This is a genomic window from Arthrobacter globiformis, from assembly GCF_003261175.1.
Lineage (GTDB): Bacteria > Actinomycetota > Actinomycetes > Actinomycetales > Micrococcaceae > Arthrobacter > Arthrobacter globiformis_A.
Genome location: NZ_QLNP01000066.1, coordinates 1 through 48,281 on the forward strand (window position 1 = coordinate 1; position 48,281 = coordinate 48,281).

The following is a 48,281-nucleotide window of genomic DNA, read 5'->3' on the forward strand; positions in this document are numbered from 1 at the left end:
CATCCTCGCCTGGGCCGACGGCGGCGGCACAGGCGTCGCCAACCTCGGCCAACCCTGCCCCAAACACCACCGGCTGAAACACGCCACGGCCTGGCAACCGGTCGGCGCTACCCGGGACGCCCCGCCCGGCTGGATCTCGCCGACGGGCCGGTCCTACCAGGCCGAGTACCAGGACTGGGAACCACCCACCTGGCCAGAACCACCACCCGCCCAGAACTGGCGAGACCCATCACCCGGTGAGGACTGGCCAGAGCCACCGGAGCGACCCGATCCACCGAACTGGCCCGAGGAACCCGATAGCTTTGAATGGTTCGACGACTTTTCAGGGCCCGGACCTTTGGATGCCCTCGAGGACCTCGACGGGGTCGGCTGCCCGATGTCTGTCGACGGCCCTGAACCACCACTGCCTCTGGATCCCTGGCCCCACTGGGCATCATCCACAGCAGCGTAGGAACACGCCTGGCTGCACCCCGCGGCCGTTGGGGCACCCACAGCTGCCCACTTGTCATGGCTAGCAGAGCCTGCCCGCCGGTAGTACAGTCTCCCCACCGAGCAAGGAGGCTCCCATGTCCATGCAAGTCCACCACGTCGCCCAGTTGGACCGGGATGTGGCCGAGGAAGTCACGAAATGGATGAAGTACCTGAAAGGGCAGGTGACCAGCGTCCAGTTCCTCACCACCACAGTCCCCGATCCCAAGGAGCCGGAGAAGTGGCGCGTGCAATACGAGGCCTACATCACCTACCAGCGGTAGTGGCGCTATCCGCATGGCGCAATCCACATAGGGCATGACGGGACTGTCGGGAAGGCTGGCCCTTTCCTACCGTGGTGGATATGTCACGCCGGACCGCTGGAGCCTCAGCCAGCGCTCAGGCGCGCCTTGGTGAGGGGCGCCCAGGCGCGGGGCGCTCCGCGCGACGTGGCTCCGTGGGGGAGAGGGCAACAGATGGGCGGGCGGCCAGACGGCTGGCAGCCACGCTCGGGCCGCCGGCCAAGCCCGGCCTTCCCTGCGATGAAGAGAAGGATCTGTTGCCGGGCGGTGACCGCGCGGGGCTACTGGAGACGGGAACGGGAGGCGGCTTCGCCTACGGCCGGCAGGCCGGTTCCACCGGGTCTGCGGTGTCCGGCGAAGTGGCCGAACCGAGGTTCCGCTGGCGCCTGGGCATCCGTGCCGCGGCATTGATGTGCGTGCTGTCGCTGATTACCGGAGCCTTCCTTTGGTGGCAGGTGGCCGCCAACGGTCCTGTTGTCCTTCCGCTCAGCTCAGTCACCCACGACTCTGCGGGAAAAACGGTTGCCAGCACACACGGTCCGGAGGGCAACGACCCGGAGAGCAGCAGCCCGGACCATGACGGCACCGTTAACAGTGGACCGGACAGTGACCGGAAGGCCGCTGACGGCAAAGACGGAAGCGGGTCGGCGGCCGGGATCGTCGTAGTGCACGTCGCCGGAGCGGTGAAGAAGGCCGGTGTGGTCCGGCTACCGCGGGGAAGCAGGCTACATGAGGCCGTCGCCGCCGCCGGGGGCGCCAGCCCCGAGGGCGATCTCGACCGACTCAACCTCGCCTCGCCACTGGAAGACGGCCAGAAAATCTATGTACCGGGCCGCGGCGAGCCAGCATCGGATGGCACGTCCGGTGCCGCGCAAGCGGACAAATCCGGAGCGTTAGGAGCGGGCGCTGCCGAAGCCGATGGAACCGGAGGGCCTGCGGGCGGCGGTGCCGGCGGCAAGATTAACCTCAACACCGCCACCGTGGAAGAACTCGGTGAGCTGCCGAGGGTCGGCCCGGTGCTGGCCCAGCGCATCGTCGACTGGCGCACGCAGCAGGGCCCCTTCAAGTCACCGGAGGAACTGGACGCCGTCGACGGAGTCGGCCCCAAAATGCTGGAAACGTTGCTTCCGCTGGTGACCGTCTGACATGGATAGCAGGAACGAACGCGTGCCCAGCCGGTGGCAGCGCTATGTCCAGGCGGCCGTGGATTTCCCAAGGCTCGACTCCACACAGGGTGGAAATCTCTCCGGCGATTCCCCCGCTGCTGATTCCCTGCCGTCACAGCCTCCGGACTGGCCCCGTCCCGCGAGTGCCCTCAGCCGGAAGGTGCGCGCTGACATCCGCCGTCGTCTGCTGCCGGACGGACAGGACGTGGCCGCAACCGAACCGAACCGGCGCCGGACCGACCTTCGCCTTGCCCCGGCCGCACTGCTGGTGTGGGCAGCCACCGTCGCCGGGCCGTGGCTGACGCCGGGCATCCTCCTGATTGTGTGGGGCAGCCTCGCCGCGTCCGCCGGAGTGCTGCTCGCCGCGCTTCTGCGGAGGAAGAAAACCGCAGGACGCTGGCGGCGCAGTTTCCTGACCACCCTGACGGCAGCACTCATGCTTGCCGCGGCATCGACTGCCCATTCGGCTGTGTCGTCGTCCCAGCGCCACGACGAGCAGGTGTCAGAACTCATCGCCGCGGGTGCATCAGCGGTGGCGGAAGCCGAAATCACCGGGGCGCCCCGTGCCCTCAAGACGCCCGGCCCCTCCGGGCGCGCCGAACGCTGGTCGGTGGCCGCGGCGGTCCGGACCCTGACGTCCGGCGGCCAGGTGATGCACGCGCATCTGCCGGTGGTCATCATCGGCGGCCAGGAGTGGCAGCACACCGGCACCGGCCAGTTGCTCCGGGTCAGCGGAAAGCTCCGGCCTCCGGACCCGGGCCGGGTGGAGGCGGCGATCCTGACGGCGTCATCACCGCCCGTCCAGCTCGCAGCATCAGAAAATTGGCAGCAGGCGCCTGCCGCCTTGGGCAAACGGTTCGCCTCAGCCGCTGCGTGGCTGGCCCCCGACGCGAGGGGCCTCCTCCCGGGCATGGTCACGGGCGACACCGGCGGCCTGAGCGAGGAGCTCGAGACGGCCATGAAAAGCGTGGGCCTGACTCACCTGACAGCCGTGTCCGGCGCCAACTGCAGCCTGATACTCGGCGCTCTGCTGTTGGCGGCACGCTCGTTGCGCCTGGCCAGACTTCCGGCCGCAGCCATCGCCCTCGCAGGCCTCGGCTTGTTCGTCCTCATGGTTGGTCCCGACGCGAGCGTGCTCAGGGCATCGCTGATGGGTGCGATTGCTTTGGCATCCCTGGCAGGCGGCCGGGCCGGCCGCGGATTGAGCTTCCTATGCCTGGCCGTGATTGCGTTGCTGCTTGTGGCGCCGGAACTGGGTGTCAGCTTTGGCTTCCTGCTCTCGGTCCTGGCCACCCTCGGGATCATTGTGCTGGGCCGCCGCATCATGGGCTGGTTCCCGCCGAGCGTACCGCGCTGGGCGGCGGCAGCTGTTGCTGTTCCCCTGTCGGCCCAAGTGCTGTGCGGCCCCGTCATTGTGGTGCTGCAGCCACAATTTGCCACCTACTCGCTGCTGGCCAACGTGCTTGTTGCCCCACTCGTGGCACCCGTCACCATCCTGGGCACCGCGGCCGTGGCGCTCCTGCCCCTCGTGCCATGGCTGGCGGCGGCACTGATCGGCGTGGCCGGGTTCTTTGCCGGTGGTGTGGCAGCCATCGCGCGGTTCATGGCTGGTCTTCCGGGTTCCGCGCCGCCCTGGCCGGAGGGCGTGTTCGGGTTGCTGACCATGCTGCTGTTCTCCGCTGTGACTTTGCTCGCCGTGTGGACGGCTGCTCATCCCGCCCGGACCGTCCAGATGGTCTTGACGGCGCACGCCGGCACCGTCCGCCTCCTTGACCTGCTGCCGGTAGCATCGTCTCGCCGCGGCGGCCCGCGCGACCATGGGAGACTTAGAGTCTGCAATCTGAACTCCGGGAGGAATCACCAGTGGCCGCTGCCCAGCAACGACCGAAGACGCCGGCAGCCAACTCGGCGACCTGGCGGGACGTAACCCCTGCGGCCGTCGTCCTGATCACGGGTCCCGAGGAGTACCTCGGCATCCGGGCGATGGACCGTGTCCGGACACAGGTACGGGCGGCCTCACCTGACGTGGAAGTCACCAGGCTCGGCGCCGGCGTGTACGAGGCCGGGGCACTGGCCATGAATGTCAGCCCGTCACTGTTCGGTGAGAACAAGCTGATCGAGGTGGACGGCCTCGAATCGATGAACGATGCCTTCCTGACGGATGCTTTGAGGTACCTCAAGCACGTGGAACAGGACGCTGTCCTCGTGCTCCGGCACGCAGGCGGAACCCGCGGGAAGAAGCTCCTCGATGCCGTGAAGGCCGGGGGTTGGCCGAGCGTCGACTGCCAGCCGATGAAGAAGGATGCGGAAAAGACCGCCTTTGTCACGGCGGAGTTCAAGGCTGGCGGCAGGCGGATCACCCCGGAGGCAGTCCAGTCGCTTGTCAATGCCGTCGGCGCCAACCTGTCTGAACTGGCCGCCGCGTGCAGCCAGCTCATTGCCGACGCCTCCACTGCCGTCGATGCTGACATGGTCGACCGCTACTACGGCGGAAGGGTGGAGGCCACGGCGTTCAAGGTGGCCGACGCCGCCATGGCAGGCAATGGTCCTGTTGCCCTGTCCACACTCCGGCACGCGCTGGCAACGGGCGCCGATCCGGTACCGCTGGTGGCGGCCCTGGCAGCCAAGCTGCGGACCGTCGCCAAGGTCGCCGGCGCCAAAGGATCATCGGCACAGATCGCCAAGCAGCTGGGCATGCAGCCGTGGCTGGTGGAGCAGGCGCAGCGCGACGTCCGGCGGTGGACGCCGGAGGGCCTGGCCCGGTCTATCCAGGTCACTGCCGAAGCCGATGCCCAGGTCAAAGGACTTTCCCGTGATCCGGTTTACGCGGTCGAACACGCAGTCACGGTCATTGCTTCCGCGGCCCGCGGCCGTTAGCGCTTCCGTGGCTTTGCAGGCCCGCACCAGCCTGTAGACCGGGCTGAGCTTGTAGGCTCGGGGTCAAGGGGGTGCGGTGTGACTGGTGATCTGTTGAGCGGTCCGCGAGGGCGCCAGTTCTGCCTGGGCGTTCTCACGGCAACACAACCGGAAATTGGGACCCTGGCTGCCAGAGCGGCGTCATCTCCCCAGGATCATGGGCTTGCCAGTGAACTGACCGAGGCGCTCCGCAGTCCGGCGACCGTATCGGCTGCTGAATCAGCTAGTGGCCAGGCGCTGCTGGCAGGCCTTACCGAGGCGGCCGACACCGCGCGGTACTGGCAGCCGCCTGATGAAACCGACGCCCTCCTCGCACAGCCCGCCATCCGGTTGGCTTTGGGCCCGGTCGCCCTTGCCCTGGCTGATGCCCTAGCCGTGTGGTGGGGCCCCGGGTTCCTGGACCGGGACCGCCAGTGCTTCGTGCAGTGGACTGACGAACGAAAAGGTCAGCCGCCGGTTCCAGACGGGGCAGCCAGCATGCTGGCCAATTGGAAGGTGGCCGCCCTCGCCGACGAACGCCAGGCTGCCAAACGGCCGGACAGCCCCGCCGCGAACTGGGGCGGCTGGTGGTGGTCCACGCCTAGACCATCCGAGCTGCTCAGCACCTCCAGAAGCCTGCCGGATCTCGGCGCCATTGGTCTCCTGTTGGTCGAGGACAGCCTCGGATGGAAGCAGGCAACCGTCTGGCCGCTCGTCCCGCGGCCGGACGCCCGCCTCTACGAAATCGATGGCCCGGCGGCGTGGGCCGCGCTGGCGGCTCGGTATCCACTGGACGTCAGCCTCTCCAAACGCCACGGCTGGTGGCGGACCACAGGGATCGCCGGTTCCTGGCTGGTTCCGGATTGGTCTGCTGTTGCTGCCGATTACGACGGCGTCCATCTCACCCTCTGGGGATACCTCACGACCGCCGGGCGCGGGGTGGCCGCGCGGCCGTCCGCCGGATCGTCAGTTGCAGTGCTTGAGCGGACGGTGCTGGCGGGCTGGAATCCCGACGAGACCTACTGGCTCAACGACGTCCTCACGCCGGGCGCCGCGCCCTCGGACTGGCGCACCGACGGGTCCGGTCGGTGGTCAAGACTGACTTGATCCAGACAGGAGTGGTCAGGAGAAGCGGTCAGCCTCAGCAGCCGGCCCCGGGGGCCGGAAGTCGAGTCGCGCCGTCGGAAGTCCCGGCGTCGGAAGTTAAAAGAGAAGTGGCCGGCACCAATGGTGCCGGCCACAAGCATCAGTTCAGTTGAACTGGAAAACCTTAGAGTGCGTTGACCTTCTTGGAGATCGCCGACTTGCGGTTTGCAGCGTTGTTCTTGTGCAGAACACCCTTGCTGACAGCCTTGTCCAGCTTACGGCTGGCAGAAACGAGCGCAGTAGTAGCAGCGTCCTTGTCGGAGGACTCAACAGCGGTGTTGACGGCGCGGATGGCCGTCTTCAGCTCGGACTTGACTGCGTTGTTGCGCAGGCGAGCCTTTTCGTTGGTCAGGATGCGCTTCTTCTGGGACTTGATATTTGCCACGTGTGAACTCTCTTTGTAATGCGGAAATGGTCTAGAGGGCTTTCAAGCTGGCCTTGACTGAGCGGCGTGGGGATACCTATGGCGGCCAGCCATCAGTGACCGTCGACCTGCACGGACACACAGCTATAAATATTAGCAGGCCGGGGCCACGTGTGGCCATTCCGGGTGCGGACGGCGCGCCGCAGTCATGTCCAGCCGTGCAGCCGACGCAACTCGTCGGCCACCAGCCTGAACTTCTTCCGGTCCAGCACCGACCCCTCGCGCCGGATGTCGGCCGGATGGATCTGCAGGACGCGGTCCAGCTTTGCCTCGCTGGGGCGGCCCTGCCTGTCCCACGTCCCTGTGCCGATATCCACGTAGTCACGGCGGCCGCGGGGGTGGCCGTCGTGTTCCTTGCTTGTCAGCATCAGACCCAGCAGGTACCTCCCGTGGCTGCCAACCAGGAGAACCGGCCGGTCCTTGCCCCGCGAATGGTCCTCTTCGAAGGGAACCCACGTCCACACGATCTCGCCGGGGTCCGGGCGCCCGTCCGGGGAGGGGGAGTACTGCAGCGTCGCCGTCCCGGTGAAGTCGCCCGGGTAAGTACCTGTGACGCCGGCCGCGAGCCGCGGCGCGTTTCCGGACCTGCCCCGCGCGGGCGCCGGCGTTCGGACCGCCGGTTGCCTCAGCACGCCGAGGAAACGGAGCGATGCGCGGACGGCGCCGCTGATGGAGGAGAAGTTCAAAGCCATGCCGCCACCCTACCCGCGCCTACCCGCGCCGCTTTCGGGGTTGCCGGACCTCAGGGTGCGAGGGCGGCGCAAAATGTACTGCCCACGCCCGGGACGTGGGAGACTAGAGGTTCAGATATGCGGCAGGCAGCAGGATGGCCAGAGTTCAGCCTGAGCAACGCCGCTGAAATGCCAACAGTAAGGACCCTGCGTGTCTCCCATGGCCCGCACCGCCCCGGTGCCCGCCGCGACAGATCCGGCCATTATTCGGAATTTCTGCATCATCGCGCACATTGACCACGGTAAGTCCACCCTGGCCGACCGCATGCTGCAGTCCACCGGAGTGGTGCAGGCACGCGACATGAAGGCCCAGTACCTGGACCGCATGGACATCGAACGCGAGCGCGGCATCACCATCAAGTCGCAGGCTGTCCGCATGCCCTGGGAATTCGACGGCGTGAGCTACGCCCTGAACATGATCGACACCCCGGGCCACGTGGACTTCACCTACGAGGTGTCGCGTTCCCTCGCAGCCTGCGAAGGTGCCGTTCTGCTGGTGGACGCCGCGCAGGGCATCGAGGCCCAGACGCTGGCGAACCTGTATCTGGCGATGGAAAACGACCTCACCATCATCCCTGTCCTGAACAAGATCGACCTGCCGGCCGCCCAGCCGGAGAAGTACGCGGCCGAGCTGGCCAGCCTGATCGGCGGCGATCCCGAAGACGTGCTGCTGGTCTCCGGCAAGACCGGCGTCGGCGTGGAAGCGCTGCTGGACAAGATCGTGCGCGACCTGCCCGCACCCGTCGGCAACCCCGACGCGCCTGCCCGGGCCATGATTTTCGACTCCGTCTACGACACCTACCGCGGCGTGGTCACCTACGTCCGTGTGGTGGACGGCATGCTGCACCCGCGTGAGCGCATCCAGATGATGTCCACCAAGGCCAGCCACGAGCTCCTGGAAATCGGCGTCAGCTCCCCGGAGCCGACACCCTCCAAGGGTCTCGGCGTCGGCGAGGTGGGCTACCTCATCACCGGCGTGAAGGACGTCCGCCAGTCGAAGGTGGGCGACACCGTCACCAACCTCGCCAAGCCTGCCGCGGAATCACTGAGCGGCTACGCGGATCCCAAGCCGATGGTCTTCTCAGGCCTCTACCCGCTGGACGGCACCGACTACCCGGTGCTGCGTGACGCCCTGGACAAGCTCAAGCTGAACGACGCGGCCCTGATCTATGAACCGGAAACCTCCGCGGCCCTCGGCTTCGGCTTCCGGGTGGGCTTCTTGGGCCTCCTGCACCTGGAGATCGTCCGGGAGCGGCTTGAACGCGAATTCAACCTGGACCTGATCTCCACCGCCCCCAACGTGGTCTACGAGGTCACGCTCGAGGACAAGAACGTGATCACTGTGACGAACCCGAGCGAGTTCCCCTCCGGGAAGATCAACGAGGTCCGCGAGCCCATGGTGGCCGCGACAATCCTCGCCCCCAACGAGTTCGTCGGCGCCATCATGGAGCTCTGCCAGGGCCGCCGCGGCGTCATGCGCGGTATGGACTACCTGTCCGAGGACCGGGTGGAGCTGCGGTACTGGATGCCGCTGGCCGAGATCGTCTTCGACTTCTTCGACCTGCTCAAGTCCAAGACGCGCGGCTACGCCTCACTGGACTGGAAGGCCGACGGCGAACAGGTCGCCGACCTGGTCAAGGTGGACATCCTGCTCCAGGGCGAGCAGGTGGACGCCTTCAGCGCCATCACCCACAAGGACAAGGCTTACGCCTACGGCGTGATGATGACCGGCAAGCTGCGCGAGCTTATTCCGCGCCAGCAGTTCGAAGTGCCGATCCAGGCGGCCATCGGGTCCCGGATCATCGCCCGTGAGTCCATCCGCGCCATCCGCAAGGACGTTCTCGCCAAGTGCTACGGCGGCGACATTTCCCGTAAGCGCAAACTGCTGGAAAAGCAGAAGGAAGGCAAGAAGCGCATGAAGATGGTGGGGCGCGTGGAAGTGCCGCAGGAAGCCTTCATCGCAGCCCTGACCACTGACGAATCCAAGGACAAGGCCAAGAAGTAGTGATGACCGTGGCCGGAACTTCCGGAGGCCGCACCCGTGCCTAGCGTTCTTCCCCTGGGCGACCCCGCGCCGTCGGACGGCCTGCTGCCGCCACAGGCGGCGGACGGTGCAGGCGCCCGGGCCTTCGGACTATACGTGCACATCCCGTTCTGCGCGGTCCGCTGCGGTTACTGCGACTTCAACACCTACACCGCAACCGAGCTCGGCGGCGGCGCGTCCCAGGACGCGTACGCCTCCACCGCCATCTCGGAAGTGGACTTGGCCGCGCGGGTCCTTGAGCAGTCGGGGGTGCCCGCCCGCAAGCTGAGCACCGTGTTTTTCGGCGGCGGCACGCCCACGCTCCTGCCCGCCGAGGACCTGGCCAGAATCCTCCGTGCCGCCATAGACACGTGGGGGATCGAACCCGGCGCCGAGGTGACCACTGAGGCCAACCCGGACTCCGTCACGCCGGAATCCCTGCAACTGCTTGCCGACGCGGGCTTCACCCGGGTCTCCTTCGGCATGCAGTCCGCCGTGCCCCATGTACTGAAGGTCCTCGACCGCACCCACACCCCGAGCCGTGTTCCGCTCGTGGTGCAGTGGGCGCGCGACGCCGGGCTGGCCGTCAGCCTGGACCTGATCTATGGAACACCGGGGGAGTCCCTCGAGGACTGGCGCTTTTCGCTCGAGACCGCCCTGTCGTACCAGCCGGACCACATCAGCGCCTACGCGCTGATCATTGAGGACGGCACCAAGCTCGCCGCCCAGATCCGCCGCGGTGAAGTTCCGGAAATCGACGACGACGACCATGCCGACAAGTACGAACTCGCCGACAAGATGATCTCCGATGCCGGCCTGCACTGGTACGAGGTCAGCAACTGGTCCGCGACGCCGGAGCAGGCGTGCCGCCACAACCTCGCTTACTGGCGCGGGGACGATTGGTGGGGCATCGGCCCTGGCGCGCACTCGCACGTGGGCGGGGTGCGCTGGTGGAACGTCAAGCATCCCACCGCCTATGCCGGACGGCTCGGCTCAGGCGTCTCGCCGGCGGCAGGACGCGAAACGCTCGACGCCGAAACCCGGGGCGTCGAAAAGGTCATGCTGGAAGCCCGGCTTTCCGCGGGGCTCGAAACCGCTGCCCTCTCGCCGGCCGGCAGGAACGCCGTGGCCGGGCTGATCGCCGACGGCCTCGTGATGCCGGAGGAGGCGTTCCGAGGCCGCCTGGTCCTTACTCTGAAGGGCCGGCTGCTGGCGGATGCCGTGGTCCGCAGGATCCTGCCGGACTAGCCGCGACAACAGATAAAGCAACGCGAGGTCACTTGCAGCCCAATCCGCCAAGGATATTGGGCTGTAAGTCCCCACCCGCACCCTAACCTCGCAAGCTCGGCCAGGGAACCCTGCGGGCGTGGGCCCAACGCACATTCGCTACTTGATCCAGCGGAGGTTGTACGGGTACCGGTGCGGCTGGCCCTTGTTGACGTGGACTCCGGCGGACACTGCGAAGCAGGTCAGCGCAATCCAGATGAGAGTGGCCAGGACGGCGAACAGGTTGCCGACGACCGGAAGCAGCACTAGGAGGTTGGCCACGAAGGCCGCAATCGTCGGCGGCAGCGTGAAGTTGAGGGCTTCCTTGGACTCCTGCGCCGTGAACGGGCCGCGGTCGCGGAAGATGAGGTAAATCAGCAGGGCCGGAACACAGCCGAGAATGCCGCCGAAGTGCGCCAGGGTGGCCCACTGCCGGTCCTCGCTGGCGGTCAGCGGAAGCGCATTGGCCGGAACGCCATGGTACTGGGGCAGGTCCTGGCCGGACTGTGTGTCCCTGCGGTCGCGAGCGTCTTGTGCCACGGTGTCTTCCTTAAGCTTGCGTTGGTGCGATAGTGCCTTGGCGCCGGGCCGCGGTGCGGTGCCGCCGTACCAAGGATACCGGCCCGTAGGGGCAATAGCGGGCGGAACGCCGAATCGCGGGGAGCGTAGCTATGGAAATTAGGGCACTGTTAGGAAATCGATGACCTCTTCCACCCGGCCCAGCAGGGCAGGCTCAAGGTCGGCGTAGGTGCGCACGGCGCCGAGGAGTTTCTGCCAGCCGAGGCCGATGTCCTCCTTGGTCTCGTGCGGCCAGCCGAAGGCGGTGAGGATGCCGGTCTTCCAGTCCGTGCCGCGCGGCACCACTGGCCACTGTGGAATGCCCAGCACTGACGGGCGGATCGCCTGCCACACGTCGACGTACGGGTGTCCCACGATCAGCACGTTCCCGGCCGCGCCGGGGGACGCCATCACGGCGTCGGCGATCCTGGATTCCTTGGAATTCGGGACCAGATGGTCCACCAGGACGCCCAGCCTGCGGCCGGGGCCGGGGCGGAAGGAGGCAACGGCCGCAGCCAGGTCATCGATGCCGTGCAGGGGCTCGACGACGATGCCCTCCACCCGGAGGTCGTCGCCCCAGACTTTTTCCACGAGTTCCGCATCGTGCTTGCCTTCGACCCAGATCCGGCTGGCCTTGGCCACCTGGGCGCGCTGCCCTTCCACCCGCACCGAACCCGACGCCGTCCGTCCGGCCGTGCCCGATCCTGCGGGCTTCGCCTTGGGCGCCGGAGGCATCAGGCGGATCGGCTGGCCGTCCAGGAGGAATCCGAAGCCCAGCTTGAAGGACCGGGACTTTCCGCGGCGGTCTTCGAGCGCCACGATGTGCATGCCGCCGGATTTCTCCACCCGGGTCACTGCGCCCACCCAGCCCGACTGGACGTCCTCGAGCACCATGCCGCGCTCCACGGGGACCTCGGGCAGGCTCTTTTTGGCGGGCGTTGTCATGTCCTGCGGGCCCCAGGTCTGGTACTGCATTTCGTTCACCGCTCTGCACTAGGAAGGAGCCGCTCCGGCCGCGGGCATGCCGCCGGGGGACAGGCGCCCGGAATTTCGCCCGGAGCGGTACCAATGCTAACAACGGGGCGACTCATATTAGACTTGTTAGCACTTAGGCATGTCGAGTGCTAACGACAGCGTTGACGGGCGGGAAAAACGCCCGGCGCGGTTACGGCCAAAAGGAGGTGGACTGTGAGCGAACCACGGAAGCTTGAGGTGCTGCGCGCCATCGTGGAGGACTATGTCCATTCCCGCGAGCCTGTCGGCTCCAAGGCCCTGGTGGAACGGCACCATCTGGGCGTTTCCAGCGCCACCATCCGCAACGACATGGCGGCTCTGGAGGACGAGGGCCTCATCACGGCCCCGCACACCAGTGCAGGGAGGATTCCCACGGACAAGGGTTACCGCCTGTTCGTCGACCAGATCTCGGCGGTCAAGCCGCTCTCGCCGGCGGAGAAGCGCGCCATCCAGACCCTGCTCGAGGGGTCCGAGGACCTCGACGACGTCCTGGACCGGACGGCGCGGCTCCTGTCCCAGCTGACCAACCAGGTCGCCGTCGTGCAGTACCCGCACCTGAGCCGGGCCGTGGTCCGGCACATTGAATTCGTGCTGCTGGCGCCGCGGAAGGTGCTGATCGTGCTGATCGCCGACTCCGGCAAAGTGGACCAGCGCGTCGTCGACGCCGGACAGGACCTGTCAGACGAGACGCTGGCCGCCCTGCGCACCCGGTTCCTGACCGGTGTGGCCGGAACGCCGGTGGCCATCCTTCCCCAGCACCTGGCCGCCGTCGTGGCCGGCTGCACGCCCGCCGAGCGCCCCGTAGCCACGGCCCTGGGCAAGGGACTGGAGGGCCTCGCCCACAACAGCCGGGAAGACCGCATGGTCCTGGCCGGAACGGCCAACCTGGCGCGGTCCAACGTGGACTTCCCGCTGAGCATCGGACCTGTCCTTGAGGCCCTTGAGGAGCAGGTGGTGATGCTGCGGCTCCTGAGCGACATGGCGCAGGACCCGCGCGGCGTGGCCGTCAGCATCGGCCGGGAAAACCCCTACGACGGGCTGGCCGAGGCGTCGGTCGTGGCCACGGGCTACGGCCCCGACGCCAGCGCCAAGGTGGGCATCCTGGGCCCTACCCGGATGGACTATCCCACCACCATGGCCGCCGTGCGCGCGGTGGCCCGCTATCTTTCGAGGATTCTGGGCCCGTGACCGCACGCCCCGGACATCCTTTGACCACAGACAGTACAACCAGGAAGAGATACGAACTTTGAGCAGCCACTACGACGTTCTTGGAGTCTCCGCGGAAGCCACCGGCGAGGAGATTAAAAAGGCCTACCGCAAGCTGGCCCGCTCGCTTCACCCGGACGTCAACCCCGGGGAAGACGCCGCCGAACGGTTCAAGGCCGTCACCCACGCCTATGAGGTGCTGTCCGATCCGCAGAAGCGCAGGGTCTACGACACCACCGGCAACGAGAACGGCACGGACAACGGCTTTGGCGGCGGCGGTTATGCCGGCCAGGGCTTCGCGTTCCAGGACATCTTCGACACCTTCTTCGGCGCCGGCGGCACCTCCGGGCCCGCGTCCCGCGTCCGCCGCGGCCAGGACGCGCTCATCAGCGTGCGGATCGACCTGCGCGATGCCGTGTTCGGTGTCAACAAGAAGCTGGAAGTGGACACGGCCGTCACCTGCCCCACCTGCGAAGGGTCCTGCTGCCGCGAGGGCAGCCACCCCGAACGCTGTGACATCTGCGGCGGCAGTGGCCAGGTGCAGCGGGCGGTCCGTTCCATCCTCGGCCAGGTCATGACCGCCGCCCCCTGCGGCTCGTGCGAGGGTTTCGGCACCGTCATCAAGGACCCCTGCAACGAGTGCAGCGGCCAGGGCCGCATCCGCAGCCGCCGCTCCCTGACCATCAAGGTCCCGGCCGGTGTGGCCACCGGCACGCGGATCCAGCTCTCCGGACAGGGCGAGGCCGGGCCCGCGGGCGGACCGTCCGGCGACCTCTATGTGGAAATCCGCGTCAACAACGACCCCACATATGTCCGCGAGGGCGACGATCTCCACGCGACCCTGAACATTCCCATGACCGCCGCTGCCCTCGGCACGGAAGTGAGCCTGGAAACCTTCGACGGCAAGCAGGAGATCGACGTCAAGGCGGGCACGCAGTCCGGCGAGATCATCACCCTCCGCGGCCTCGGCGTCACCCACCTGCGCGGCTACGGCCGCGGCGACCTCAAGGTTCACCTGCAGGTGGAGACACCGTCCAAGCTTGACCCCGCCCAGGAGGACCTGCTCCGGCAGCTGGCCAAGCTCCGCGGAGAGCAGTTCTCCGAGGGAAAGCTCGCAGCCGGCGGCGGCGTCTTCGCCAAGCTGCGGGACCGCCTCGGTAACCTGTAGCGGTGAGCAACCCCGTATTCTTTGCCCCGGCCGGCGCGCTGGACGGCACTGTTCCCGGTTCGCTGTTCGTCCTGGACGGTGCCGAGGCGCGGCACGCGGTCACGGTGAAGCGCCTGGCAGTGGGGGAGCTGGTTGACATAGCCGACGGCGCCGGCAAACGCATCACCGGAACGGTGACGGAAGCTGCCCCCGCCGAGCTGACGGTGGAATGCACTTCCGTCAGTGCGGAACCGCGGCCGGACATCCGCCTCGTTCTGGTGCAGGCCCTCGCCAAGGGTGACCGGGACGAGTTGGCGATCGAAACAGCCACTGAGCTGGGCATCGACGCGGTAATTCCGTGGCAGTCGGAACGCTCCATCGTCCGCTGGAAGGGTGACCGGGCAGCCAAGGCGCACGGCAAATGGCAGTCCGCCGTCACGGCCGCTGCCAAGCAGGCGCGCCGCGCCTGGATCCCCGAGGTGAGGCCCGCCGTCGACACCCAGGCGCTGGCCAGGGAAGTGGCGGAAGCCGGCCTTGCCGTGATTCTGCACGAAGACGCGGTGACGCCGCTGCGGCGGGTCCTTGGCAAGTGGTCGGAGGAGCGCCGGGAGGCGTCGGACCCCGGCGAGGTGCTCCTCATCGTTGGTCCCGAAGGGGGCATTAGCCCCCGTGAGGTCACCAGGCTGTGCAGCGCCGGGGCGGTCACGGCGCTGCTGGGACCGCACGTCCTGCGGTCATCGACGGCGGGACCGGCCGGCGTCGTGGTGGCCAGCGACGTCCTGGGCCGTTGGTAACGTTAGCGGACCGTGAAACCGCGTGAGTCCACGTTGAGTTCGTCCTCGGGCTTGCCCGGGCCGATCTGGGAGACGCGCACCTCATAGTTGCCGGGCGCAAGGTTGACGGTGATGCCGAAGACCCCGGACGCGGCGGGATCAGCTGCGGCAACGACTTCCCCGGTCAGGTAGCTTTCCTTGTCGCCGTTGTCCTGGACCTTGAGGATGCGCCAGTGGAGTTTGCCGTTGGGAACGGTGCTTCGTCCGGCGATCTTGACCCGTCCGTCACCGACTTCGGTGCCCTGTTGCGGATCGATGATCCACACCGGTGCCACCATTCCGGCGCTGCGGGACGTGGGCGCACCGAGCTTCACGTGCTTGAACGCCAGGTAATCGGTGTGCCCGTCCACCAGGATCACCACCTCGATCTGCTGGCCGGAGTCGATCAGGCCTGAGCTGGCCCCTGCGGCCGTTGCGGTGTACACCAGTTGCTGGATGGCCCGCTGGGCCATGTCGGCGTCGAGGTTGCTGTTGAAGGCATCCGCGGAAACGTCCACGGTAATGACATTGGTGCCCGAGATTGATGTCGCCAGGTTCTTGGGGTTCTGCCACGGCGTGAAGAAGTCCGGATCCAGCGGCGTCTCCGACATCATGGCCCGCAGGGCGCGCGTGATCGGGTTCTCATCGTCAGGAACGTCGCGGAACTCGCGGTACAAGAAGACGTTGCTGTTGCTTCGCCCGATCCAGTAAACGGGCGCCTTGTTCGAGGACTGCGTTGTTTCCAGCGGCGCGCTGGTGGTGGGAACGCCGTCGGTGCCGGCGGCCCGGCGGGAAGAGGAGGTCGGAGAGTTGGCGGACGTCACGGCGGGGTCGGGATCGGCAATGCATCCGGACAGCAGCAGGGCAGCCGGAAGTAGCCCGGACAGCAGCACGGAGCGAATCCGCGGTACTTTCCGGCCCGGAGTTCCTGGCTGACTGATGCTGGCGATCCCTTCGAATGAGCAGTGCTTGCGGGCACGCCGGACCGTTGCCGGCGGGCTCCTTTTCCAGCATTACACGAGACTTTGGGGCACGCCGTGCCTTTCGGGGCAGGCGGCCGAACTGCAACGGGAACGATATGAGGCCGATACAAAGTTGATATCTAATTGCGGGAACGCGTTACAAAATGGCGGTCGGCCGTGACCTTCCCGGACGGCAGGCCAAGGCGTGCGCTGGCGTAAGATGTAGAGACACAAATGAGTTATTTTTCCGAACCGGAGGGAACTTAAGGCCCCAGGCCGTCACCATGACTGAATCAGCAAACGGAAAGCGCCGCCTCAATACGGGGGACCGCACAACGGGCGAATTCCCCCATACTCTCCCCGGTGTCCGGACGGAGGTGGTCATCTTCGATAACTCTGATCAGATGGTTCAGTCGCTGGGCAGCCACGACGAGGCCCTCCGCTTCATCGAGGACCAGTTCCCGGCCGTCAGTTTCCACGTCCGCGGCAACGAACTCTCCATCAACGGACCCGCGGCCGATGTGCCGCGGATCATGCGCCTGCTCCACGAAGTCCGTGGGCTCGTGGCCCGCGGCACGGTGATCACCCCGGCCGTCCTCCAGCAACTGGTCGCGCTGCTCCGCAGCCAGTCCCTGCAGAATCCGGTCGAGGTGCTGACCCATGACATCCTGTCCAGCCGCGGCAAGACCATCCGGCCCAAGACACTGAACCAGAAGAACTATGTGGACGCTATCGACGCGAACACGGTGATCTTCGGGATCGGTCCCGCCGGCACCGGCAAGACCTACCTGGCGGTGGCCAAGGCGGTGCAGGCCCTGCAGCAGAAGGAAGTCAGCCGGATCATCCTCACCCGTCCCGCCGTCGAGGCGGGCGAACGGCTGGGGTTCCTCCCCGGCACGCTCAGCGACAAGATCGACCCGTACCTGCGGCCGCTCTATGACGCGCTGCACGACATGATGGACCCCGAGTCCATTCCCCGGCTCATGGCGGCCGGAACCATCGAAGTCGCTCCGCTGGCCTATATGAGGGGCCGGACGCTAAACGATGCCTTCATCATCCTTGACGAGGCACAGAACACCACGCCGGAACAGATGAAGATGTTCCTGACCCGCCTCGGCTTCGGCTCCAAGATGGTGGTCACCGGCGACGTCACGCAGGTGGACCTTCCGTTCGGAACCCGCTCCGGCCTGCGCATCGTCGAGGAGATCCTCAGCGGAATCGACGACGTCAGCTTCTCCGTACTGGACGCCGCCGACGTCGTCCGCCACCGCCTGGTGGGGGACATCGTCAACGCCTACGGCATCTGGGATGAAGCACAACGCAACCGGGTCAAGCATTCCGTTCCCCGGGAACGACGGGAGAGCACGCATGAGCATCGAAGTTAACAACGAATCCGGCATCCAGGTGGACGAGCCCCGGCTGGTGGCATTGGCGCGCTTCATCTTCGAGCAGCTGTACATCCATCCGCAGGCGGAACTGTCCATCCTGCTGGTGGACGAGCCGGCCATGGAGAAGCTGCACATCGAGCTCATGGATGAGCCGGGAGCCACCGACGTGCTCTCGGTCCCCATGGATGAGCTGACCCCGGGAACCCCGGACAAGCCCACCCCGCAGGGGATGCTTGGTGACATCGCAATTTGTCCCCAGGTGGCCGAAATCCAAGCGCGCAACGCCGGGCACTCCACGCAGGACGAGATGCTGCTGCTGGCCACGCACGGAATCCTCCACCTGCTCGGCTATGACCATGCCGAACCGGAGGAGAAGGCAGAAATGTTCGGCCTGCAGCGCGAACTGCTGACGGCATTCACCGGCAAAGAAGCACCGGCCGAGACCACCCAGTGACCTCCCTGCTCCTTGTCTGCATGGCGCTGGCGTTTCTCGGTGCAGCAGCGCTGCTGACTGCTGCCGAGGCGGCGTTCAGCTTTCTTCCGCGCCACGACGCCGAGCAGGCCGTGCAGGGGAGCCGCGGGCGGGCGTTGCGGAGGATCCTGGATCAGCCGATGACGCACATGCGTGCCCTGCGTTTCTGGCGGATCTGGTTCGAGACGGCCTCGGCGGTTGCCGTGGCTGTACTCCTCTACAGCCTGCTGGACAACGTCTGGCTGGCCGGCCTGGCCGCGACAGGCATCATGGCGGTCCTCGGCTTTGTGCTGGTGGGCGTCTCGCCGCGCCAGCTGGGCCGCTCCCATCCGGCCGCCGTGGCGCAGTATTCGGCGTCGCTGGTCCGGTTCCTGGCCTGGATACTCGGCCCGATCCCCGCCTGGCTTGTCCGGCTGGGCAGTGCCGTGGCCCCGGGTTCGCCCAACGGTGACGACTCCTACTTCAGCGAGGAGGAGTTCCGCGAACTGGTTGACCGCGCCACCGAGTCGGACATGATCGAGGACAACGAGGCAGAACTTATCCAGTCCGTCTTCGAGTTCGGCGACACCCTGGTCCGCGCCGTCATGGTGCCGCGGACTGACATCCTGACCATCGACGCCGGTTCAAGCCTGCACAGCGCGATGGCATTGTTCCTGCGGTCGGGGTATTCCAGGATTCCCGTCATCGGCGAAAACACAGACCAGATCCTGGGCATCATCTACCTCAAGGACGTGGCCGCCGCCATCCACGGCATGGATCCGGAGGCCGAACCGCCCGTGGTGGACGTGCTGGCCCGCGAGGTCCGCTACGTGCCGGATTCCAAGCCGGTGAGCGATCTCCTCCGGGAACTCCAGAAAGAATCCACGCACGTGGCCATCGTCATCGACGAGTACGGCGGGACGGCCGGGCTGGTGACGCTGGAGGACCTCATCGAAGAGCTCGTCGGCGAAATCGTGGATGAATACGATTCGGAGAGCGCCGCCGTCGTCGATCTCGGCGACGGCACGTACCGGGTGAGCGCCCGGATGGGCATCGACGACCTCGGTGAGCTGTTCGGCATCGAACTGGACGACGACGAGGTGGACACCGTGGGCGGCCTGCTGGCCAAGGCCCTCGGCCGGGTCCCGATCGTGGGCAGTGCCGTGGACATCGACGGCGTCTCGCTGCGTGCCGAGCGGCTTGAGGGCCGCCGGAACCGCGTCAGCCACATCATTGCGGGCGCCGCGCCGAAAGGGCCCGTTCCAAACAATACTGACCTTGAAGAACTTCTCGACGAGGCCGAATCAATGCAACAGGGAGTTCCACGTGAGCAAGCAGAATAAGGCCGACGCCGGCGAACCGTTCGGCGGGTACCATGCCGGATTCTCGGTGCTGGTGGGCCGGCCCAACGCCGGCAAGTCCACCCTCACCAACGCGCTGGTGGGCAAAAAGGTGGCCATCACGTCCGCCAAGCCGCAGACTACGCGGCACACCATCCGCGGAATCGTCCACCGCGAGAACGCTCAGCTGATCCTCGTGGACACCCCCGGCCTGCACCGGCCCCGCACCCTGCTGGGCAAGCGTCTTAACGACCTCGTTGCCGACACGCTCTCAGAGGTGGACGCGATCGGGTTCTGCATCCCGGCGAACGAGAAGATCGGCCCCGGTGACAAGTTCATCGCCGCGCAGCTCGCCGCCGTGGGGCGCAAGCCGGTGATTGCCCTCGTCACCAAGGCTGACCTGGTGGACCGGCAGGCCCTGACGGAGCAGCTGCTGGCCGTCGCCGAGCTCGGCAGGGAAGTGCTGGGCGAGGAAGGCTGGAAGGACATCGTTCCGGTCTCGGCCGCCGACGGGTTCCAGGTGGGCACGGTGGCGGACGTCCTGATCAGCCACATGCCGCCGTCGCCGCCGCTCTATCCGGACGGCGAGCTGACCGATGAGCCGGAGGCCGTCATGGTGGCCGAACTTATCCGCGAGGCTGCGCTGGAGGGCGTGCGCGACGAGCTGCCGCACTCACTGGCCGTGGTGGTGGAGGAGATCGTTCCCCGCGAGGGCCGGACCGAGGACAACCCGCTCCTCGACGTCCGGGTCAACCTCTACGTGGAGCGCCCATCCCAGAAGGCCATCATTATCGGCAAGGGCGGAAGCCGTCTGCGGGAGGTCGGCACCAACGCACGGAAGGGCATCGAGGCGCTCCTGGGCACCCGCATCTACCTCGACCTCCATGTCAAGGTGGCCAAGGACTGGCAGCGCGACCCCAAGCAGCTGGTGAAGCTCGGGTTCTGACCCGCCGACGCCGGCGCGCCAACGTTAACGCCTGCGCGCCGGGCCGCGAACGCCGGATGTCCGGCGTTTTCCCAGAAACGGCTACTAAAATAGGCCGGATCCCATTTTTTCGAGGAAGGTACACCCTGTGGTGCGACGCCGCGACAACCGCGCCCAAGGACCGGGCACACCCGCCCGGTCCGAGCCAGCTGCCCGGCATGCCGAGGACGCCCGGCTGGGCGCTGCCCGGCACCTGAACGTCCGCCACATGCCCACGTGGCTCAAGGTGACCACCGCCGTGGTCGCCGTGGTCCTGGCTGGCGGCCTCGCCTTTGCCGGCTACTGGTACTTCAGGCTGCAGTCCAACATCTCCACCGCCGCGCTCGGCGCCGGAAGTAGCCGGACCGACGCCACGGACGATGCCACCGGCAGGCTGCAGATCCTGATCCTGGGGTCCGACACCCGCGACGGCAAGAACTCGAATTACGGCAGTACCGAGGATTCCACCGGCTACGGCAATTCCGACGTCATGATGCTCATGGACATCTCGGAGGACAACAAGCGGGTCAACGTGATCAGCTTCCCGCGCGACCTGCTGGTGGACATCCCCAAGTGCACGGACCAGAAGACCGGCAAGCAGTACCCGGCCCGCAGCGGCATCATGATCAACGAAGCCATGAAAGAGGCCGGCATCGGCTGCGCCGTGGACACGGTCAACAAGCTGACGGGCATGGAGATTGACCACTTCATGATGGCTGACTTCAACGCCGTCAAAGAACTGTCGAATGCCGTGGGCGGCGTCGAGGTGTGCATCAGCGACGCCGTCTACGACCCCGACTCCCGGCTGAAGCTGCCCAAGGGCACCTCCCAGGTGCAGGGCGAACAGGCCCTCGCCTTCCTCCGCACCCGCCATGCGTTCGCCGACGGCGGCGACCTCGGCCGCATCAGAGCCCAGCAGGGCTTCCTGTCCTCCCTGACCCGCAAGATCAAGGATGACGGCACCCTCTCCAACCCGGCGAAGCTCCTGAACATCGCCGACGTCATCACCAAGAACCTCACCGTCGACGACGGCCTCGCCTCGGTACCGGCGATGGTCACCATCGGCAACCGGCTGAAGACGATCGACGTCGGCAAGGTTGCCTTTGTGGCGACACCGACCGTCCCTGCGGCCAGCGATCCCAACCGGCTCGAAGCGGCGCAGCCGGCCGCCTCGCAGCTGTTCGCCGCTCTGAGGAAGGACGTCGACCTGACCGACCCGGACGGGAAGGAAACCCCGTCGCCGTCGGCCACGCCCAAGCCTTCGGCGAGCTCCACGCCGTCGGCCGCGCCCAAGCCTACAGCGGCGGCGCCGTATGACAAGACGCTGCAGCCCATCACCGTGGCAAACGGAACCGGTTCGCCCACCCGGACCCAGGAAATCGTTGACGTCGTGGTGGCCGGCGGCTTCACCCAGGTAGGGCAGCTGGAGGCCGACACGACGGCAAAGACAATGGTGTACTACGGACCTGAGTTCGCGGACGTCGCCGCCGACGTGGCGGCCCTGTTCGGTATTCCGGCCGCCCAGGTGGCGCCCTCGTCCGGCGTCGCGGGCGTGCAGCTGTACCTCGGTTCCGACTTCCCGTCCGGAACGAAGTTCGGCAAGACCACCGTTCCCAAGGACATCGTCAACCAGACAGCCAGCGACACCGTCTGCCAGCAGGCAAACCCCGAGCTGATCGTGCGCTAGCTGACCGCGCGCTAGCTGACCGCGCGGGGTAGCTGAACGCCGTAGCTGCCTGCGGTTTTGTCGTAAAGAAAAAGCCGGGCCGCCCCGAACGGGGGCGGCCCGGCATTTCTGCACTCACCAGATGCTGACGCGCTCCGCCGGGGGCATCCACATCCCGTCCTCCTCCGTGACGCCGAACGCGGCGTGGAAGGAGTCCAGGTTCTTGGCAATGGCATTGGTGCGGAACTCGTTGGGGGAGTGCGGGTCAGTGGCCAGCCGCCGGACGGCCTCTTCCGTGCGGATCACCTGGCGCCAGCCGGCCGCCCAGGAAGCGAAGAAGCGCTGTTCACCCGTCAGCCCGTCGAGCACCTCTGGTTCCTGGCCGTCAAGGCTGAGGCGGTAGGCCTTGTGCGCAATGGTTAGCCCGCCCAGGTCGCCGATGTTTTCGCCCAATGTGAGCTTGCCGTTGACGTTGTGTCCGGGTGCGGCGTACGGGGATAGCGCATCGAACTGGTCCACGAGGCGGCCGGTCAGGGCTTCGAAGGCCTTGCGGTCGTCCTCGGTCCACCAGTTGCGCAGCTCGCCCTTGCCGTCGAACTGCGAGCCCTGGTCGTCGAAGCCGTGGCCGATCTCGTGCCCGATCACGGCCCCGATGCCGCCATAGTTCACCGCGTCGTCGGCGTCGGCGGTGAAGAACGGCGGCTGGAGGATGGCGGCCGGGAAGACGACCTCATTCAGCATGGGGTGGTAGTAGGCATTGACGGTCTGCGGCGTCATGAGCCACTTGTTGAGGTCCACCGGCTTGCCCACCTCGTCAAGGTGCCGGTCGACGTCGGCGTTGTGGGCCCGTTCGACGTTCCCCAGCAGGTCGGCGGGGTCCACCACCACTGCCGAATAGTCGATCCATTCGTCGGGGAACCCGATCTTCGCGCGGAACGCCCCCAGTTTCCGGAGCGCCTCGGCCTTGGTGTCCTCGCCCATCCATTCCAGCCCGCTGATGCTCTGCCGGTAGGCCTCGATCAGGTTCGCCACGAGGGTCTGCATGCGGGCCTTGTGGCCCTCCGGGAAGTGCCGGGCCACATAGATCTGGCCAACGGCCTCGCCCAGCGCCGCCTCGACGACGGCGACGCCCCGTTTCCAGCGGTCCTTGTTTCGGGGGGTGCCGCTGATGGTGGTGCCGTAGAAGGCGAAGTTTGTGTCCACGAAGGCGGACGACAGGTAGGGGGCCGCCGAGTTGATGACGCGCAGGGCAAGCCATTCCTGCCACACCGGCAGTGACTCCGAGGCCAGCAGCGCGGCGGCGCCGGCAAAGAAGTCAGGGGTGCTGACGACGATCTCCTGCCGCTTCTCCGGGGCGATGTCCGCGGCCTCAAACCACGTGTCCAGCAGGGGGAACAGCTTGCGCGCCTCGTCCGCCGATTTCAGGTTGTAGGTCTTCTGCGGGTCACGGAGCGTGACGTTGTCCCAGTGGTGCGAGGCGAGGGCGGTCTCCAGGGCCACCACCCGTGCCGCGGCACCTTCGGGATCGGCCACGCCGGCCAGGCCGAACATGGTGCCCACGTACTCCCGGTAGGACTGCATCACGGGGGCGAATTTCTCCTCGCGGTAATAGGACTCGTCGGGCAGCCCGAGGCCGCCCTGCCCCGTGTACAGCAGAACGCGGTCGGGGTTGCCGGCGTCGGGTGCCGGGTAGATGTAGAAGAGTCCGGACACATCGGCACGGAAGAGCCGGCCGGCCAGCGCCAGCAGTTCGTCAATGCTGGCGGTGGCGAAGACCTCGGCCAGGCGTCCGCGGATGGGGTCCATGCCCTTGGCCTCGACGGCTGCCTCATCCATGAAGCTGCTGTAGAGGTCGCCGATTTTCCGCTCGATCCCGCTGGCCTCGGCCCCCTTGGCCGCGGCTTCCTCGATGATTTCCCGGACAGCCAGTTCGGAGCCGTCGCGCAGGGCTGTGAATGTGCCTTCCAGCGCACGGTCGTCAGGGATGGTGGTGTCCTTCAGCCAGGCGCCGTTCACATGCTGGTAGAGGTCGTCCTGTGGCCTCACGCTGCGGTCGATGTTTGACAGGGCGATCCCCGAAATTGGCACAGGAGCTCCTTCGATGACGGGCTGCGGCCGGCACTTTCACCGGTGCAGCGTCTGCATTGTGGACGTTGCTGAGGTGTTGCTCCTTCATCTTACGCACCCGTGTTACTGTGAAATGGTGCGTGCAGAACTCCTTCTTCTTAGCTGCCGCGGCGAGGCCTCAGACGCGATCTAGCGCAAGGCCCACCCTCGTCGCGGAGTCTGTGTTGCCCGGCCACCCTTTCACTCAGGAACCACAGAAAAGGCCAGATTAATGCGAAACGCACAGAAGCCCTCGGGAATGCCGGTCCACCGCTACATCCCCTTCCAGGACCAGATCAAGGTCGATCTGCCGGACCGGACCTGGCCGGACAAGATCATCACCACGGCCCCGCGCTGGTGCGCAGTTGATCTGCGGGACGGTAACCAGGCACTCATCGATCCCATGAGCCCGGCCCGCAAAATGAAGATGTTCGACCTGCTGGTCCGGATGGGCTACAAGGAGATCGAGGTCGGCTTCCCCTCCGCGTCCCAGACCGACTTCGACTTCGTCCGCCAGCTGATCGAGGGCAACCACATCCCGGATGACGTCACCATCCAGGTGCTGACCCAGGCCCGCGAACACCTCATCGAGCGGACCTACGAGTCGCTGGTGGGCGCCAAGCAGGCCATCGTGCACCTGTACAACTCCACGTCCGTCCTGCAGCGCCGCGTGGTGTTCAACCAGGACGAGGACGGCATCCTGGACATCGCCCTGCAGGGCGCACGCCTCTGCAAGAAGTACGAAGAAACGCTGGGCGACACCCACATCACCTACGAGTACTCACCGGAGTCCTTTACGGGCACCGAGCTGGAGTACGCGGTCCGCGTCTGCAACGCCGTCGCCGACGTCTTTGAGGCCTCCGCCGACCGACAGGTGATCATCAACCTGCCCGCCACGGTGGAGATGGCCACTCCGAACGTCTACGCGGACTCCATCGAGTGGATGAGCCGCAACCTGCACCCGCGCGAGGGCATCATTCTCTCCCTGCACCCGCACAACGACCGCGGCACCGGTGTGGCCGCCGCCGAGCTGGGCTACCAGGCCGGCGCCGACCGCATCGAGGGCTGCCTGTTTGGCAACGGCGAGCGGACCGGCAACGTGGACCTGGTGACCCTCGGCCTGAACATGTTCGTCCAGGGCGTTGACCCGATGATCGACTTTTCCGACATCGACGACGTCCGGCGCACCGTGGAATACTGCAACCAGCTGCCCGTGGCGGAGCGTGCACCCTACGGCGGCGACCTCGTCTTCACCGCGTTCTCCGGATCCCACCAGGACGCCATCAAGAAGGGCCTCGAAGCCCTGGAGAAGGATGCGGCAGCCGCAGGCAAGGACGTCAGCGACGTCACCTGGCAGGTGCCCTACCTGCCGGTGGACCCGAAGGACCTCGGCCGCAGCTACGAGGCCGTGATCCGCGTCAACTCCCAGTCCGGCAAGGGCGGCGTGGCCTACCTGCTGAAGAGCGAGCACAGCCTGGACCTGCCGCGGCGGGCGCAGATCGAATTCTCCGGCGTCATCCAGAAGCGCACGGACACCGTGGGCGGCGAGGTCAGCGGTGCCCAGCTGTGGCAGCTGTTCCAGGACGAGTACCTGCCCTCGGCCAAGGCGGAAAGCCAGTGGGGCCGGTACTCCCTCGGCTCGGTGAAAACTGAAACCGATGAGGACGGCTCCATGACCCTGCACGCCTCGCTGGGTGTGGACGGCACCCACGTCAACCGCACAGGAACCGGCAACGGCCCCATCGCCGCACTGCTGGACATCCTCGGCCAGGACGGCGTGGACGTGCGGGTGCTGGACTACAGCGAGCACGCCCTGTCTGAAGGCGGCAGCGCCCTCGCCGCGGCCTACGTCGAATGCGCCGTGGGAGAGCGCGTCCTGTGGGGCGTCGGCATCGATGCCAACACCAGCACATCCGCCCTCAAGGCAGTTATCTCTGCGGTGAACCGGGCCATTCGGGACGCCCAGGCCTAAGCTTCCTGACAGCTGCGCCGCCGGTCCACACCGGCGGCGCAGCTGTTTTCGGCGGCTCAACTGTTTTCATGGAGTCAATGGGAAGATTAAGCGTGGTCCAATCATTTGCAGCGCGCAGCTACCGCGACGACGCCGTGGTGTTGCGCACCCACAAACTGGGCGAGGCGGACCGCATCATCACCCTGCTGACCAAGCACCACGGCCAGGTCAGGGCGGTGGCCAGGGGGATCCGGCGGACCACCAGCCGCTTCGGCGCCCGCCTGGAGCCCTTCATGGTGGCAGACCTGCAGCTCGTGTCCGGCAAGAGCCTCGACATCGTGACGCAGGCCGTCGCGAAAGGGGCGTACGGGGGCAACATCGCTGCCGACTACGGCCGTTATACGGTGGCCGCGGCCATGACCGAAACCGCAGAAAAGCTGACCGACGTCGACGGTGAAGCCGGGACGGCCCAGTACAACCTGCTGGTCGGTGCCCTGGCCTCGCTGAGCCGCGGGGACCACGCGCCTGAGCTGATCCTGGATTCCTACCTGCTGCGGGCCCTGTCAACCGGAGGCTGGGCGCCCAGCTTCACGGACTGCGCGCGCTGCGGCGCGCCCGGACCGCACACCGCGTTCTCCGCTCCGCTGGGCGGCATGGTCTGCGGCGACTGCCGCCCGCCTGGGTCACCGGCGCCGGCACCGGAAACGGTGTCCCTGCTGGGTGCGCTGCTCACCGGGAACTGGCCGACGGCGGACGCTTCACTTCCGGTCCACCGCCGGGAATCCGCGGGCCTGGTGGCAAGCTATTTGCAGTGGCACCTCGAGCGTGTCCTGAAATCCCTCAAACATGTGGAGCGTACCTAACAGTGTCCTTGGGAAAGAAGACCAGTCCTGCCCGGCGCCGCACCGCTCCGGTGGTGGCCCCGTACCCGCACTCCTCGGGGGCGGTTCCGCCGTCGATTCCGGCCGAGTTCGTGCCCCGGCACGTGGCCATCGTGATGGACGGCAACGGCAGGTGGGCCAACCAGCGCGGACTGCCGCGCATCGAGGGCCACAAGGCGGGGGAGCCCGCACTGCTGGACGTCGTGGCAGGTGCCATTGAACTCGGCATCGAATACGTCAGCGTGTACGCCTTCTCCACCGAGAACTGGCGGCGGTCTCCCGAGGAAGTCCGCTTCCTGATGGGATTCAACAAGGAGGTGCTGCGCCGGCAGCGCAACCAACTGGACGACTGGGGCGTGCGGATCCGCTGGTCCGGCCGGCGTCCCCGCCTCTGGGGTTCGGTGATCCGCGAACTGGAGGAGGCAGAGGCGTACACCGCCGGAAACAGCACCTGCACGCTGACCATGTGCGTGAACTACGGCGGCCGGGCCGAAATCGCGGACGCGGTGTCCGCCATTGCCCGCGACGTGGCCGACGGCAGGCTCAAGCCCGGGGCCATCACCGAGAAGACGATCCAAAAGTACCTTGACGAGCCGGACCTTCCCGACGTCGACCTATTCCTCCGCAGTTCCGGTGAACAGCGGCTGTCCAACTTCATGCTGTGGCAGTCGGCGTACGCGGAGTTCGTCTTCCTCGACACCCTGTGGCCCGACGTCGACCGCCGGACCCTCTGGGACGCAGTGGAGATCTATGCCCAGCGGGACCGCCGGTACGGCGGCGCAGTGGACGCCGCCCGGGCCCTCTAGATTCCGCGGCGCTGGGGTCACGGTACCGGACACCCTGCACCCGAATCAGGCGGCGTAACCCCTGATCCATTGGGCCAGGCGCCGGTAGGCGTCGGACCGCACGTCGGCGCGGGACAGGAACACGTCGTGGAGGGCGCCGTCGATGCGCTCCACGGTGACGCTCCTGCCCAGCGACATGGCACGGGCGGCAATTGTGTTGACGTCCAGTACCGCGTCCGTGCGGCGCATTGCCTCGTTCCACACCATGCCGTTCTCGCTTGCCGCCGAGAGCAGGACCAGAACGGGAACCCCGATGCCCAGGCCGCGTGCCACCTTGGCCTGCCCGGCCAGGATGGCACTGAGCCAGGCCGCACGCACCGGAAAGGCCAGCGGCGGCCGGTAGGCAGCGTCCAGGGTCCACTCGCCTTCGGCGGAACTGCTGATGCTCCGCCAGTAGAAGCCGCGCTCCGGCAGCCTGAGCACCGCCTCCGGCCGCAGGCGGGCGATCGGCTCCACCATGGTCCAGGCCGCCCGCCGAACCAGGGCGCTGCCGTGCATTTCGAGCCAGGGACTGTTCAGGACGAGTTGGGAAACGGCGCCGGGGTTGCGGCTGGCCCACAGGGCCGCCACGAGGCCGCCCGTGGAATGCCCCATGAGCGCGAGCTGCACGGGTCCTGCACCGCCGGACTCGGCGACCATGCCGGCCGCGGTGCCGATCTCGGCGTCGTAGTTTTCCAGATCTGCGACGTAGCCGCCGTGGGTGCCCGGCTGAAGGCTGCGGCCGTGGTTGTGCATGTCCAGCGCAAAGAATTCGAAGCCCTGCGCGTCCCAGAACCGCGCAAGCTCAATATTGAAGAAGTAGTCGCTCCAGCCGTGCAGGAAGAGCACTGCCCGGCGGGGCCCGGCAGAACGGAGATCCGGAGTGTCCGGACCGGCCGGTCGAGTGAAGCGGACCAGCGTGGCCCGGCGGCGGACGCCGTCCGGGCCCGCGGCTTCGAAGGCGCAGGACTCGAAGCCCGGTCCCAGGATGTCGCTCTGCCACTCCATGGCACCAGCCTAGGCTCTGCGATACCGCCCCGGGTGCCGTTGTGTCAGCCCGCTTTGGTCTGCACACTGGGAATTTGGTCTGCACTCTGGAATTTGGTCTGCACGGGCCAAGACGGAAAACTAGAGGCATGCGCGTATACCCCACTTTTTTCAGGCTGGCCTTTTCATGGATGGACGCCGAACGCGCCCATAAGATCGGTTTCAAGGGAATCCGGCTGGTCCATTCGGTGGGAGCAGGACGGCTGCTGGAAAGGTTCACGGCTCCGCCGGCGTCCTTGCAGACGAATGCGCTCGGACTGACCTTCCCATCCCCGTTCGGTCTTGCCGCCGGATTTGACAAGGAGGGCCACGGGATCGAGGCCCTGATGGAGCTCGGATTCGGCCACGTTGAGGTGGGAACCATCACCGGCCAGGCCCAGCCCGGCAACGAAAAGCCCCGGCTGTTCCGGCTGATCGAGGACAGGGCCGTCATCAACCGGATGGGATTCAACAACGACGGCGCCTCAGCCGTGGCTCCGCGGCTGAAGTCCGCCCGTGCTGCGCTGCAGCGGCGCCATGCCAAGGTGCGGCCCGTGATCGGCGTCAACATCGGCAAGACCAAGGTGGTGGAGCTGGAGGACGCCGTGGAGGACTACCTCATCAGCGCCCGCGGCCTCGCCCCGGCGGCGGACTATCTCGTGGTGAACGTCAGCTCGCCGAACACGCCGGGGCTCCGGCTCCTGCAAAATGTGGAGACGCTCCGTCCGCTGCTGAAGGCAGTGGGGGAGGCTGCGGACAAGTCCGCAGGCCGGCATGTCCCGCTGCTGGTCAAGATCGCCCCTGACCTCACCGATGAGGACATCGACGACGTCGCCCGCCTGGCGATGGACCTGGGCCTGGACGGCATCATTGCCACCAACACCACCATTGGCCGCGATGGGCTCGATTCTGCAGCGGACAAGGTGGAGGCCTGCGGTGCCGGCGGCCTGTCGGGGGCTCCACTGAAAAGCCGTTCGCTGGAAGTACTGCGGCGTCTGAAGTCGGTCACCCAAGACCGGCTGACACTGATTTCCGTGGGCGGCGTGGAGACCGCCACGGACGTCCAGGACCGTTTGGACGCCGGCGCCACCCTGGTCCAGGGCTACACCGCCTTCCTCTATGCGGGGCCGTTCTGGGCAGCCCGGATCAATAAGGAACTGGCCAGGAACCGCTAGTTCGCACGTTAAACACAACAGCCCGGCGGTATCACCGCCGGGCTGTTGTGTTTTAGGTCCGGGACCGCCCTCTGGCGGCCTGTGCCGCTGGAGGAAAGCGAGGAATCAGGACGGGTACTGCCCGCGGCGGACCAAGGGCTTGGGCAGGCGAAGCTTCCGGAACTGCAGCGAACGCATGGTGCCATACCAGACGGTGCCGCGCTCAACTTCGCCGAACTTTTCGGCGAGGCGCTTGCGGAGTTTGCGGGACAGGATGAAGGCGTCCACGAATACAGCCAGGAACATCACCCAGAAGCCCCCCAGCACGTAAATCATCATGTCGCTGTTGGACGGAACGACGAGGGAAACCACCACGAACACCAGGGCGCCAAACATCAGGTACTCGCCGAGATTGAAGCGCGCGTCCACGTAATCCCGGGCGAACCGCTTCTGCGGGCCCTTGTCGCGGATGGGCAGGAACCTTTCGTCGCCGGTGTCCATTGCCTGGCGCATCTTCAGGCGCTGCTCTTGGGCAGCGGCACGCTCCGCTTCCTTGGAGGCCTTCCGGTCCTCCGGCACGAGGGGGCGCTTGCGGGCCGCTTCCTGTGCTTTGCGCTTGGGCGTGGGCGCACCTTTGCCCGCAATCGCGGCTGCCTCGGCAGCCTGCTGGTCAACTACATCCTGCGCCGCTGGCGCTTCCTTTTTACGTCCGAACACCACAACAGAATACCTTGGCGGGCTGTGCCCCCGGTCATGCCCGGTTGCCCGCGGAACGCCATGGCGTGGAGTCTGGCGCCCGCCGGCGGCGATGTATGTTGTGGCGTGTGACACAGGTAGTGTTTGGCCATGACTACATTCTCCGCGGCGACCCCGCGACAGCATGGCGCCCAGCATTTTGGAGGGACGGTGGCCGGCATCGACACCGATGCCCTGCGGGCCGCCGTTGGGGCGGACTTCGACGCTACAGTTGCACAGCTGAAGGACCTGGTGGCCATACCCGGCATTGCCTGGCCCAGCTTTGACCCCGCACCTCTGGACGCCAGTGCCGAGGCCGTCGCCAGCCTGGTGCGCGCGGCGGGCATCGGGGATGTCCGGATCCTGCGGTGCGACAAGGAAGACGGCACCCCCGGCGGGCCGGCCGTGGTGGCACGCCGTGAGGCCGCGCCCGGCAAGCCGACCATTCTTCTCTACGCCCACCACGACGTGCAGCCGCCGGGTGATCCGGCACTGTGGGAGTCCGAGCCGTTTGCCGCCGTCGAACGCAACGGGCGCCTCTACGGGCGCGGCGCGGCCGACGACAAGGCCGGGATCATGGCCCACGTCGCCGCCTACGGCGCCGTCACCAAGGTGCTCGGCGATGAATTCGGGCTTGGTGTGACATTGTTTTTCGAAGGGGAGGAAGAGGCAGGTTCGCCGACCTTCAGGACGTTCCTGGAAGCCCACCGCGAGATGCTCCGCGCTGATGTCATTGTGGTGGCCGACTCCAGTAACTGGAAGGTGGGCATGCCGGCGCTCACCACGAGCCTGCGCGGGCTGGTCGACGGAACCATCGAGGTGCAGGTCCTTGACCATGCCGTGCATTCGGGAATGTTCGGCGGTGCCGTGCTGGATGCCCCTACGCTGCTCTCGCGGCTCATCGCGACGCTGCACGATGACCAGGGCAGCGTGGCCATTGAGGGCCTGGTGAGCCGGGATGAAACGGGCGTGGACCTGACCGAAGAGGAGTACCGGGCGGACGCTTCAGTGCTCGAAGACGTCCGGCTGGCCGGCACGGGAACCATCGCGTCACGGCTGTGGACCAAGCCGGCCCTGTCGATCATCGGCTTCGACGCGCCGGCCGTCAACGTTGCCTCCAACACCCTGCTGCCGCGTGCCCGGGCCAAGTTCAGCCTGCGGCTGGCCCCCGGCCAGGACCCGGCGGAAGCCATGGAAGCCGTGCGGCGGCACGTTGAATCGCACGCACCGTTCGGCGCCAGGGTGATCTTCACGCCGGGGGAGAGCGGCAACGCCTTCCAGACGGACACAGGTTCCTCAGCTGCCGGCCTCGCTATGTGGGCGCTCGGCGAAGCCTGGGGCGTTCCGGCGGTGGAAATGGGCATCGGCGGCTCCATCCCGTTCATCAGTGACCTGACCGAGCTGTACCCCGAGGTCCAGATTCTGGTGACGGGCGTGGAGGACCCTGATTCGCGTGCCCACTCAGCCAACGAGTCGCTGCACCTGGGGGACTTCCGCAACGCGGTGGTCGCCGAGGCCCTGCTGCTGGCACGGCTGAACGCGGAAGGCCTCCAGTAAGCGGCTGGCAGGGAACAATGCAGCGCCTGTGAGGGTTACGCCTGAAGTTAGAGCTCCGCGCCGGATCGACGTAGCATGTAGCTATAGCCCGTACTGTTTCCGTAGGGGCAGGCACCGTGCAAGCGGGGCAGCCACAACCGTCGTTAGTAAGGTAGGCCAATGAGCACTACGACCAATGAAAACAGCACCGAACCCACCGGCACTGCCAGTGACGAACTGGCGAGCCACGAGGTTCAGCTGACGGACGTTGCAGCAGGCAAGGTCCGCAGCCTCCTGGAGCAGGAAGGCCGCACCGATCTTCGCCTCCGCGTAGCCGTGCAGCCGGGTGGCTGCTCCGGCCTCATTTACCAGCTGTACTTTGACGAGCGCCTCCTTGAAGGCGACGCGGTACGCGACTACGACGGTGTCGAGGTCGTCGTCGACAAGATGAGCGTCCCGTACCTCAGCGGTGCCAGCATCGACTTTGAAGACACCATCTCCAAGCAGGGCTTCACCATCGACAACCCGAATGCGGGCGGCTCATGCGCCTGCGGTGATTCGTTCCACTAAAGGGTCAGTGGCCCTTCCTGAACCTCTTGGCGGCGCCGGTGAAAACCGGCGCCGCCACACGGTGGGGACATGTGGGCGAAAACCCGCGGGGAGCGGTAAGCTCTACACCGAGTAGTAAAACTTTTAGTGTGCCCGGGAAGCTTTTCGCCGCCCTGGCAACAGCAACAAGTAGGAAGGGCCGTCTGTGAGTTCGCAGAACCGAACCGGCAGCCGACGCAAAACGATCACTACGATCACTGGCTTGGCAACTGCCGGCGCGTTGGTTTTGACTGGATGTTCGCCAGAGGTAGAGAAGGGGTGGCTGCCCACCGAGCGTGGCACCACCAATCACACTGACCGCATCATGGACCTCTGGGTCAACTCATGGATTGCCGCCCTCGTGGTGGGCATCATCACGTGGGGTCTGATCGTCTGGTGCCTCGTGGCCTACCGCCGCCGCAAGGGCACCGTGGGTTTCCCGCGGCAGACCAGCTTCAACCTGCCCCTTGAGGTCTTCTACCTGACGATCCCGCTCTTCATGGTCCTGGTGTTCTTCTACTTCACCGACCGTGACCAGCAGGCGATCGATGACCGCTCGCAGCCCGCCGACGTCGTAGTGGACGTCCGCGGCAAGCAGTGGGCTTGGGACTTCAACTACAAAAAGGGCGACGTCGTCACCGAGGACCTCCACGAGGCCGGCGTCCAGGCGCACCTGACGGGTGAAGCGATCGACAAGGAGAAGCTCCCGACGCTGTACCTGCCCGTCAACAAGTCCGTTGACCTGGAACTGAACTCGCGCGACGTGATCCACTCCTTCTGGGTTCCTGCGTTCCTGCAGAAGAGGGACATGATCCCGGGTAAGACCAACTACATCCGGTTCACCCCCACCAAAGAGGGCACCTACGACGGCAAGTGCGCCGAGCTCTGCGGTGAGTACCACTCCGAAATGCTGTTCCGCGTCAAGGTTGTTTCCGAGTCCGAATTCCAGGCTCACATGAACCAGCTGCGCCAGGACGGCAACACGGGCCTGCTCGGCCAAGAGTATGACCGCAACCCGAACCTGAACGTTACGAAGTAAGGGAAGCGAAGTGGCTACTTACACCCAGACCCCCGGGATCCTTGAGGCTCCCGTAGTTCCCAAATCCAAGGGGCGCATCGTCGTCAACTGGATCACCTCCACGGACCACAAGACCATCGGGTACATGTACCTGATCGCGTCCTTCGTGTTCTTCTGCTTCGGCGGCGTGATGGCCCTGCTCATCCGTGCCGAACTCTTCGAACCCGGCATGCAGATCCTGCAGACCAAGGAACAGTACAACCAGCTGTTCACCATGCACGGCACGGTCATGCTGCTCATGTTCGCCACCCCGCTCTTTGCCGGCTTCGCGAACGTGATCATGCCCCTGCAGATCGGTGCACCGGACGTCGCGTTCCCGCGACTGAACGCGCTGGCCTTCTGGTTCTTCCTGTTCGGCTCCACCATTGCCGTTTCCGGTTTCATCACCCCGCAGGGTGCTGCATCCTTCGGCTGGTTCGCCTATGCACCGCTCTCCAACACCACCTTCAGCCCCGGCGTTGGCGGTGACCTCTGGGTCTTCGGCCTGGCACTGTCCGGTTTCGGCACCATCCTGGGCGCGGTCAACTTCATCACCACCATCATCTGCATGCGCGCCCCCGGCATGACCATGTGGCGGATGCCGATCTTCACCTGGAACACCCTCGTGACGGCCATCCTGGTCCTGATGGCGTTCCCGCCGCTGGCCGCAGCACTCTTCGCCCTCGGCGCGGACCGCCGCTTCGGCGCCCACATCTTCGACCCGGAGAACGGCGGCGCCGTCCTCTGGCAGCACCTGTTCTGGTTCTTCGGCCACCCCGAGGTGTACATCATCGCCCTGCCGTTCTTCGGCATCGTGTCCGAGATCTTCCCGGTCTTCAGCCGCAAGCCGATCTTCGGCTACAAGGGCCTGGTCTACGCGACCATCGCGATCGCGGCCCTGTCCGTGACCGTCTGGGCGCACCACATGTACGTCACCGGCTCCGTGCTCCTGCCGTTCTTCTCCTTCATGACCATGCTCATCGCAGTCCCCACCGGCGTGAAGTTCTTCAACTGGATCGGCACCATGTGGCGCGGTTCCATCACCTTTGAGACCCCCATGCTGTGGAGCATCGGCTTCCTCATCACGTTCCTCTTCGGTGGCCTGACGGGCATCATCCTGGCCTCCCCGCCGCTGGACTTCCACGTCTCCGACTCCTACTTCGTGGTGGCGCACTTCCACTACGTGGTCTTCGGCACCGTGGTGTTCGCGATGTTCGCCGGCTTCTACTTCTGGTGGCCGAAGTGGACGGGCAAGATGCTCAACGAACGCCTCGGCAAGATCCATTTCTGGCTCCTGTTCCTGGGCTTCCACGGCACCTTCCTCATCCAGCACTGGCTCGGCGTCGAGGGCATGCCCCGCCGCTACGCCGACTACCTGGTGGAGGACAACTTCACCTGGATGAACCAGTTCTCCACCATTGCCTCGTTCGTCCTGGGCGCGTCCCTGATCCCGTTCTTCTGGAACGTGTACATCACCGCACGCAGCGCCGAGAAGGTTCAGGTTGACGACCCCTGGGGCTTCGGTGCCTCGCTGGAGTGGGCCACGTCCTGCCCGCCGCCGCGGCACAACTTCACGTCCCTGCCCCGCATCCGCTCGGAGCGTCCGGCGCTGGACCTGCACCACCCTGAGCTCTCCCAGTCACACACCATTGAGTCGCCGGCACCTGCAGCAAGCGTGCTCGGTAACGCCGATCAGAAGGACACCGCGCAATGAGAATCGAGTCATGGATTTTTGGAGCAGGAGTTTTCTTCTTCGTTCCGATTTCCATCATCTACGGCTTCCTCACCAACTGGTCTGAGTGGGTCGGCATCCTGGGCATCCTCCTGGTGGGCGGCCTGGCGGGCATGATCGGTGCCTACCTGGGCTTCACCGGCAAACGGGTGGGCATGCGGCCCGAGGACCGTGCCGACGCGGAAATCCACGAGGGTGCCGGCGAGCAGGGGCACTTCAGCCCCTGGAGCTGGTGGCCGCTGGTCCTGGGCCTGTCCTGCGCAGCAGGATTCCTCGGTCTGGCCATAGGCTTCTGGATCGTCTTCATCGCCGGTGGTATGGCGCTGATAGCACTCGTGGGCTGGGTCTACGAGTACAGCCGCGGAGACCACGCACACTAAGCGTTTCAGTACCAAGAACGACGGCGGGCCCCACCTTTTCGGTGGGGCCCGCCGTCGTTCTTCTTGTCTCTAAGTAGGCTTCAGCTGGCCCTCTGTGACGACAGCAGCTCGACCAGACCGGACAGCGCCGCCTCTGCTTCACCCAGGCTCTTGCCCGCCGGCAGGGCTGATTCCTTGACTGCAAGTTCGACTTCGCAGCCATAGTTGAAGTCTGCAGTCATGACCTCGAGCAGGGAACGGGCGTCGACGGCGTCAATGCCGTCCTTGCGGATGGTCACCGGTAAACCTGTCTCCGTGACCGCGCGGACGAATACCGCTGCCGGCCTGGCGTGCAGGCCGATGGCCGCAGAAACTATTGCCTTACGAACGGGCAACTGGACTCCTTCGTCTTGGACGGGATGGCACATTCGGGGGAAGCCGCCGTCGTCTTTCGTATTAGTTCGCCTCTAAGAATATCGGCCCCTGCGCCGGCAAAAGGCCGGGGCGGCCCTGGTCTAGACCTGTGGCCGGGTTGGCTTACCCTTGAACTGTGAGTATGCAATACAGGAGCGTCCGACGTGGCGGCTAACGTGGCCGGCATCGCCGGCGAAATTAACAGGACCAGCGGGACGCCGATTTACGTCCAGCTCCGTGAGATCCTCAGGACCTACATCGCGACGTCCTGCCCGCCGGGCTCGGCGCTGCCCTCCGAGCGTGACCTGGCCGAACGTTTCAGCCTGGCCAGGATGACCGTCCGCCAGGCCATCGATGCCCTGGTGGGGGAGGAGGTCATCGAGCGGGTGGTCGGCCTGGGCACCTTCGTGCGGAAGCCGAAGCTGGACCTCCAGGTCAAGCTGACCTCCTACAGCGAGGAGATGCAGCGCCGCGGCATGGTGCCGGCCGCCAAGGTGCTGAGCTTTGAGCAGATCGCCGCCAGCGCCTTCCTGGCCCGCGAACTCCAGCTGGAGGAGGGAACACCCCTGGTGCGCTTCCGCCGTCTCCTGCTGGCCGATAACGAGCCAATGAGCGTGGATGAGAACTTCATCCCGGCCCACCGGGTTCCGGGGCTTCTGGACGGCGAGCCGCCGACATCGCTGTACAACGTCCTCAGCGAACAGTTCGGCCTGGTCATGGAATGGGGCGAGGACATGATCGAGGCCACGGCCGCGTCGCCCTCCACCGCTCGGCTGCTCAACGTTGAGATCGGCGCGCCGCTGCTGAAAATCCAGCGGCATGCCTTCGTCGCCAGGTCCATGGTGGACTACTCGGTGTCCTACTACCGCGCCGACCGGTACAAGCTTTGGGTGCCGCTGCAGCGGCCCGGCGTACGGCCCACCCGGAACTACGCGTCGGGTTACAGGCAGCAGTAGCCCGGCAGGTTGCCTGGGTTCGACACACGCAGCCCGTTTGGCAGTCAGAATGTGCAAACAGAAAGGGCCCGGTCCTGATGGACCGGGCCCTTTCTGTTTACTGCTTGGTGAAGCGCTGCTGCCTAATGGCCTGGCTTTCAGTGGCCTGGCTCTTAGTGGCTGAGGGTCTTCTGTCCCTCGCCGGCTTCAACGGCTTCGTGGTGGCCGTGGCCTGCTTCCAGCTCCGCGGGGGTTGCCGGGGCAACCCTGTCCTCGAAGAACCAGCGGGACAGCTTGGCGCGGCGGTTTTCCTTGCGGGTCACCACACCGTGCTCGTTCGGCTGGGCCGGAAGCGGTGCAAGCGACTCGAAGCCGACAAGCTTGTAGCGCTTGTACTCGTCGAGCGGAGCGTGCACCTCGATGAACTCACCGTGCGGGAGGCGGACGATACGTCCGGTCTCGCGGCCGTGGAGGGCGATTTCGCGGTCCTTCCGCTGCAGGGCCAGGGCTACACGCTTGGTGACGACGAATGCGATGACCGGCCCGATGAAGAACAGTGCACGCAGCCAGTACGTAACGTCGTTCAGCGCCACGTGGAAGTGCGTTGCAATGAGGTCGGAGCTGGCCGCGGCCCACATGACGCAGTAGAACGTGAAGCCGGCCATGCCGATCGCGGTACGCGTGGGAGCGTTGCGCGGGCGGTCCAGGACGTGGTGCTCACGGTTGTCCTTAGTGATCCAGCGCTCGATCCACGGGTAGGTGAACAGCACGGTGAACACCAGGCCAGCCGGAACGAGTGCCGGGAGCAGGACGTTCAGCGTCAGGACGTGGCCGAAGATGATGTATTCGAAGTGGAAGCCGCTGATCACACCCGGCATCAGGCGCAGAGCGCCGTCAACCCAACCGATGTACCAGTCAGGCTGGGTGCCTGCGGACACGGGGGAGGGGTCGTACGGGCCGTAGTTCCAGATCGGGTTGATGGTGAAGAACCCGGCCATCAGCGCGATGACACCGAACACGATGAAGAAGAAGCCACCGGCCTTCGCAGCGTAGACCGGGCCCAGCGGGTAGCCAACGACGTTGCGGTCGTTGCGGCCCGGGCCGGGGTACTGCGTGTGCTTGTGGACAACCACCATGAACAGGTGAACGACGATCATCAGCAGGATCAGTGCCGGCACGAGCAGGATGTGCAGCGTGTAGAGGCGGCTGATGATGACCGTGCCGGGGAACTCTCCACCGAACAGGAAGAAGGAGATGTAGGTGCCGATCACGGGGATCGACTTGATGACGCCGTCGATGATGCGCAGGCCGTTGCCGGACAGCAGGTCATCGGGGAGGGAGTAACCGGTAAAGCCGGCAGCCATGGCCAGGATCAGCAGGACACCGCCCACCACCCAGTTCATTTCACGGGGCTTGCGGAACGCGCCGGTGAAGAACACGCGCAGCATGTGCACGGCCACGGAGGCCACGAACAGCAGCGCTGCCCAGTGGTGGACCTGGCGCATGAACAGGCCACCGCGGACGTCAAAGGAGATGTCCAGCGAGGAGCTGTAGGCGACAGACATTTCGACGTTCTTCAGCGGCGTGTAGGAGCCGGCGTAGTGCGTCTCAGCCATGGACGGATCGAAGAAGAACGTCAGGAACGTTCCCGACATGAGCAGGATGACGAAGGAATACAGCGCCACCTCGCCAAACATGAAGGACCAGTGGTCCGGGAATACCTTGCGGCCGAATTCGCGGAGGATTCCGGATCCGCCGACACGCTCGTCGACGAAGTCAGTAAAGCGTCCGACTTTGGTATTGGCTACGTAGGCGGGGGCTTCAGCTGTTGATGCTGCGCTCATGCTCATCACGCTCCCAGTAACTTGGTCCTACAGGTTCTTTGAAGTCGCTGGTAGCGACCAGGTAGCCCTCATCGTCAACTGCGATGGGCAGCTGGGGGAGCGGGCGGCTGGCCGGGCCGAAGATAACCTTGCATTCCTGGGTCAGGTCGAAGGTTGACTGGTGGCACGGGCACAGCAGGTGGTGCGTCTGCTGCTCGTAAAGGGCAACAGGGCAACCAACGTGGGTGCAGATCTTGGAGTAGGCAACGATGCCGTTGTAGCCCCAGGTTTCGCGTCCCGCGGACGGGTTAAGCGAAGCCGGGTCCAGACGCATCAGCAGAACGACGGCCTTGGCCTTCTCGTTGAGCTTGCCTTCGTGCAGTTCGTTGAGGCCTTCCGGGATCACGTGGAAGGCGGAACCGATGGTGACGTCCGAGGCCTTGATGGGGGTTCCATCAGGGTCGCGGGTGAGGCGCTTGAGCTTGCCGTCAGTCGGGGCCCACATGGTGTGCGCCAGCTTGTCGTCCGGGCGCGGTCCCAGGTCGCCGAAGACGGCGAGGGCCGGCAGGGGTGCGAGTGCCACGGCGCCCAGCAGGGTGTTCCGGATGAGGGGACGGCGCTTGATGCCCGTTTCCTCCACGATGTCGTCAACGATGCGGACGGCAGCCTGGCGGTCGTCCTCGGTACGGATCGCGTGGCGTTCCTCGGAGACTTCGTGGTCCGGCATCAGGGCCTTGGCCCAGTGCACGATACCGGTGCCGATGCCGAGCATGGCGAACGCCGTGCCAATGCCGAGCAGCGCATTCTGCAGCCGGATGGTGGCAATGCTTGAGTCGTCTCCCAGGTCGATGGCGAAGTACGCCACCAGGAAGATCACGGTGCCAACAACTGAGGTTGCGAACAGTGCAGCAACCTGCCGTTCTGCCCGCTTGGCGGCCTTCGGGTCCGTGTCAGCCAGGCGCAAGCGGTGCGGGGGAAGTCCAGGATCCTGGAATTTCTCCACCTCATGCTGACCAGCCGTAGCTACGGTGCCCGAGTGGTTCGGACTGCCGTCACTATGGTTGCCCATGATTCGCCTCATCCTTCTCTCGTCTCGGCCTTTGCCGAGTTATGTTCAGTTCCAAACCTGCTGTGCAATCAGCAGGACGTTCTTGTTGTGCCTGCTTTGGCTAGGACGTGCGGGACGTCAGCCAGATGGTGAAGGCGATGATGACGCCCAGGCCAGCGATCCACACGAACAGGCCCTCAGAAACAGGACCAAGTGCGCCCAGGTCTGCGCCGCCCGGGGAGCCGTTGGCTTCAATCTGCTTCAGGAAGGTGATGATGTCGCGCTTGCCTTCGGGGGAGATGTTCGAGTCGTTGAACACCGGCATGTTCTGCGGTCCGGTCACCATGGCTTCATAGATGTGCTTGCCCGAGACGTCGGCCAGGGCCGGCGCGAACTTACCGCGGGTGAGTGCACCGCCAGCGGCTGCAGCGTTGTGGCACATGGCGCAGTTCACGCGGAACAGCTCGCCACCTTCGGCGGCGTTGCCCTTCTCATCCAGCAGTTCCTCGGCCGGGATGGCCGGGCCCGGTCCCAGCGACGCGACGTACGCGGCCAGCTGGTGGGTCTGGGTGTCGTTGAACTGGGCAGGCTTCTTGTAGGCCTGGGGGCCGTTCATCTGCATGGGCATGCGGCCGGTGCCGACCTGGAAGTCAACAGCGGCGGCGCCGACGCCAACCAGTGAGGGACCGTCCTGCGTTCCGCTGGCACCCATGCCGTGGCAGGTGGCGCAGTTCGCTTCGAAGAGCTTCTCGCCTTCCTGTGTATCGGTGGCGGTGAACTCTGCAGTGCTGGCTTTGGCCTCGTTGACGGTGGTGGCAACGGCGTACAGCCCACCAGTGAGGAGGAGGCCCATCAACAGCAGGGCTATTGCTGCCAGTGGGTGACGTCGCTTCTGCGAGAGTGCCTTCACGTGGTGGTTCCTTTATTCGATCGTGCGTCGGCTCCGTGAGCCGCTTCTTAGAATTCGTTCTCTTGGGAAAGAGGGAGAAAAGTCTGGGCTACTGGAGGACGTAGATGACCAGGAAGAGGCCAATCCACACGACGTCCACGAAGTGCCAGTAGTAGGAGGTGACAATCGCCGAGGTCGCCTCGAAGTGACCGAACTTCTTCGCGGCGAAGGAGCGGCCCATGATGAGCAGGAAGGCGACCAGACCGCCGATGACGTGCAGGCCGTGGAAGCCGGTGGTCATGTAGAAGGCGGATCCGTAAGCGTTGGAGGACAGCGACACGTGCTCCGAGACCAGCATGGCGTATTCCGTGGTCTGGCCGGCAACGAAGAAGGCGCCCATGAGGAAGGTCAGGGTGAACCATTCGTTCATGCCCCAGCGGGTGAACTGGAGCGGCCCGCCGCTGCGTCGCGGCTGGAGCCTTTCGGCGGCGAATACGCCCATCTGGCAAGTGAAGGAACTTGCCACGAGGACGATGGTGTTAACAAGCGCAAAGGGGAAGTTGAGCTTAGCCGTCTCTTCCGCCCACATCTGGCCGGAGGTGGACCGGAGTGTGAAGTACATGGCGAAGAGACCGGCGAAGAACATCAACTCACTGGAGAGCCAGACAACGGTCCCGACGGAGACCATATTCGGGCGGTTCAGCGTGGGGTGCGCAGGGGTACTGGGGGCATGGGTCGCAGATGTCACATAGACATTATGTCTGTAAAACTCCGGCTTGCCCAACGCAAACCGCCTTTTGCGGAGACTTTTTCTACAAAGACGCGAAATCGCGCGGAAAAGTTCCCGGACCCGTTCATATTGGTCTTTGCGACTGGCACCTCGATAGCATCAGGAGGTGACTTCACAGGTATCGGCACCGGCGGCAGGCAACACCTGGCCGCGCCTCATCTCGGCACTGTTGAACGGCGAACACCTGAGCGCGGACAGTACGGCATGGGCCATGGACACCATCATGTCGGGGGCCGCCACACCCGTCCAGATTGCCGGTTTCCTGGTGGCGCTGCGCGCGAAGGGGGAGACGGTGGAGGAGATTGCCGGCCTCGTTGACGCCATGGTGTCCCACGCTAATCCGATCTCCATCAGCGGCGAAAAGCTGGACATCGTGGGCACCGGTGGTGACCAACTCAACACTGTCAACATCTCCACCATGGCCGCCCTGGTCTGCGCCGGAGCGGGCGCAAAGGTGGTTAAGCACGGCAACCGCGCGGCGTCGTCGTCGTCGGGATCAGCGGACGTCCTGGAAGCGCTGGGGGTGCGGCTCGACCTGCCCATAGCCGACGTTGCCCGGAACGCAGAGGAAGCGGGCATCACCTTCTGCTTCGCCCAGGTCTTCCACCCGTCCTTCCGCCACACCGCGGTGCCCAGGCGCGAACTTGCGATCCCCACAGCCTTCAACTTCCTGGGCCCCCTCACCAACCCCGCGCGGGTGCAGGCGTCCGCAGTGGGCGTGGCGAACGCCCGCATGGCGCCGCTCGTGGCCGGCGTCCTGGCGCGGCGCGGCAGCCGGGGCCTGGTGTTCCGTGGCAGCGACGGCCTGGACGAACTGACCACCACCGGGCCGTCCACCGTGTGGGAGATCCGCGGCGGGGAAGTGACAGAGCAGACTTTCTCGCCCGGGGACCTGGGGATCCGTCAGGCGACTGTCGATCAGCTGCGCGGCGGTGACGCGCACGCGAATGCCGCCGTCGTCCGCAATGTCCTGGCCGGGGAAACCGGGCCGGTTCGGGACGCGGTCCTGTTGAACGCGGCGGCGGGCCTGGTGGCGTACGATCTTCAGGCCGACGGTCCGCTCACTGACCGCATGAAGCTTGCCCTCGACCGCGCCGCGGAATCCATCGGCTCCGGCGCAGCCGCTGCGGTGCTCGAGAAGTGGGTCAGCCTCTCGCGGGCCTAGGGCTCCGAACAGTTCCAACGCACCAACAGCAAAGGGCCAGGCACCTGCAGGTGCCTGGCCCTTTGCTGTTGTTGCAGCGAGCCGCTATTCCTCGAACCCCAGCGCGAAGGCGGCATCGAGGTCGTGCTGTGAGTAGGCCCGGAAGGCGATATGGGTGGTGGTGTGCACGACCGCGGGCACCTTGGACAGCTTGTCGGCGATGACGTCCGCCAGATCTTCGTGCTGGGACACGCGCGCGACGGCGATCAGATCCCATTCCCCGGTCACGGAGTAGACCTCGCTGATGCCGTCAATGGAGGATATCTCCTCGGCCGTTTCGGGGATACGCGAGGCGTCTGTCTTGATCAGGACGAATGCGGTGATCACTGTGAACCCTTCCGGATCTGTTGAGCTGTGCTGCCAGCCTATTACATGGGCGGTCCAGTACATGGGCGGCGCCGGTCGGTTGCTCCCGTGGCGGCGCCGCCCGCAGGAGTCAGGCGCGGCGGCGTGCGCGCAGGCGGAGAACTGTGGCGACGATGAGGCGGTAGCCGAGGAGGAACACCGCCAGGCTCAGCAGCGCGACGATCACAAATGGGAGCACCACCGTCTGTCCCGTGAGCGCGCGTAGAGCCATTCCGATGGCAACGGTGCCCAGCCACACAGCCACCCCGGCCGGCCACAGCGCGAGCGGCCGCCGCCAGAGCCTCAGCAGCAGCCAGGTCACGGCTGCGCCGGCCAGGAACGGCCAGGCGGTGGAGAGGACTCCAATGACTGTTTCACCCCGTGCATGTGCGTCGCGGCCGATGGCAGCGAACGTCAGGATGAGGATGAAATCTGCCGCAGCTGCGGCGGCCGTCAGGGCCGGAACCGCCCGCGTTCCGGGACGGTCTGTTGTGGAAGGCATGCTTCCGAGCCTATCCGTTTTTGGCAGGTCTTGCCCCCGCCGGAATATCCCGTGACGATGTGAGGCAGGAAGCATGCACTCCCTGAAGGAGGCCCAGTGAAGCTCATCCAGATCGCGCAGCACGCCGAGGATCTTGACCGGGCGGCGGAGTTCTACTCGAGGCTGCTGGGCACCGCGCCGGCAGCTGTCTTCGACCCGCCGGGACTGCTGTTCTTCGATCTCGACGGCGTCCGGCTGCTGCTGGAACGGGGAGCGCCTTCGGCAGTGATTTACCTTGGCGTCCCGGACGTGAGGCTGCGCGTGGCCGAGCTCGAGGCCGGGGGAGTGGAGGTGGTTGGCACCCCACACGTGATCTTCCATCACGATGATGCACGTCTCGGCCCTGCGGGTGCGGACGAATGGATGGCTTTCATCAGGGACAGTGAGGGGAACACGGTGGGACTGGTGAGCCACGCGTTCGACGGCGGGGCGCCCGCCGGATAGGGCGTCAGGCTTTGCTGGTGGCGATCTTTGCCGCAAAACCCAGGAGGACGACGCCGGCGATCCGGTCCGTGGTTGTGGCCACGGCAGGCGACTGGAGCCAGCGGCGCGCATGGTGGGTTGCCAAAATGATGACCGCAAACCACGCCATGCCCTCGACATTGTGCACCAGCGGCAACAGCACGCCCATCAGCAGCGGCGGCGCCTCCGGCGGAAGGAACTGCGGGATCATGGCCATGTAGAAAACCCCGACCTTGGGATTCAGCAGGCTGGTGGTGGTGCCCGACAGCCATGCAGCGCGGGAGCTGGCCGGGCCCGCGGGCCCGGCCTCCGCCGTCGTCCCCGGGCGGAAGCTTCGGATAATCATGCTCGCAGCCAGCCACGCCATGTAGCAGGCGCCCGCAACCTTTAGGACGGTAAAGGCTGTTTCCGAGGCGGCCAGCAAGGCCGATGCACCGACGGCGGCGGCCACACCCCAGAGGACGGTACCTGTGCAGATGCCCGCCGCGGTGGCGAAGGCAGACCCGCGGCCGCCGCTGATCGCGGTACGCAGCACGAGCACTGTGTCCATTCCCGGGATCACCGTGAGTAGGGCGGCCACGAGGGCGAACTGCAGGAGGGAGTCGGAGATGCTCATAGTCGATGGTAGGCGAATCCGGGGGTGCACAGGTGACCGTCGACTGCGGCGCGTTTACCCCTGGCACCGGATCAAAAAGGTCTCCGGGGACGACGGCGGGAGGTCCCGCCGTCGTCCTTTTCTGTCAGGCGGGGGAGCGGTAAGCCTTGACGCCCTGTTCCACCACCAGGTGGATGAGGGCGAAGACGCGCGCATCATCGATGGCTGCCAGGGCCGCGTCCAAGGCGGCTGGAACATCCTTGTCCTCGGTAACAGTAATGCCGAAACCGCCAAAGGCCGTGGCCATCATGCCGAAGTCCGGATTCTTCAGCTGGGTGCCGGACACGCGTTCGGGATAGTGCCGCTCCTGGTGGGTGCGGATGGTGCCGTACTCCTGGTTGTCCATGACAATAACCAGCGGCGTGGCACCGTACTGGGCGGCGGTGGCCAGTTCCTGGCCGTTCATGAGGAACTCCCCGTCACCGGCGATGGTGACCACTCGCCGGCGTGGTTCCGCCAGCGACGCCGCGACGGCCGAGGGGATGGAGTAACCCATGGAGCCGTTCCTGGCGCTGACCATAGAAGCGTAGCGGCGGGTGGGGAAGTACCGGTGGGCCCAGTTAGTGTGCTCGCCCGCCCCGAACGTCACCAGCGCGTCCTCTGGCAATCTGGGGACCAGGTTCGCCATCAAGGTGTCCATCCTTGCCGGTCCGGCAGCGGGAGCGGAAGCGGGGAGCGCGGCAAATGACTCCTGTTCGGCCCTCATCCGCCCTGTCCACGCCTTCCACTGCTCCTTGACTTCCAGGTCGATGCCGGCCAGATCACGGACAAAGGCCTCCGGTTTCGCCAGGATCTGCCGCGAGACAGGACCCGATCGGCCCCGCAGCGAGGGGTCGATGGTGACCAGAAAGTTCGTCTTGCTCCAGTCCTGCCGGCAGACGAATCCGTCTGTAATCACGTCTCCAGGGACAGTACCCACAAACACCAGAAGGTCAGTCTCCTCGAGCAGGTCGAAGGTGGGGCGCGGGCGACCGTACCCGATGGGGCCCACGTAGGACGGAGAGTCAAAGGAAACGGTTCCCTGGGTGCGCCATTCTGCTGCTGCTGGAATCTGGTGTCGCTCCAGCCACGCTGTCAGTTGGTCAGCTGCCGCCTGGGTCCAGTCGTTGCCGCCCGTTACGAAAAGCGGTTTGTTGGACGAGGCCAGCGCGGCCTTCAGGGCCGCGGCGTCGCTGCTGCTCATGCCGCCGGCCGCCACCGGGATCGCCGGGTGCAGCGCCGGGTCGACCAACTGCCTGATGATGTCCTCCGGCAGGCCCACCACCACGGGCCCCGGGCGGCCACTCATCGCGGCGAACATCGCCTCGGCCACAATCTCGGATGCCCGCTCCGGGTGGTCAAGGACCATGACGCGCTTGGCGCCGGTATCGAACCAGGCTTTGATGTCGAACTCCTGGAACGCCTCGCGGTCCCGGTGCGCGAACGGAATCAGGCCCACGAACAGGAGCATCGGCGTCGAGTCCTGCCACGCAGTATGCAGTCCCACGTGCGCGTTGGCTGCGCCGGGTCCCCGCGTAACCATCGCCACACCAGGCACCTGGTTCATTTTTCCGTCGGCCTCGGCCATGTACGCTGCCCCGCCCTCGTGCCGGCACACGACGGTTTCGATCTCCGAGCTGTGCAGGCCGTCCAATACGTCAAGGAAACTTTCGCCGGGAACCACGTAGGTGCGTTTCACGCCATGGGCTGCGAGCGACTCAACAATCACGTGCCCGGCGGACTTCAGGGCCGCGGGGGATGGCGCGGTGCTGCTCTCGCGGCCAGTCTGCTGTAGCTTATGGTCGTCGAACTGCCCAAGATCGGAAGGGACATCGGTTGCGGTCAAGGGGGACTGAGACTCTGTTGTCATGAGCTTTCTTTGGTTATTGGTGGGCGGGTGTTGGTGAGGAGGGATGTCTATCTGAGGGGCATCGGGTTGGGGACGACGGGGGACATGCCGGTGAAGCCTTCGCGGGCTTCGGCGATTTCGTGGATGCGTTTGCGGCAGGCGTACCAGCCGGCGATCATGAGTGCGATGGCGATGAGGGTGACCAGGAGCGTTAGGGGTGAGTCGATGAAGACCATGATCAGTACGCCGGCGAGGAACAGCAGGGAGAGGTAGCCGGTGTAGGGGGCGCCGAACATCCGGAACGAGGGGCGTTTGAGCCAGCCCTTGTCTGCCCAGCGTTTGAGCTGGATCTGGCACAGGACGATGGTGGCCCAGGTGACGATGATGCCTACGGAGGCGATGTTCAGGACGATCTCGAAGGCCTGCGAGGGGACGAGGTAGTTCAGCGGGACGCCGAGCAGGGAGACGCCGGCGATGATGGCGATGCCGCCGTAGGGGACGCCGGCTTTGTTCATGCGCTGGGCGAACTTGGGGGCGGAGCCGGCCACGGACATGGAGCGCAGGATCCGGCCGGTGGAGTAGAGGCCGGCGTTGAGGGAGGACAGGGCTGCGGTGAGGACCACGAGGTTCATGATGACGTCCACGCCCTGGATGCCGATCGAGCCGAAGAACGTCACGAAGGGGCTGACGCCTTTTTGGTAGGCGGTGAAGGGCAGGAGCAGGGCGAGCAGGATGACGGAGCCGACGTAGAACACGGCGATGCGGAAGACCACGGAGTTGATGGCCTTGGGCATGATCTTTTCGGGGTTTTCGGTTTCGCCGGCGGCGGTGCCGACGAGTTCGATGGAGGCGTAGGCGAACAGGACGCCCTGCATGAGGATGATCATGGGCAGCAGGCCGTTGGGGAAGATGCCGCCGTTGTCGGTGATGAGGTTGAAGCCGGTTTCCTGGCCGGGGACGGGGGTGCCGAAGATGACGAAGTAGGTGCCGATGAGGAGGAAGGCCACGAGGGCGGCGACCTTGATGATGGCGAACCAGAATTCCATTTCGCCGAAGACCTTGACGGAAACGAGGTTCAGGCAGAGGACGACGACGAGGGCGGTCAGTGCCCAGACCCATTGGGGGACGTCGGCCATCCAGGGGATGTAGTTGCCGAAGAAGTTCATGTAGAGGGCGGCGGCGGTGATGTCCACGATGGTGGTGGTGGCCCAGTTGATCCAGTAGAACCAGCCCGAGACGAAGGCTGCTTTCTCGCCGAAGAATTCGCGGGCGTAGGAGACGAAAGAGCCGGACGAGGGCCGGTGCAGCACGAGTTCGCCGAGGGCGCGCAGGATCAGGAAGGCGAAGAAGCCGCAGACGGCGTAGGCGATGACCAGGGACGGCCCGGCAGCGTTGAGCCGGCCGCCGGCGCCGAGGAACAGGCCGGTGCCGATCGCGCCGCCGATGGCGATCATCTGGATCTGCCGCGG

At 65.9% G+C, this 48,281-nt stretch carries 45 protein-coding genes and 1 pseudogene; 28 read left to right on the plus strand and 18 right to left on the minus strand.

Annotation, left to right across the window (positions count from 1 at the left end; genetic code table 11):
• The 6 genes and pseudogenes from DBZ45_RS23180 to DBZ45_RS08045 all read left to right on the plus strand — a co-directional run.
• Positions 1-451: pseudogene (locus DBZ45_RS23180) on the plus strand (HNH endonuclease signature motif containing protein); the annotation flags it as partial.
• A gap of 115 nt (positions 452-566) precedes the next feature.
• On the plus strand, positions 567-752 hold the full coding sequence (locus tag DBZ45_RS08025; protein WP_111903408.1) for a hypothetical protein: 186 nt from the start codon (positions 567-569) through the stop codon (positions 750-752).
• 173 nt (positions 753-925) lie between these two features.
• Positions 926-1,915 (plus strand): ComEA family DNA-binding protein, encoded by a 990-nt coding sequence (locus tag DBZ45_RS08030; protein WP_223256983.1) that lies wholly within the window; start codon positions 926-928, stop codon positions 1,913-1,915.
• Position 1,916: 1 nt separating this feature from the next.
• Positions 1,917-3,863: a ComEC/Rec2 family competence protein gene (locus tag DBZ45_RS08035; protein ID WP_111903410.1), complete on the plus strand. Its 1,947-nt coding sequence runs from the start codon at positions 1,917-1,919 to the stop codon at positions 3,861-3,863.
• Entirely contained in the window at positions 3,800-4,813 is a 1,014-nt protein-coding gene (gene holA / locus DBZ45_RS08040; RefSeq protein WP_111903411.1) for a DNA polymerase III subunit delta, read from the plus strand. The genes DBZ45_RS08035 and holA overlap by 64 nt, the downstream gene beginning before the upstream one ends.
• Before the next feature lie 78 nt (positions 4,814-4,891).
• A complete protein-coding gene (locus DBZ45_RS08045; RefSeq protein ID WP_146617464.1) occupies positions 4,892-5,938 on the plus strand; it encodes a hypothetical protein in 1,047 nt (348 codons plus the stop codon).
• A gap of 163 nt (positions 5,939-6,101) precedes the next feature.
• Here the strand turns inward: DBZ45_RS08045 and rpsT are convergent, their stop codons facing one another.
• Both rpsT and DBZ45_RS08055 read right to left on the minus strand, forming a co-directional pair.
• On the minus strand, positions 6,102-6,362 hold the full coding sequence (gene rpsT / locus DBZ45_RS08050; RefSeq protein ID WP_111903413.1) for a 30S ribosomal protein S20: 261 nt from the start codon (positions 6,360-6,362) through the stop codon (positions 6,102-6,104).
• 185 nt (positions 6,363-6,547) lie between these two features.
• Positions 6,548-7,093, minus strand: a complete 546-nt coding sequence (locus DBZ45_RS08055; protein WP_111903414.1) for a type II toxin-antitoxin system PemK/MazF family toxin — start codon at positions 7,091-7,093, stop codon at positions 6,548-6,550.
• A 190-nt stretch (positions 7,094-7,283) separates the two neighbouring features.
• Here DBZ45_RS08055 and lepA point away from each other — a divergent pair, with 190 nt between their 5' ends.
• Entirely contained in the window at positions 7,284-9,137 is a 1,854-nt protein-coding gene (lepA, locus tag DBZ45_RS08060) for a translation elongation factor 4 (protein ID WP_190243060.1), read from the plus strand.
• Positions 9,138-9,173: 36 nt separating this feature from the next.
• A complete protein-coding gene (gene hemW / locus DBZ45_RS08065; RefSeq protein WP_111903416.1) occupies positions 9,174-10,403 on the plus strand; it encodes a radical SAM family heme chaperone HemW in 1,230 nt (409 codons plus the stop codon).
• A 138-nt stretch (positions 10,404-10,541) separates the two neighbouring features.
• Here hemW and DBZ45_RS08070 read toward each other — a convergent pair whose 3' ends face one another.
• Together DBZ45_RS08070 and DBZ45_RS08075 are read right to left on the minus strand one after the other, a co-directional pair.
• Positions 10,542-10,961: a DUF4870 domain-containing protein gene (locus DBZ45_RS08070; protein ID WP_111903417.1), complete on the minus strand. Its 420-nt coding sequence runs from the start codon at positions 10,959-10,961 to the stop codon at positions 10,542-10,544.
• A gap of 138 nt (positions 10,962-11,099) precedes the next feature.
• The gene (locus DBZ45_RS08075; RefSeq protein WP_111903446.1) at positions 11,100-11,954 is read right to left on the minus strand and encodes a DUF3097 domain-containing protein; all 855 of its coding nucleotides are present in this window, start codon (positions 11,952-11,954) and stop codon (positions 11,100-11,102) included.
• A 213-nt stretch (positions 11,955-12,167) separates the two neighbouring features.
• Here DBZ45_RS08075 and hrcA point away from each other — a divergent pair, with 213 nt between their 5' ends.
• From hrcA to DBZ45_RS08090, 3 genes are read left to right on the plus strand one after another with little or no spacing between them, the layout of a single operon-like run.
• The gene (hrcA, locus tag DBZ45_RS08080; protein ID WP_111903418.1) at positions 12,168-13,181 is read left to right on the plus strand and encodes a heat-inducible transcriptional repressor HrcA; all 1,014 of its coding nucleotides are present in this window, start codon (positions 12,168-12,170) and stop codon (positions 13,179-13,181) included.
• 58 nt (positions 13,182-13,239) lie between these two features.
• Entirely contained in the window at positions 13,240-14,367 is a 1,128-nt protein-coding gene (gene dnaJ / locus DBZ45_RS08085) for a molecular chaperone DnaJ (RefSeq protein ID WP_111903419.1), read from the plus strand.
• A 2-nt stretch (positions 14,368-14,369) separates the two neighbouring features.
• Entirely contained in the window at positions 14,370-15,140 is a 771-nt protein-coding gene (locus DBZ45_RS08090; protein ID WP_111903420.1) for a 16S rRNA (uracil(1498)-N(3))-methyltransferase, read from the plus strand.
• 2 nt (positions 15,141-15,142) lie between these two features.
• On the opposite strand, the gene DBZ45_RS08095 is transcribed toward DBZ45_RS08090, so the two are convergent.
• On the minus strand, positions 15,143-16,060 hold the full coding sequence (locus DBZ45_RS08095) for a GerMN domain-containing protein (protein WP_111903421.1): 918 nt from the start codon (positions 16,058-16,060) through the stop codon (positions 15,143-15,145).
• 344 nt (positions 16,061-16,404) lie between these two features.
• Here DBZ45_RS08095 and DBZ45_RS08100 point away from each other — a divergent pair, with 344 nt between their 5' ends.
• The 5 genes from DBZ45_RS08100 (at position 16,405) to DBZ45_RS08120 (ending at position 21,950) form a co-directional block, all read left to right on the plus strand.
• A complete protein-coding gene (locus DBZ45_RS08100) occupies positions 16,405-17,505 on the plus strand; it encodes a PhoH family protein (protein ID WP_111903422.1) in 1,101 nt (366 codons plus the stop codon).
• Complete coding sequence (gene ybeY, locus DBZ45_RS08105; RefSeq protein WP_111903423.1) at positions 17,489-17,962, plus strand: rRNA maturation RNase YbeY; 474 nt, start codon at positions 17,489-17,491, stop codon at positions 17,960-17,962. The genes DBZ45_RS08100 and ybeY overlap by 17 nt, the downstream gene beginning before the upstream one ends.
• The gene (locus tag DBZ45_RS08110; protein ID WP_111903424.1) at positions 17,959-19,302 is read left to right on the plus strand and encodes a hemolysin family protein; all 1,344 of its coding nucleotides are present in this window, start codon (positions 17,959-17,961) and stop codon (positions 19,300-19,302) included. Before ybeY ends, DBZ45_RS08110 begins: the two co-directional genes overlap by 4 nt.
• A complete protein-coding gene (gene era / locus DBZ45_RS08115; protein ID WP_111903425.1) occupies positions 19,286-20,245 on the plus strand; it encodes a GTPase Era in 960 nt (319 codons plus the stop codon). The genes DBZ45_RS08110 and era overlap by 17 nt, the downstream gene beginning before the upstream one ends.
• 127 nt (positions 20,246-20,372) lie before the next feature.
• A complete protein-coding gene (locus DBZ45_RS08120; RefSeq protein ID WP_190243061.1) occupies positions 20,373-21,950 on the plus strand; it encodes an LCP family protein in 1,578 nt (525 codons plus the stop codon).
• A gap of 114 nt (positions 21,951-22,064) precedes the next feature.
• Here the strand turns inward: DBZ45_RS08120 and DBZ45_RS08125 are convergent, their stop codons facing one another.
• Positions 22,065-24,017: a M13 family metallopeptidase gene (locus DBZ45_RS08125; protein WP_111903426.1), complete on the minus strand. Its 1,953-nt coding sequence runs from the start codon at positions 24,015-24,017 to the stop codon at positions 22,065-22,067.
• 250 nt (positions 24,018-24,267) lie between these two features.
• On the opposite strand from DBZ45_RS08125, the gene leuA reads away from it, so the two are divergent.
• The 3 genes from leuA to DBZ45_RS08140 all read left to right on the plus strand — a co-directional run bounded on the left by leuA (position 24,268) and on the right by DBZ45_RS08140 (position 27,673).
• A complete protein-coding gene (leuA, locus tag DBZ45_RS08130) occupies positions 24,268-26,007 on the plus strand; it encodes a 2-isopropylmalate synthase (protein WP_111903427.1) in 1,740 nt (579 codons plus the stop codon).
• A gap of 77 nt (positions 26,008-26,084) precedes the next feature.
• The gene (gene recO, locus DBZ45_RS08135) at positions 26,085-26,849 is read left to right on the plus strand and encodes a DNA repair protein RecO (RefSeq protein WP_111903428.1); all 765 of its coding nucleotides are present in this window, start codon (positions 26,085-26,087) and stop codon (positions 26,847-26,849) included.
• A 2-nt stretch (positions 26,850-26,851) separates the two neighbouring features.
• Complete coding sequence (locus tag DBZ45_RS08140; RefSeq protein WP_111903429.1) at positions 26,852-27,673, plus strand: isoprenyl transferase; 822 nt, start codon at positions 26,852-26,854, stop codon at positions 27,671-27,673.
• A 45-nt stretch (positions 27,674-27,718) separates the two neighbouring features.
• Here DBZ45_RS08140 and DBZ45_RS08145 read toward each other — a convergent pair whose 3' ends face one another.
• Positions 27,719-28,699, minus strand: a complete 981-nt coding sequence (locus DBZ45_RS08145; RefSeq protein WP_111903430.1) for an alpha/beta hydrolase — start codon at positions 28,697-28,699, stop codon at positions 27,719-27,721.
• 128 nt (positions 28,700-28,827) lie between these two features.
• Between DBZ45_RS08145 and DBZ45_RS08150 the strand changes: the two genes are divergently transcribed.
• On the plus strand, positions 28,828-29,892 hold the full coding sequence (locus tag DBZ45_RS08150; protein WP_111903431.1) for a quinone-dependent dihydroorotate dehydrogenase: 1,065 nt from the start codon (positions 28,828-28,830) through the stop codon (positions 29,890-29,892).
• 105 nt (positions 29,893-29,997) lie between these two features.
• Here the strand turns inward: DBZ45_RS08150 and DBZ45_RS08155 are convergent, their stop codons facing one another.
• A complete protein-coding gene (locus DBZ45_RS08155) occupies positions 29,998-30,588 on the minus strand; it encodes a DUF3043 domain-containing protein (RefSeq protein WP_111903448.1) in 591 nt (196 codons plus the stop codon).
• A 129-nt stretch (positions 30,589-30,717) separates the two neighbouring features.
• Between DBZ45_RS08155 and DBZ45_RS08160 the strand changes: the two genes are divergently transcribed.
• The 5 genes from DBZ45_RS08160 (at position 30,718) to DBZ45_RS08180 (ending at position 35,899) form a co-directional block, all read left to right on the plus strand.
• Positions 30,718-32,163, plus strand: coding sequence for a dipeptidase (locus DBZ45_RS08160; protein WP_111903432.1), 1,446 nt, complete (start codon positions 30,718-30,720; stop codon positions 32,161-32,163).
• A gap of 159 nt (positions 32,164-32,322) precedes the next feature.
• Positions 32,323-32,712 (plus strand): HesB/IscA family protein, encoded by a 390-nt coding sequence (locus tag DBZ45_RS08165; RefSeq protein ID WP_104138470.1) that lies wholly within the window; start codon positions 32,323-32,325, stop codon positions 32,710-32,712.
• Between the two features lie 184 nt (positions 32,713-32,896).
• Positions 32,897-33,769 (plus strand): aa3-type cytochrome oxidase subunit II, encoded by an 873-nt coding sequence (ctaC, locus tag DBZ45_RS08170; RefSeq protein ID WP_111903433.1) that lies wholly within the window; start codon positions 32,897-32,899, stop codon positions 33,767-33,769.
• Positions 33,770-33,779: 10 nt separating this feature from the next.
• The gene (ctaD, locus tag DBZ45_RS08175) at positions 33,780-35,501 is read left to right on the plus strand and encodes an aa3-type cytochrome oxidase subunit I (protein ID WP_111903434.1); all 1,722 of its coding nucleotides are present in this window, start codon (positions 33,780-33,782) and stop codon (positions 35,499-35,501) included.
• Positions 35,498-35,899: a cytochrome c oxidase subunit 4 gene (locus DBZ45_RS08180; RefSeq protein WP_111903435.1), complete on the plus strand. Its 402-nt coding sequence runs from the start codon at positions 35,498-35,500 to the stop codon at positions 35,897-35,899. The genes ctaD and DBZ45_RS08180 overlap by 4 nt, the downstream gene beginning before the upstream one ends.
• Positions 35,900-35,979: 80 nt before the next feature.
• Here the strand turns inward: DBZ45_RS08180 and DBZ45_RS08185 are convergent, their stop codons facing one another.
• Complete coding sequence (locus tag DBZ45_RS08185; RefSeq protein WP_111903436.1) at positions 35,980-36,273, minus strand: HPr family phosphocarrier protein; 294 nt, start codon at positions 36,271-36,273, stop codon at positions 35,980-35,982.
• A 183-nt stretch (positions 36,274-36,456) separates the two neighbouring features.
• Here DBZ45_RS08185 and DBZ45_RS08190 point away from each other — a divergent pair, with 183 nt between their 5' ends.
• On the plus strand, positions 36,457-37,248 hold the full coding sequence (locus DBZ45_RS08190) for a GntR family transcriptional regulator (RefSeq protein ID WP_111903437.1): 792 nt from the start codon (positions 36,457-36,459) through the stop codon (positions 37,246-37,248).
• A gap of 152 nt (positions 37,249-37,400) precedes the next feature.
• Here DBZ45_RS08190 and qcrB read toward each other — a convergent pair whose 3' ends face one another.
• From qcrB to ctaE, 4 genes are all read right to left on the minus strand, one after another.
• A complete protein-coding gene (gene qcrB, locus DBZ45_RS08195; protein ID WP_111903438.1) occupies positions 37,401-39,071 on the minus strand; it encodes a cytochrome bc1 complex cytochrome b subunit in 1,671 nt (556 codons plus the stop codon).
• Entirely contained in the window at positions 39,049-40,119 is a 1,071-nt protein-coding gene (qcrA, locus tag DBZ45_RS08200) for a cytochrome bc1 complex Rieske iron-sulfur subunit (RefSeq protein ID WP_111903439.1), read from the minus strand. Before qcrA ends, qcrB begins: the two co-directional genes overlap by 23 nt.
• 100 nt (positions 40,120-40,219) lie before the next feature.
• On the minus strand, positions 40,220-41,008 hold the full coding sequence (gene qcrC, locus DBZ45_RS08205) for a cytochrome bc1 complex diheme cytochrome c subunit (protein ID WP_111903440.1): 789 nt from the start codon (positions 41,006-41,008) through the stop codon (positions 40,220-40,222).
• An 88-nt stretch (positions 41,009-41,096) separates the two neighbouring features.
• The gene (gene ctaE, locus DBZ45_RS08210; RefSeq protein WP_180987496.1) at positions 41,097-41,735 is read right to left on the minus strand and encodes an aa3-type cytochrome oxidase subunit III; all 639 of its coding nucleotides are present in this window, start codon (positions 41,733-41,735) and stop codon (positions 41,097-41,099) included.
• Between the two features lie 148 nt (positions 41,736-41,883).
• Here ctaE and trpD point away from each other — a divergent pair, with 148 nt between their 5' ends.
• Positions 41,884-42,942, plus strand: coding sequence for an anthranilate phosphoribosyltransferase (trpD, locus tag DBZ45_RS08215; RefSeq protein WP_111903441.1), 1,059 nt, complete (start codon positions 41,884-41,886; stop codon positions 42,940-42,942).
• An 84-nt stretch (positions 42,943-43,026) separates the two neighbouring features.
• Here trpD and DBZ45_RS08220 read toward each other — a convergent pair whose 3' ends face one another.
• A complete protein-coding gene (locus tag DBZ45_RS08220; RefSeq protein ID WP_111903442.1) occupies positions 43,027-43,308 on the minus strand; it encodes an Lrp/AsnC family transcriptional regulator in 282 nt (93 codons plus the stop codon).
• A 109-nt stretch (positions 43,309-43,417) separates the two neighbouring features.
• Positions 43,418-43,828, minus strand: a complete 411-nt coding sequence (locus tag DBZ45_RS08225; RefSeq protein ID WP_111903443.1) for a DUF3054 domain-containing protein — start codon at positions 43,826-43,828, stop codon at positions 43,418-43,420.
• Between the two features lie 96 nt (positions 43,829-43,924).
• On the opposite strand from DBZ45_RS08225, the gene DBZ45_RS08230 reads away from it, so the two are divergent.
• Positions 43,925-44,311, plus strand: a complete 387-nt coding sequence (locus DBZ45_RS08230) for a VOC family protein (protein WP_111903444.1) — start codon at positions 43,925-43,927, stop codon at positions 44,309-44,311.
• A gap of 4 nt (positions 44,312-44,315) precedes the next feature.
• On the opposite strand, the gene DBZ45_RS08235 is transcribed toward DBZ45_RS08230, so the two are convergent.
• The 3 genes from DBZ45_RS08235 to DBZ45_RS08245 all read right to left on the minus strand — a co-directional run.
• Entirely contained in the window at positions 44,316-44,945 is a 630-nt protein-coding gene (locus DBZ45_RS08235; RefSeq protein ID WP_111903445.1) for a LysE family translocator, read from the minus strand.
• A gap of 124 nt (positions 44,946-45,069) precedes the next feature.
• Positions 45,070-46,833, minus strand: a complete 1,764-nt coding sequence (locus DBZ45_RS08240) for a thiamine pyrophosphate-dependent enzyme (protein ID WP_223256985.1) — start codon at positions 46,831-46,833, stop codon at positions 45,070-45,072.
• 47 nt (positions 46,834-46,880) lie between these two features.
• The coding region (locus DBZ45_RS08245; RefSeq protein WP_111903450.1) for an amino acid permease at positions 46,881-48,281 on the minus strand (1,401 nt) is incomplete at its 5' end.

Bases quoted from the DNA above. Each gene is read 5' to 3' on its own strand.
- DBZ45_RS08160 (WP_111903432.1), top strand. From the start codon at position 30,718: ATGACTACATTCTCCGCGGCGACCCCGCGACAGCATGGCGCCCAGCAT.
- ybeY (WP_111903423.1), top strand. From the start codon at position 17,489: ATGAGCATCGAAGTTAACAACGAATCCGGCATCCAGGTGGACGAGCCC.
- DBZ45_RS08100 (WP_111903422.1), top strand. From the start codon at position 16,405: ATGACTGAATCAGCAAACGGAAAGCGCCGCCTCAATACGGGGGACCGC.
- DBZ45_RS08145 (WP_111903430.1), bottom strand. From the start codon at position 28,699: ATGGAGTGGCAGAGCGACATCCTGGGACCGGGCTTCGAGTCCTGCGCC.
- DBZ45_RS08055 (WP_111903414.1), bottom strand. From the start codon at position 7,093: ATGGCTTTGAACTTCTCCTCCATCAGCGGCGCCGTCCGCGCATCGCTC.
- DBZ45_RS08235 (WP_111903445.1), bottom strand. From the start codon at position 44,945: ATGAGCATCTCCGACTCCCTCCTGCAGTTCGCCCTCGTGGCCGCCCTA.
- DBZ45_RS08180 (WP_111903435.1), top strand. From the start codon at position 35,498: ATGAGAATCGAGTCATGGATTTTTGGAGCAGGAGTTTTCTTCTTCGTT.
- leuA (WP_111903427.1), top strand. From the start codon at position 24,268: ATGCGAAACGCACAGAAGCCCTCGGGAATGCCGGTCCACCGCTACATC.
- qcrA (WP_111903439.1), bottom strand. From the start codon at position 40,119: ATGGGCAACCATAGTGACGGCAGTCCGAACCACTCGGGCACCGTAGCT.
- DBZ45_RS08035 (WP_111903410.1), top strand. From the start codon at position 1,917: ATGGATAGCAGGAACGAACGCGTGCCCAGCCGGTGGCAGCGCTATGTC.
- qcrB (WP_111903438.1), bottom strand. From the start codon at position 39,071: ATGAGCGCAGCATCAACAGCTGAAGCCCCCGCCTACGTAGCCAATACC.
- DBZ45_RS08240 (WP_223256985.1), bottom strand. From the start codon at position 46,833: ATGACAACAGAGTCTCAGTCCCCCTTGACCGCAACCGATGTCCCTTCC.
- DBZ45_RS08150 (WP_111903431.1), top strand. From the start codon at position 28,828: ATGCGCGTATACCCCACTTTTTTCAGGCTGGCCTTTTCATGGATGGAC.
- DBZ45_RS08225 (WP_111903443.1), bottom strand. From the start codon at position 43,828: ATGCCTTCCACAACAGACCGTCCCGGAACGCGGGCGGTTCCGGCCCTG.
- DBZ45_RS08025 (WP_111903408.1), top strand. From the start codon at position 567: ATGTCCATGCAAGTCCACCACGTCGCCCAGTTGGACCGGGATGTGGCC.
- DBZ45_RS08165 (WP_104138470.1), top strand. From the start codon at position 32,323: ATGAGCACTACGACCAATGAAAACAGCACCGAACCCACCGGCACTGCC.
- recO (WP_111903428.1), top strand. From the start codon at position 26,085: ATGGGAAGATTAAGCGTGGTCCAATCATTTGCAGCGCGCAGCTACCGC.
- DBZ45_RS08075 (WP_111903446.1), bottom strand. From the start codon at position 11,954: ATGCAGTACCAGACCTGGGGCCCGCAGGACATGACAACGCCCGCCAAA.